This is a genomic window from Paenibacillus sp. MER 180 (assembly GCF_023713665.1).
Lineage (GTDB): Bacteria > Bacillota > Bacilli > Paenibacillales > Paenibacillaceae > Paenibacillus_B > Paenibacillus_B suaedae.
Genome location: NZ_JAMAVT010000005.1, coordinates 346,030 through 403,700 on the forward strand (window position 1 = coordinate 346,030; position 57,671 = coordinate 403,700).

Genomic DNA, 57,671 nt, shown 5'->3' on the forward strand with positions numbered 1-57,671 from the left:
TTCCAACTTCTGCAGCAAAGCGCTCGATACTCGATGCCCCGAAGAATCCATCGATGCCTGTTGTATGTTCGAAGATATATTGCGCATCCTCCGGATCAGCGATCGGGCCTCCGTGGCAGATAACGAGTATATCTGGATTAACCGATCGACCTGCGTCGGCAATTGCCTGCACTCTCTTCGCGCAATCATCAAGCGTCAATGCTGTCTTCGCTCCGATGGTACCCTTCGTCGTCAGGCCCATATGCGCAACCAGAATGTCAGCCCCTGCCTTCGCCATCTTAATCGCCTGTTCTTCATCGAATACGTATGGCGTCGTCAGCATGCCGAGCTCATGTGCTTGGCGAATCATATCTACCTCTAGGTCATAGCCCATGCCTGTTTCCTCTAAGTTCGCTCTAAATACCCCGTCAATCAGTCCAACTGTCGGGAAGTTCTGCACACCCGCGAAGCCCTGTTCCTTCAATTGCTTCAGGAACACTTCCATGATGCGAAACGGATCCGTCCCGCACACACCCGCAAGTACCGGCGTATTCTTCACGACAGGCAGCACCTCAGCGCCCATGTCGACTACGATTTGGTTAGCATCGCCATAAGGGAGCAGTCCTGCAAGTGAGCCGCGTCCCGCCATTCTATATCTGCCTGAGTTATAAATGATGATTAAGTCAACGCCGCCCGCTTCTCCACTCTTAGCGGAAATCCCCGTACCTGCCCCAGCTCCGAGTATCATTTCACCATTGGCAACTTGTTGCTTCAATTTATTGATGATATCTTGGCGTGATTGTTTCATTGTATTTCCTCCTTGATGTAAGTTTCGCTGCTGCTGTGCTTCATCAGCTCAATGAGCTTCTGAGCTGCTGCGATTGCGAACTGTTCGTCATTGATGTCTGCATTCATTTCAATAAGCTCTACAGCTTCCTTATTGATCCGCGTACGAAGTGTATCGAATAAAGCCTTATCCTCTTCCATCCCGTAGAATGGCTGTCCTTCTACATCCAGTGCGGATACCCCCTTCAACGGCAGCATCAGCACTGTCGGTGAAGTTGCTTGATTCAGCTTATCGGCAATGATCTTACCGAGCTCTATATTCTCTTCAACCGTGGTTCGCATCAGCGTTACGGTCGGATTATGCTTATAGAAATTACGATTTTGGAACTGCTCCGGCACGGAATCGAATGGCCCGAAGTTCACCATATCCAGCGCCCCCGTCGATACGACCTGAGGCACTTGAGCTCGTACTGCGGCCTCCAGCCGATGCGGCCCAGCATTCAGCACACCGCCGACCAGTTCGTCGCACCATTCTGTTGTTGTCAAATCCAGAACACCATCGAAATAGTGGGATTCAATCAAGCGTTCCATCGTCTTCCCGCCTGCACCTGTCGCATGGAAGACAACAACCTCATATCCATGCTTCTCCAAGTACTCTCTCGCATGATTGACGCAAGGGGTTGTCACACCGAACATCGTGGCTGCAATTAGCGGCTTCTTCTCTACCGTCACCGCTACTTCTTCCTTCACCATGCCAGCAATCGCAAGTGCGGCATTCGTAAAAATGCGTATCGAGATCGAGTTCAAGCCCGACACATCGACGATCGATGGATACATCATAATATCGCTTGTGCCTACGTATTGCGCTACGTTGCCAGAAGCAACCGTCGATACCATGATCTTCGGCACCCCAATTGGCAGCGCTCTCATTCCTGGTGTTACAATAGAAGTACCACCGGAACCGCCGAAGGAGAGGATGCCATCGAACTTCCCTTCCGAATACAACCTTGGAATCAGCTTCTCCATTCCTTGGGCCAACATTTCGGTTGCTAAGGCGCGATCCTTCCTGGAGGCAATTTCATAAATATCCGCCTGCACCTCTCTAGCCACTTCCTCGTTCGATACATCGGGAACGAACATCGGATCAAATACTCCACTATGAATCGTAAGCGTATTCAATCCAAGCCCTTCTAGAATTTCCTTTACATACAAAAACTCTTCTCCTTTGGAATCGAACGTACCGACTATCGCCACTGTTTTCAATATAACAACCTCCTTATGAAGTGGAAGTATATGAAGTACTGATCTATATGAACTACCTAAGCCAGCTTACAATTCAAGTATAGAGCGATACCGATACTGATTCATGTATATTTGTACGATGTTCATGTGTTTTTGTATTGTCGTTGATATTCTCTTGGAGACAATCCCGTTGTCTTTTTGAACATTTTGCTGAAGTGCGCATAATCATTATAGCCAACCAAGCCGGATAGCTCCGACAAATCTAAATGACGCTGCTTCATCAACTCGATCGACTTATTGATTCGGAATCTAGTCAAGTATTCTGGAAATGTACATCCCACCTCTTGCTTGAATAAATAACTCAGATGGGTTCTCGACAGATGTGCAACCTGAGCCAGCTCCGCAAACGAAATATCATGCATGTAGTTCGCCTCAACGTATTCCTTCACGAACTGCACATAATCGTAATGCTTCGTCACGCCTTCGAGCATTTTGTGAAGCAGCTTGTCTTGCTCCGTTAACCCAACTTCCTTGAAATCAATCGCAGTCTTCGTAATCGCCGCCTCTGAAGGAATTCGCTCAAATGATGAGCCGCCCAAGTATCCGACTGCGCTCGTATTGTCATACATATATTTCACATCAGCCGGCGTATTGACTGGACCGCCATAGATCATCTTGATCACATTCGGATTGATTTTATCGCTCGCTTGGAAAATCTGCGCTGCCAAGTCTGCGGCTGCCTTCAAAGAAAGCACCTTCGACGCACCTAAAACGCCGCCCTTCGTAAATCCTAAGTGAGCACAGATCACATCTGCACCGGCTGCTGCCATCTGGTGCGCATGTTCCTGGTTGAACACGAACGCAATCGTGAACATGCCCATCCCGCTTGCGATACGGATCGCTTCCACTTCCGACTCGAAGCTGATACCCGCTTCTTCCAGCGCCTCGCCGAATTGTCCGCCAATCAGTCCAACGGTAGGGTAATTGTTGATTCCTGAGAAGCCTTTATTCCGAATTTCTTGAATGTAGGCCTCCAACTGAATCGTCGGATCTGTTGCGCATAACCCGAACATCACCGGTACCTCTCTGACGAGCGGTACAATTTCCTTCGAGCCAAATTCCATGACGAGCTCATTGCAGTTCCCAAATGGGAGCAGTCCCCCTAGAGAGCTTAAGCCCATCTGTCTGAAGCGCCCCGAATTCAAGGCCAAAATGAAATCGGCGCCGCCCTTTACTGCATATTTAGCCGAAATCCCTGCACCGGCTGCTACGCCAATAATGTGCCCATTTGATTTCAATTGGGCATGCAATCTATTCCAAATCGTCTCTCGATCAAAGTACACGTTCACACACCTTCTTTTCACTGCCGTTGTTTCTGCCGCTGGGTAATTGCATCGCTTCTATTGTGTTGTGAATATCATAACATTCTCTGATTTGCCGGTCGAATGTCTATAAATGAATAGCTGCAACTCGTGCAACATGCAAAAAAGCAGCTTGGTGAAAAATCTCCAAGCTGCTGCCTACATACTATTGTATTCTCCTCATAGCTCGACGCTGCGCAAGCAGGCCGATAAGCACTGCCGTATTACCAACTGCAAAAAAGAGCGACAACATTACTGCGAACATGGCCGCTGGCATGAAATTAGAGTCCTTACTCCCCTTCAATTGGATCAGAAATACGATGCCGGCTATACAGCACACGATACAACAAATCAATAAGGCGCACAGGCGTCGCTTTATTCGTCGATCCATCTACATATCCTCCACCACATCATTTTCGTCTCATTCAAACCCTTCATTGATCCACTATCACGAATGATTCCCATTTTCGTACAACTGTACGATAAGCTTCGCTTTCGTCTCTTCTGTTATACAAAATTTGCTCATTGCCATTGCCCACAGTTCATATTCATTGCATAATACGAAGTATCATTTCCAGCAAGAGGAAATTGCTATGCCACTCATTATATCGTGTTGATCCGTAGCCGTATAGTAACGATGTTCATTCGAGGAGGAGGATTCGTATGGTGTTGCAAGCGGAAAGCCAGATCGCCCAGCATTATTTGCATGTCGTCAATAAGAGATTCGTAGAATTGAAGAAGATGGGTGAACGAGCGTTTGAACAATTAGAGGACGGAGAGTGGAACTGGTCTTACAATGTGGACTCGAACAGCATCGCGGTCATCGTAAAGCATATGAGCGGCAATATGATCTCACGCTGGACCGACTTCCTCAATACAGACGGCGAGAAGGACGATCGCAATCGAGATGGAGAATTCGAGGACAGCATTACGAGTCGTGAGATGCTCCTTGATGTGTGGAACCAGGGATGGAAGGTGTTTCTGGACACCCTTCAATCGCTAACCGTCGACGATCTTACCAAGACGGTGACGATCCGACAGCAGCCACACACTGTCATGGAGGCCATCGAGCGCCAGATGTCTCATTACGCCTATCATGTCGGCCAAATTGTGTACGCTGCCAAGCAATTGAAGTCCGAGGAATGGAGCACCTTATCCATTCCAAGAAAGAAAAACTAAATCTACTAAAAAAAGCGCCGCTCACGCTACTTGCGTAAACCGGCGCTTCCTGCTTCTAAGATAGATGATTCTGCCGCATTTGGGTCTAAGGGAAGCTTCACACAGAAGGATGACCCTTCTCCCTTCCTACTTGACACTTGGATATCTCCGGAGTGAAGCTGGACGATCTTCTGCACAATCGACAGCCCCAGCCCATTACCAGCGATGGTACGATTGCGAGACACATCTGCCTTGAAGAACCGCTCAAATAAATGCGGAATATGCTCCTCATCAATCCCAATCCCACTATCGCTAATGCACACTTCAACCGTTCCATTAGACATGCGCGCCTCGATATGAATAGCCCCACCTTCAGGCGTGAACTTAATCGCATTATGCACAAGGTTCATCCATACTTGACTCAGCATCTCTTCATCCGCTGTAATCTCCATTTTATCTACATTCAAATCTAATTCGATACGCTTCTCCAGCCATTGGGGTTCGCTGATCAACGCGATATTACGAAGCTGCTGATCCAATCGATAGCGCTTCATTTCCATCGGATGGTGCTCCGATTCCAGTGACGTTAATTTGAGCAAATTCTCGCTAAGCTTGGATAGTCTCATCGTCTCCATTTCAATGATTTGAAGATAATTTAGACGCTCTTCTTCGCTCAGTTCCTCACTCTGTAAGGCACGTGCGAATCCGCGAATCGAGGTCAATGGTGACTGAATCTCGTGCGAGACATTCGATATGAACTCCTGCCGCATCTGTTCCATTTCTCCTAAGCTGTCTGCCATTTGATGAATTCCCTCCACGAGGGATCCATATTCATCTCGGAAGTCCTCATTCATCGGAATACTAATATTAAAATCTCCTTGGGAAATTTTCTTCAGCGCATCCAGAATGGTTTGATAGAACTTGATATGCTTGGTGCGGACAAATGGAAACATGATTGCAATTACCATGATGAAAAACAACAGACCCATCACACACAATACGAGAAAAGCCCAATAACTGTCAGGGTTCCATCCGAACCAATTCATCACATAAGGATTGACCAAATACGATAGTGACCAGGATGCCAGAATGATAAGTAATATGGTTGCGATTCCTGTTATGAATTTTACAACTCGGCCAGTCTTCGTCGCCTTAAAGGCTGTATACCGTTCACGAAGCGTCATTCGAGCACCTCTAGCCTATAGCCAAGCCCGCGAATCGTCTTGATCTTGAACCCATGTTCAGTCTCAGGGAACCTCTCCCGCAAGCGATTAATATGCACGTCAACTGTCCGCTCATTACCCTCGTAGTCATACCCCCATATATCCTCTATCAATTGTTCCCTGGAAAAGGTTTTACCTGGATATCCGCCCAGCTTGAATAATAGTTCGAATTCCTTCAAAGGCAATGAAAACGTCGCATCGCTAGTGGTTACTTCGAATGTATGCTGGTTCATGACGATACGTCCGAACTGAGCGATTTTTGATGTAGCGATCTGGTACCGCTTGAGCAGCGCTCTGACGCGAACGACAAGCTCCATCGGATCGAAAGGCTTCACTAGATAATCGTCTGTTCCAAGGTTGAACCCTTTGACCTTCTGTGATGTCTCGCCCTTAGCGGTTAGCATAAGGAGCGGGATATCATACAGCGCCCTTAATTCACGGCACAATTCCCACCCATCCATGTTCGGCATCATAATATCGAGCACAACCAAGTCAGCCTTATTGCTCTCCATTTGGGTAAGAGCTTCAACTCCATCAGGGGCTTCAATGGTCTTGAAGCCCTCCTTCTGCAAAAATACGGTGACTAGCTTGCGAATATGTGGATCATCGTCAACGACGAGTATGGTTGCCATCTACTCATTACCGCCCCTTTCTTCCTACTAGCAAGCCTCCTCCGATTCATCCAGAATGCGGAGCTGCTGTGCAGCGAATTCACGGTACATTTCGTGCGTCTCGAACAATGTCGCATGGGTGCCGCAGCCTGTTAGCTGGCCCTTCTCAACAAACAGGATTTGATCCGCATCTACAACGGTAGACAATCGATGTGCAATCACGAGCGTGGTACGGCCTTGCATCAGATTGTTCAATGCCTTCTGTACAACAATTTCCGATTTGCTGTCCAGCGCGGATGTCGCCTCATCCAGCATCAAGATACGCGGGTTGCGCAGCAGTGCCCGTGCAATTGCGATGCGCTGCCGCTGTCCGCCAGACAGCTTAAGTCCCCTCTCACCTACAGGGGTCTCATACCCATCGGCAAGCTCCTGGATGAAGCCGTCTGCATATGCCATTTGTGCGGCACGTTCCAGTTCTTCGTTCGTCACTTCACGATTCATACCATAGCAGATGTTCTCGCGAATCGTTCCATCGATAAGCGGACTTTCCTGCGACACATAACCGATCTGAGTCCGCCAAGACTGGAGAGAGAACTCGTTAATATCCACCTCTCCAAGCTTAATTGCACCTGAGGTTGGCAAATAGAAGCGTTCGAACAGCGAGAACAGTGTGGTCTTCCCACCGCCGCTTGGACCTACGATTGCCGTCACTTTTCCAGCAGGAATCGTGAAGCTTACATCCTCTAGTATAGGCTCACCGTGAGCATAAGCAAAGTGGACATTCTCCACTTGTATCGGTTGATCGGCTTGTTCCACCTGCTTGCCATGTACATGATCTTCCTCTGCTGCATCGAAGATGGAGATCATATGATCCGTTGCTCCAATTGCCTTCTGCAGCTGCGTAAAGAACATCGATAGCTGACTCATCGGCATCACGATCTGGATCAGATACAAAATGAAGGCAACCAACTCACCCGCAGACAACACGCCTGAGGATACCCGCATTCCACCATATCCGATGATAACAACAAGCAAGACCATTAATACAAAGGACATGATCGGAGCGATCAACGCCTGAACGACACCCTCTTTAATGCCGAAACGAAGCAAGTTATTGATGCCCTTGCGTCCGTTCTCATATTCTCTGGACTCTGCATTCGATGCTTTCACGAGACGAATCTCGGACAGGACTTGGCTTAATACAGCAGTGAAGGACGCTGTCTCATCCTGCAAGCCTTTTGATATTTTGAACATTTGTTTCCCAAGCGGGAGTAAAACCAGTGCTGCGAGTGGAATGACAACCAGCATAATGACCGTCATCTGCCAGTCCAAGTACAGCAATACGATAAATGAACCGATCACGGAAACGATTCCCGTGAAGAAGCTTGATAAATGCTCGGTAATGAACCCTTTCACAATCCCGGTATCATTCGTAATTCGACTTACCGTCTCACCAGTCTTGTTCTCATCATAATACGATACGGGCAATATCAGGAGCTTCCTCCACAATCGATCCCGCAAACCTGCAACAACCCGTTGGCCGATAAGATTCAGCATGTATATCGATAAACCGGAAGCAACCGTCTGAATAATGAAAGCTGCGGCCAGCGCCACAATCTGCATCGAATCCAGCTTCGACAGGGAGAAGTTGTCTACCATCCCCTTCGTAAACATCGGTATTACCAGTGAGACTGCAGTTGAACCAATACTCATCAGCAATGCAATAAATAGCATCAATTTCGATGGCTTTGTCTCATTTATGACGCGTAAAAATTGCCGCCAATTTCCGAATGACCCTTTCGGTCCTTCTATTTCTCTATCCATTGATCCCCAGCTCCTTATATATTATCCACTTGTGAAGTTGAGTCCATCATAATCAATGAATTTAAACGGAATGTAAACAGAAGCGACATCCATGCAAAAAGCCGTCCCATAACGAGAGCGGATGGAGTGTAAATTCTCCGGCTTCTTTCGTTCGAGAACGGCTTTTTCGGGTTGTATTCAACTATGCTTTTATTTTACAAGCTTCCACACATCTGTTTTTCCTGGCGTCTCGCCTTTTGTCCACCACTTCGCTTGGTACGTGGCGCCTTCATATGTCACCTTAGCTTGTCCATCATAGGCGGTTGAAGAATTCCACTCTTGTGCCACATCGCTCAGCAGCTTCCATACATCAGAAGAGCCTGGCTTATCGCCTTGCGTCCACCATTTTGCTTCATAATCCAGACCTTGATAAGTGACGCGATCGCCGCTTACATATACTTTCGTGCTGTCCCAGGTCGTCGATGTCTGCTCATCCGACTTCGTAGTCACTTGAACCGCATTGCTCGCCGCAGATCGGTTGCCCGCTTCATCTACAGCCACTACAGTGTAAGTATACGTCGTGCCAGACTTCAGCCCTTGATCCATGAAGGATGGCTCTACTGCTGTACCGACAAACGTACCATTGCGGAAAACTTCGTATTGGGCCACCCCAACATTGTCCTTGGATGCATCCCATACGAGATGAACACCTGAAGTCATCGTATGAGGCGCTCTTACGTTCGTCGGAACGGATGGAGCTTCTGTATCCACAACAGCCGCCTTCGTTGTCACAGTAAGCGGGCTGCTTGCCGCTGAGCGATTGTTGGCCCCGTCAACTGCGACTACGGTATACTCATACGAAGTGGAAGCAGTTAACCCTTTATCTACATAGGATGGAGTCACGGATGTGCCAACAAGTTTGCCATCACGGTAAATTTCATACTGCTTAATGCCGTTTGAAGCATTTGATGCTGCCCAGCCAAGCTCAATACTTGCAGCCGTTTGGATTTTCGATTCGAGATTAGATGGAACCGTTGGAGGCTGAACCTCGCCATTGTTCACCAAGTTCACATCCACGACCTGATAGAATGCATTGCCTGTGTCCGCAATTTCCCAGACACCCAATATAATATGATAACCACTGCGGTCTGTTGGAATGGTTACCTCATGAGATACTTTGGTCTGTGGCTTTTTACCGCCATCTTGGAACGTTGCGAACAATTCCAAGTCCGAGCGTTTCAACGGCTCGTTTGGATTCCAGTCTTTTTTCGTAATATAGTACTTCCATTCCTTCGTGCTGTGCGGAGCCGTCAAATGCCACGCCATCGTATTTTTGCCGCCATGCATGGTAACTTTCGCCCAACGGTCTGCGGATTGCTCGAACAGCTCTGGGAATATTCCACCTCCTGTTATTTCACCGTCCTTCGGACCGCCTACTGGGAAGTTTCCTTTTGCTTCTACACTTTGCGGCTCATATTGAATCGAACCGCAATTTTTGTTCTCCCCTTGTTTACACAACAAAGCTCGGCTCGTCGGCCCTTCCATATAACCATGTGCTGAAACAGTACCTGCGTATGTACCCGTCGCCGCCGCTCCTAGCAGTATAAAACCGCATGAGATGATAAGCGTTTTAACATTTGATTTCCATTCACGTTTACTATTCATCCATTAAAACTCCTTCCGTGTCATCACGTTTATTTTTAGAATATGAATGAGATAATATGAATGATTGCTCATGTATCATCTCGTCCACATCTTACCGATAACGATCCGACCTGCAAAGGTTCATCGTACCTATAGACACACAGCTGAACTAAGCATGCGTCCCTCATCATAATGGATCAGGATAAACTACATATTTATGACTTTCTTCACAGCACTTCCTCCATTTGTATACAGAGCTGTTAATTAATCTCCAATAAAGAACCACGATGTGAAAAAAATGAGTCACATAAACGCAAGAGAAATTAATCAAAAAATTCTATAAAGTTTAAACGTCATAATCCTTGCAGACTATGAGGACATATATTCCATATGTCTTCATAACTATATTTTTGTACAATTATTTATTCAAATTTGTACGTATGTGTTGCGATCCCTTCACGCATTGGCACGAAAAATGAATGCTCTACATCTGCTGCAGGCAGTGGCTTACTGAAGTAATAGCCTTGAATTTCACGACATTCCTTCTCAGTCAGAATATCCAGCTGCTCCTTCGTCTCAATTCCTTCTGCAATAACATTCAGCTTCAAATGCTTCGCCATGGAAATAATGGTCGCAACGATCGCTTTATCATTCTCGCTGCTGGATATATCCGTAATGAAGGATCTATCAATCTTCAGCTTATGTATCGGGAACGTCTTCAAGTAGCTGAGAGAACTATATCCTGTACCGAAGTCATCCAAGCTAATGCGAATGCCAAGCTTATTGAGTTCATGCAGAATGGTCGTGGATATCCCCGCATCCATCATCATGCTCTCCGTGATTTCGAGTTCCAAATATTGCGAGGGCAGACCTGTTTCGTGCAGTACCAGCTTCACTTGCTCGGTGAGATTCGAATGGTGGAACTGCTGTGTTGACAGGTTGACAGATACAGGAATAAGCGGACCTCCCGCATCATGCCATTCCTTCATCTGACGGCATGCCTCCCGAATGACCCAATTGCCGATTTCACTAATCATTCCTGTCTCTTCGGCTAATGGAATGAAGGCCCCTGGCATTAACAGGCCTCGCGTCGGATGGTTCCATCTCACGAGCGCTTCGACGCCGATCATTTTGTTCTCTTCCGTACTGATTTGAGGCTGATAATGCAGGACTAGCTCTCCCTTCTGTACTGCCTTGCGCAAGTCGCCTTCCAGCTCGATCTTGCCTAACAGGCCAACATCGAGATCAGAAGTGTAGAATTGATGCCCGTTCTTGCCGTGTTTCTTCACCTCGTACATAGCTGCATCGGCCTTCTTAATCAACTCAACCGGATCTGTGCTGTCCTTCGGATAAATAGCCGTGCCGACACTTGTTGAAATGTAGAAATCATTATCCTTCAGACGGAATGGCTGCCGCATCTCCTCGACGATGCGCGTGGCCAATTTCTCACAATCAGTTCCATCCGGATTCGTACGGCAGAGTACAATGAATTCATCGCCTCCGAGCCGTGAAATCGTTGCTTCATACCCTTCTACGCTGGAGATAATTCGATCGCTTACAGCCTTCAGGAATATATCGCCGTATGTATGTCCAAGCGAGTCATTAATTAACTTGAACCTATCAATATCCAGTGCCATTACGCCGAAGTATCCACCCTCCCGTTCACAATCCTTGATGAGCTGTGTCAGAATCTCGTTGAACATGCGACGATTCGGCAATCCGGTCAGATCATCATGATAGGCCAGATGCTGGATCTGTTCCTTCGCTATCTTCTCTTCCGTTATGTCCCGAGCGATAACATGATTGCCTGCCAGTTCACCTTCGATCTCCACCGGTACGATAATTACCTTCAGCTCTAACCGACGCCCATCCTTCGCAATAACTGCCGTATCATAGCTATGTGTTTTGTTTTCAATCGCAATATCGTACAACTTGCGTGCTCTTTCAGTTAAATCATCGGCAACGATCGCTTCAATATTGGATATATTTTGGTTTATGTATTCTTCCGCATGCCCGCCAATCATCCGAATGACCGCAGGATTTATGCTAATGATTTGTCCGTTCGTATCTACGGATATGATTCCATCCACATTGTTCTCATACAATGTCCGATACCAACCAGCATGTTCTTGAATCACAGAATCTTTCTGGGACAGACGTCTGGTAATAAATACGCCGAATAAGGTCATGCCCAGTAACAAGAATGTCGCACAGGCAATAATGTAAGCGAGCACTGCCGGATCGATCAATAAGGCGGATCTCCGATATATGTTCGGATCAATGTAGAAATGAGCTGCAATCATACCTGTATAATGCATGCCTGCAATGCCAGCGCCCATGATCAGCGCACTTCCCAGCTTGTACCATGTTCCGCTTCCTGCTTGATCCTTGCGGAAATAGAATAGAAGCCACAGAGCGATCGCAGAAGCAGTCACCGCGATTGCAATCGACAAAATCACCATTGCTGTATCATAGGTAATCCCAATCATCATCGCATTCATGCCAACATAATGCATGCCAGATATTCCAAGCGCCATCAATATGCCTGATAGGATAAGCTCGACAATGCCGATCTTCTTCCTCGCTACGGTAAAGAGAGAGATACTTGAGACGAAAATCGCAAGTATTACGGAGATAACTACATAGTCGATGTCGTATGTAACTTTCACCGGCAGCGACATGGATAACATCCCCACAAAATGCATGGACCAGATGCCCAATCCCATTGATGTTGCCCCGCATATTAGCCAGATTAACCTTCTGTTTCCTTTGCTCATACTGATTCTCCCGGCAAGATCCAATGCAGAGTAGGATGCAGTTACAGCAATTAAATAAGAAACGATAACGAGAAACAAATCATATGTCCCATGAATATGATGGACATGCCCCACTTTCAGACACCTTCTTTCCCTTTGTTGATAGGCACTTGCCATCATTTCAAAGCAACCGTATTTATGCGACAATCATACTATATTACTGACAAATTTTAAATATCTTCTAGGCGATAAGATGGTTTTTATAGGGCTAATGAACCATTTAATTTTGTATATTTAGCAAACATTACCACACATGCTTGCATCGCTTATCGTGTACAGTTATGGGTGTGGTTCATTCAGGATCTCTGCAGTGGCCTTTTCCAAGGCTGTTTTTTATAAATAAGCATTATTATTCCTAATCAACGAGGAGAACACGATGAATATTCTAGTTGTCGATGACGAAGAGAGTATCTTGAATCTCATTCGACTTAATTTGGAGATCGAAGGTTACCAAGTACATACCGCCGCTAACGGCCGCGAAGCCAATGAGCAGTGGCAGAAAGAGCATATCGACCTCATTATTCTCGATGTGATGCTGCCTGATACAGACGGCTATCAGCTGCTTCGCGAGTTCCGCGCTAGCAACGCGGATATTCCGATTATCATGCTTACTGCCAAAGGACAAATTAATGACAAGTTGCTCGGACTACAATTAGGAGCAGATGATTACCTTGTCAAGCCCTTCCATAGCACGGAGCTGCTGCTTCGAATTAAAGTTATCGAACGCAGATTGAATAAGCCAATTCAAGTAAATGACAGCAATGGCTGCCTTATTCAATGTGGCCCGTTCCGGGTAGATTCAGAGAAGCGATCTATCCACGTAAATGACAAGGAACTAATATTAACTTATCGTGAATATGATTTGCTTCTGCTGCTCATTTCGAACAAGCAGCGCATATTTACACGTGACGATCTTCTCATGAAAGTGTGGAAGCTCGACTATCCAGAAAATACGAGAGCCGTTGATATTATGATTCAGCGCCTTCGCAAAAAGCTCGGCAATGAAGGTGATCGTATCAAAACCATTTATGGAGTTGGCTATAAAATTGATTGCTGACACAGTTGGCTATGATGATTACAAGGTGGACAACCGATGACTTTACAGAAACGAATCTATTTGGCACTACTCGCCCTTTTCATACCCGTTATGTTGTTTCTTTATATTGTGCTCGACATCTCACTGCAGAATAATATTTATCAATCAGCCGTTCATTCCTTGCAGAAGCTCAGCATCGAGGCCCAGATCTATACGATCAATTATGTGGAACGCGAGCAGCAGGGCGAACCAAAAGAAACGCTTCAAAAAGGAGCAACGCTCATTGCCTCTTATTTGTCCAAACGGATGGGTGTCCGGGTACAGATCATGAATGCACAGCAGCATGTCCTTTCGGATACGGAACGCGGATCGCTGTCTTATGTAAATCAAGATACGGAGCAAGCTTTGCATGGGACCAAGTCCTATATGATTCAAAAAGCTTCTCCTTCGCCGCTGCTCCTGTTCTCGAGTCCTATCTATGTGGATAATCAAGTCATCGGCTTGATTCGTTTTCTTCAACCCTTGGAAGAAGAGGCTCAATTACTGAATCGAATGAATGCGACCTTTGCGATTACATTCCTTCTCATTCTTGCCGTTGCTGTGCTTATTGCGAATCGCTTCGCGAAATCATTAAGCAAGCCTATCGAGCAGCTGCGAGATATGGCGAAGAAGCTGGCAAGCGGCAATTATAGTACACGCATCGAATTAAGCGCCTATGAAGAGATCAGCCAACTCGCCCATTCCTTCCATGCTATGGCCGATGCAATCGAGCTTCATGTACAGCAATTAAGTCGGGAGAAGGACAAGCAGCGTGATTTCCTCGATCGGGTCACCCATGAGCTGAAGACTCCGCTGACTGCAATTATGGGGTACTCAAATTTAATTCCGCGGTTGAAGGACAGTAAGGATGTTGAGACGAGCCTGCGCCATATTTCCGTCGAAAGCGAACGAATGCTTACCCTAGTAGAGGAACTACTGTCTCAGTCGAAATATAGCGACAGCCCATTCTCAGTGTCACCTACCATATGTGATATCGCAACCATTGCAAATGAGGCTGTCTATATTGTTCAGCCACGATTAGATAAATATCAGATTAAGCTTACGAATCAGCTAATCTCCACTATGGTCGTAGCCGACCCGGATAAGACAAAGCAAATCTTGTTGAATCTGCTTGATAATGCAATCAAATATAGCGATGCGTCTGAACTCATCATTCAACAGCGCACCAGTGAGCAGACAGTATCCATTACATTCCAAGATGATGGTATCGGACTTAGTCACTCACTAATTGAGAGATTCAGGATCGCATCAGCAGATGACTCCCTTCGTTGCTCCAGCGAAGGCAACGGGTTCGGTCTGCTCATCTGCAAACAGCTAATGACAAGACAAGGCGGCTCGATGTCTATCCATTCCGAGGAGGGAATCGGAACTATTGTTACGCTGGATTTTCGTTCACCAGCAGCACTTGATTCACATCCGCTGCCGATTTTCACGAAATAATACATTTACGAAACAATTACGAGGCGATTATGAAATGATAGTCGTTTATTCTGTCCAAGGAGAATAATGAAGGATGAACAAGATGTTAAGGAATGCCTTCCTATTTGGAGGTGTCATTCTGGTGCTGATGATCGCCGGCTATTACTTGAATGAACAAGTCTATCAAGAAGTCGGCCTTATCTATGATAAGCATGAAGTACTGCAAAAAGTAAGCGATTCCCTTCCCGTGCAGGCAACTATCTTTCATGGGAAATGGGGAACTCTCCAGGTCAATGACGAGGTAAGTTTGCATGCATTTGTATCCTATGTGGATCGCATTAAGCAGCAGTATGAACCGAAGCAGATAATGACTGCGAGAGATGAAGGACATGCCATGTTCTCCGGACGAATTCGCTATTTGAACGGAAGTGAGCAGACCTTCTCGCTCGAAAATACCTTAACCCTTGGCAAATGGTCTTACGGCCCAGGACATGAGACTCCAATGCTGTCTGCTATGCAGACGCAGCTGTTAAGTCTGTTCTATACGCCAGAACATTATGCGGAATTTATCCGCTCTTCCAAAGAGCTTACCTATCGTATAGATGGTATTCAGGAAAGTCTGCAAGATGATGAAAAGGGTTACTTGGTATCTCAGATAAGTCAGGCATCTGAAATTAAGGATCCGGTAGAGATGAAACAGCTGCTGCTGCTGCGCAAGCAAAAGCCGCTCGCTTATATTACCGCTTTCAAACAGGATAATGAGATGCTGAATGACCGCAACAATCTGCTGCATATGGTCGTATACGCCGATTACGTCGTCATGGAATACATGGGGGATGACAACGGCAATTCAATCTATTTGCGGACAAAATTGGGGTCACTACTTCATGGGAAGAACATAGGGGCACAATCAAAATGACACGATTCCTTTACCTTCTATTATTTATCTGCCTATTCACGCAGGCAGGCTGTACCAAAGATCAAAATACGATCACCGTAGATGAGCAAGGTGTGCCCCAATTAAATGGGCGCCATATCGTTGCATACGTCGCTGCTCGTGAGGAAGTCGGTAGCGCATTGCTATCCTCATTCTGTCAACGAACAGGTTGTACGTATGAGTACATTCGTTTGTCCACAGAAGAAATATTGCGGCGTGTTACACAGGAATCTGCCAAACCGCAAGCGGATCTCGTCATCGGCGGAACGATTGACGCGCATTTGACAATGAAACAGGAGAAGCTCTCCTCCCCTATCCGCAGCTCGAATCTCGCTGCGATTCCTAGCTCCTTCAAGGATGAAGATGGGTATTGGGCAGGATATGAGATTGAACAATTGTCTATTGCTGTCAATCGTGACCGTTGGAATAAGGAATTTGCGCCATTAGGCTTAACGATGCCTAAGAAGTGGGAAGATCTTCTTCTTCCTGCTTACCAAGGGAAGATCGTTATGCCCGATCCGAATTACTCCGGAACGGCATATACATTCCTTTCCTCCTTATACGAGGCATGGGGCGAGCAGAGAACAACGGCCTTTCTCAAGGGTCTTACCCGCAATGTTGGGCTTCTCACAGTGAACGGTTACATGCCAGCTCAATACGTTAGTTCAGGCGAGTATGTAATCGGTATCAATTTCCTCGGAGATCAGCGCAAGCTGCGCGATGCAGGATTCGATCTTGTTAGCAGTGTTCCGAAGGATACGAGCTTATCTGTGAACGGGATCTCTAAAATTCGGAATGCACCTAATGAGACCGCTGCGGACTGGTTCATTAATTACAGCTTGTCCCAAGAGGCAGCAGCTGTTCTGGAACAAGTATCGTTCGGTACTCCTACCGTTCATCAGAACGAACAGGATATTTCGAATTCAGCTGTACTTCCCGTACACAGCTCACTACGCAGACATGAACAGATTTTGAATCAATGGAACAACTTGCGTGCAGACACAAAAGGTCAAGGAGAATGAAGAATGTTTGCTTGGTTGAAAAAAGCTCCCGCCATACCACGATTGCCGGAGCACATGATCGCGAAATTGTACCGAATCTTCCGGATTCGTACATTGATCGGTATTTCTATCGGTTATGCAGGCTACTACTTAGTACGTAGCAACTTTACGTTATCCACACCTTATTTAAAGAGTGAGCTCGGGTTTACCACTTCTCAAATTGGTTTGTTGAGCTCGGCACTCGCCGTCACTTACGGGATAAGCAAGTTCTTCATGGGGAACTTGGCAGATAAAGCCCATACACAGCGCTTTATCGCTGTTGGTTTGTTCTTGTCTGCCATTATTAACCTTATCATGGGCTCTTCTTCCACGTTCGGTCTCATTTTCATGCTTCTTATCGTGAACGGGATGTTCCAAGGCATGGGTGCTCCTCCTTGCAGTATCACACTGGCGAACTGGTTCTCGAAGAAAGAGCGCGGTACTTATATGGGAATCTGGAATACATCCCATAATATCGGCGGAGGCCTTATTGCACCAATCGTCGGTGTTGCATTAGGGGTTCTCGGCAATGCTTACTGGCAATCCGCAATTTTCGTCGTTCCTTCGATTATGGCCATGGTTATCGCCGTATTCGTATGGTTCTCCGGTAAGGATACGCCACAATCGATCGGCCTTCCGCCAATCGACGAATATCGCAACGATTATGATGATGTAGAACGCAATCCAGACGGCGACAAGCTGTCCTTGAAAGAAATCTTGTTTAAATACGTACTTAAAAACAAATTTATCTGGTTCCTGTGCTTGTCGAACGTATTCGTCTACTTCATTCGCTTCGGTGTCTTGAACTGGGTACCATTATACTTGACGGAAGAAAAAGGCTTCACACAATCGCAATCTCATGTTGCATTTGCTGTATTCGAATGGGCAGCCATTGTAAGCTCGCTCGTAGTCGGTATCCTTAGCGACAAGTTGTTCAAAGGCAACCGGATGCCGCTCTGTATCATCAGCATGGTCGGAGTCTTGTTGGCTACGCTCGTATATTGGCAGTCTTCGGACGTGCTCGTAATTACGATCGCCGTATCCATTATCGGCTGTCTCATCTATGTACCACAGTTCTTGATTGGCCTTAGCGCAATCGACTTCGTACCGAAGTTCGCTGTAGGTACAACGGTTGGTTTGACTGGTTTGTTCGCTTACTTGTTCGGTAACTTGACTGCAAGCGCACTCGTTGGATTTATCGTTGAATCCTCCGGCTGGAACGGCTGCTTCCTGATGCTGCTTGGAAGCGGTGTATTGGCAGCATTCTTCTTGACGCTCATTCAGATCGGCCGCAAGAAGCATATTCGCAATACTGCAAATCAAGCATAAGTGAATCGAGACTTAGAATTACTTATTTAACTTACCATGTACACACCCTCTGTTGCGAGCTAATAGGCTCAGCATACAGAGGGTTTTCTTTTCCCCGCTACCAAAGCCAATCTCAATCCTCCCATCTATGCTTGAATAGCTATGGGAAATATTGATGTTCTGCAACAGAGGTTCCAAATACATATCGAGGGTCATACCTTGCATAAAAAGACCCCACCCTTGATTAATAACAGGTAATCACAGGTGAGGTCTTACAGCTTCTACTTGTATGAATGGATAAATGGCGACGCCTATTGGCTAAAAATATGTGTCGGTACAACAGCCAGCACCTTGCCGATTATTTCGTCTGTGCTCACGAACGGCTTATCCCAAAGATGGGAATCGAAGCTGTTGTTCCGGTTATCTCCAAGGAAAAAATAATGAGCCTGTGGTACCGTAATCGGCCCATAGGAATAGTTCATCTTCTCCTGAATGTATGGCTCCTCGACTGGAACATCATTCCGATACAGCTGTCCATTCTTAACTTCAATGCGATCTCCCGGCAAGCCGATAAGCCGTTTTACATACCGGTCTTCCGCAACTGGCGGATAAAATACAACAATATCCCCATGCTTTAGATCGGTTAACCACATCATTTTCTCAACGATCAAGTGATCCTTCTTCTCTATCGTCGGGATCATCGAGCCAGTCGGGACACTCATCGCTTCCGCGACATATGCTTTAATGAATAATGACAGACCGACTGCGACAATTACACTTGGAATCCACTGCTTCAACGTTTTCCACATAGTTCGGTTCCTTTCTTATTTATCACTTTTAGTTTCACCAAACAACTCCAATTCCGCTCCAATCTCGTTCGATCTCCCACTGTAAAAAGCCGTAGAATCTCTCGCATAGACACGGTATTCCGCAGTCACACTATTTTTCTGGTGAGGGATCAGCTCTACACTTTGAAAATCAAACTCAATAGTTTCGTCATTCATCAATCGTATGGGACGAATGCGGACATTTGTTTCTTCACCGTAATTATATACGGTAAATGTGCAAATAGTGGTCAGCTGCTTCACATCTTCAGAATATTGCACAGTCGAGCAGCTGCTGCCCTCCTTTGCGTAGTCTAACGAAGATATCCCCGATGCGAAATATTTCACGGTGAACATCACACCTTTGCTAACCGTAGGGGATGCCATCGCAAACAAAATACACCCGATAATCAGCCGTTTTGCTAGCTTTGGATGAACATAAGAGCGAGACGCACCCCGAATTCCAACAATTAATAAAAGGATACCAAAAATAACAGGCGGATGCCAACTCCCACCATCCATTTGTACCCACGGCGATAGACCAAGAAAGAGAAAGATCTCATCTCCGAAGGAACGTCCTAAGTGATGCATGGATATCAATACGATACCAACAAATGTCGCCCCCAAATAAATTGGCCCCGGCTTCAGCAACAATCTCCCTCCCTCTCTTTTGTTCGGGGTTCTCTCATGTATGGTCACGATGTAAAACTTCCCGCTCGTTGAGCTTCTTCATGAACACAATATTTGCAAAATGATGTCTGCTATGATCAGCAATATGCCATATCCCCCAGCGAATAGTGGCTTCATGCCCGTTCTCGAAAGGCACTGTTTCAGAATAGACAAATAACCCGGTCTCGTAACAAAGCCAGGTCATGATGTCCATATAAAGCGAACAGAATGTAACAATCAGTTTCACACCCCATAATTATACATACAAATCAACAGAGACGGAAGCAATCGTTATATTTCTTTGGCAACTGGTTGGGTAGCATGTTGGGTAGATACCCGTTTCACCATCCATATCGAGAGCACGACAAACAGTACGCCGAAGGCAGCAAATGTCATGCTTGAACCAAAGTTCACGATAATCAGACCACAAATAAGCGGCCCGGCCGACATCCCAACATAGCGGATCAGATTGTACAAGCCTAATGCACTTGCTCTCTGTTCTTCGAACTCGCTGCTAATCATTGTTGAATAGAGAGGCGCAATCACCCCCCCTGCTGTACCGTACAAGAACAAACCAATTGACAGCCCTACTAAAGAGTACGATTCAGTCAGAGCAAATATAAGAATGCTGCATGCTGCCATTAGATTACTGTAGAGCAGTAAACGACGTTGATCGATTTTAGCTTGAATTGATTTGTATACCACAGTTCCCAGTATCATACTGACCGCCATAGGTAGATAGAGCAAGCCGACAATCGTCAAGCTCATGTGATATTGATCTGTCAGAAGCGTAGGCAAATATACGATGAGTGCGAAGTACAGGAAGAAATACAAGAAGCTAATCATAAGAATTCCTCTCCCGACTTGGCTTCGTAACACAATACCATATTGAACGATCATCCTGCGAATATTTATGGAAGCTGACCGATTCCTCTGGTCCTTCGGAAAGTATAATCCATTCCCAAGCAGCAATAATAGCGACACGCCAGTGAGGAACCAGAAGATGCCGGGATAATTATATTTCCCTCCTATCCATCCGCCAAGCACGGGGGCAACAGCGGGAGCAATTGACATTAGCATCTGATAAGTCCCCATTGCACTGCCCCGCTCCGCTCCTTGGTATAGCTTCCCAATGGTGGTAGCTGCAATTAACGGAATCGATGCTGTCCCTGCAGCTTGCAATGCACGAAATACGAGAAACCAAGTAAAATCCTTCGTCACTGCGCAGCCGATACTAGCAGCAATCGATATAGCAATGCTAGGCATTAATATATACCTTGCTCCCTTCACATCAATGAGTGCCCCACATCCAATTTGCATGATCGCAATGATAAAAATGAAAATCGAGACCGATGCGTTCACCATCGATAGCGACACATGAAAGGTGTCTCGTAACAACGGAATAATCGGAGAATAGATGTTTTGCATCAATGATGCGAAGAACGTGCTTAGACATACTACGTATAAAATTAGCTTAGAATTTGATTGCATTCGCTTTCCTCCTCATTAGATCTCTGTTATTGCTCATTACGTAATCCAATCTCGATTTATTGTTACATATGTAACGATATGGGTATGAAAATGAAATAGACATCTAAAATGAGACCGCCAATATTGTTGCACTTGAAACAATAACCAAAGTTTACTACGATATCCCCGTATTTACAACCCTTATTCATCACAAAAAGAAAAGCTGTATTGTTCTCATCCGTTCTTCATACATTCTTCAGCTTTTTATGCGGTTCGTCTATAGTTTTATGATTTACGATGAGTTCAAGTTCGTAAAAGAAAGGATGAGCGAAGATGAATCGAAAGCTCTCGGCATATATTCCCCTGCTGTGGCTATTAGCAATCCCGGTGCTTAATATCTGTTACGGGTTATTAAACCATGGGAATACGATCGTTCATGACCTATCGACTGATTTGGATCAGGAAATCCCCTTTATCCCTGCATTTATCATTCCCTACGTGATTTGGTATCCCTATATTTTCACCGTACTTGTGCTGGTCTTCAGGAAGCAAAGAAATGTGTACTATCGAACGCTGCTCTCCCTCTGTGCCGGACTGGTCATCTGTTATATGGTCTATGCAGTATATCAAACGACTGTACCACGTCCTGAAATAGGAGAGCCTGGATTGCTGACAGATCTTGTACAGCTTGTCTATCTAACAGATGCGCCATTCAACTGCTTCCCCAGCATTCACGTCTTTACATCCTATCTTATGATTAAGGCTGTATCCGACCCAGATTCACAGCATCGCTTCCCCTATTTACGAGCCATTGTCCTCATCCTCTCATGGGCAATCATAATATCGACATTGTTTGTGAAGCAGCATGTATTTATGGATGTGGTGGCAGGGATTGTAGTTGCAGAGTTGGTATACAATCTTATACGAAAATGGCTATCGTATCTTAACATCGTTCCCTAGCATACACAAATAGGGAGATCCCCAAGCACTTGTGCATGAGGAATCTCCCTTACCGCTTTCTTATTCAAAATAGAACCGCCTTCACCATCGCTAAAAATTCACGAATCATATTCGTTGGTTTCAGATGATTAGGGGAACTGCTTGATATTCCGTACGGCTCAAACCCAACCTTTCTGGCGAGCATCTTCGAGCGATACATGTGGAAATCACTTGTGACAATCATTAACTTGTTGCCTAATGCACCTTGTTCTCGAAGCAGACTCTGTGAATAGAGTAGATTCTCCTTCGTTGAGGTTGACTTCCGTTCAGCAAGTATACGTTCCTTAGGTATTCCATTCTGTATTAAATAATCTTCCATTGCACTTGCTTCAGGTATATCTTCACCTGGCCCCTGACCTCCCGATACAATTACGGGAACTTGAGGGTTGGCTCGAATATAAGGCAAGCTAGCATCAAGTCTATCTTGCAGCGTTGTTGAGAGCTTCGTGCCTCTTAATCCTGAACCTAGAACAATTACATAATCGACTTGTGCCTGATTACGATCATCTGTCCCCATCTCGGATATAATGAGCGATTCCACTACAACGAACAGCATTAAACCTATGGACACACAGATCAAGAATAGATTCCGCAACCATTTATACTTTTGAAAGTCTATTTTACGCAGCAGGATATACAGGAAGCTAAGCGAACACGCGAAGGCGACTTCGAAAGTTCTTCCATAAACGATAAACAATACAACACATAGCCCAATCAAACCAAGATCGACGAGCATTGACTTACGACTCCAGCTTTTCATCTTCACGCTCCTAATTCTCCGTATTCGCCAGGGTCAACCCACATTCAGGACATACGGTATCATCCATACTTACCCGTATGCCGCAGGCCGGACAACATTCAGTATCTTGTCTTGGCTGAACAGAATCAGGGGTTTCTTGTACTTGCGTCTGGGTCTGTATATTCTTATCCTTATGCAGTTCAACCAACAAATCTCGAATTTCTTTGATATGTTGGGCCATCTTCGACTGTTCAATGGCAGATTGAATCAGATGGTACCAAATATATAAACCAATACCTGCAATAATGATAACGACAACAATCCCCATGTGCTACATTCCCCCTGTTCTATTTGCAGAAGATAGAATGACACCCAGTCCTCATCTTACGCTAATCCAATATGGTGCATCACATGGTTAAGAGCCGATTTCCGACAAACTTGGTAATTGAATGATTTCTGAGAAACGCATCCGTAGTACTGAGCTGTTTTTCAAAAAGACGGCAACATCGTTGGCATCCCCTTCGATGATGATTACGGTTTCGGAGGAATAGCGATCCGTAGCTTTCACCAGAGACTCCGTTAATGCACGCACCTTGTCTGCATGTGTACGATTTCTATCTTGTGCAGGAAGCCGCAGCACAAGCATACCATTCTTCGCATGTTGGAGATTCGATATTACGTTACTGCTTATGGAACTTGGATCCTGATTCTCCATATTGTCTATTGATACAGGTACGATTTGCCCCCATGATAGAATGCCGCACTTCTTATAAACCTGAGACAAGAGTTCAATTACCTGTACTCTAGCAGGCTCGATACCGCCCATAACTGCAAGACACATAGGAGGCATATCGACGTACAATCCTTTTGCCTTCCCTTCTTGATATTGTGACAACCGATGGACAAGTTGGCGTAGCGATTCTGCATATTCGCCAAGTACTCCACTGGATAGGAATTCATTCAAACTACCTTGTAAATCGAACCTTGCTTCCCCCGTTTGATCTGATTGTGCCTTAGAGTAGTTTGGATTTGCTGATAATGTTCGTCCCTGCAGCGATTCATCTGGCTGTTGAAATTTATCAGTTAGCTGGGATTCATCAGCATTCGATATCTCGCTACTCTTCATATTGGAATGCATTTCTGCTGTGTGATTGCATGACTGCTCAGTATCGCTCAGCGATGTTGACTCATTCCGCTTCTCTAATGATGGAGAAGTCGTCCGACTAGCGGATGGAACCTCAATGTTGAGCGCATACACACTTGTGAAATAAAGTCCTATTTCAATATGTTCCTCCAAGAAGCGGTGCATTTTCGCTGGCGCTCCCGTTAAAATGACGAGAATTTCATCATCTTCTTCAGTCTCATTTTCCAAACAACAAAATAACATATCTAGCGCTTCCCGCCCCTGTCCGGTTCGATCGTCTTCAAGCAGCTTGTAGGCATCTTGTATTACAAGTACGCCTCCGCGTGCCTGTTCAACAATATCGAGCGTAGACTGTGAGCGTCTTCGGCGGTACGGATCAATTAATTGTTTATAATTCACCTCAGTTACCGTTCGTTCAGACAAGTAGAACAGTTCGTGAAAGAGAGAAGAAATGAGATCAGCAGCCCTCATCTCCCAAGTACCCGGTTCCGTAGCGAATATCATATGAATTCTCGGATAATAAATGTCTTGTCCCAAATCATAGCGATTATTAAGCCTCTGGATTAGTCGAACGAGGCGCTGAATGTTCTGATGCATCGCATCAAGACCCGTTAACTCATGAAGCTCCTGCAAAAGGGCTTCTATATTTCGATCCGCTTCAGCCTGTTCTTCTTCAGTCAAGTCCTCCTCATTGGAATACACCTCTTTGATACGTGCAGTTACTCCATCTGGGGTTAAGAGCGCTTGCCGTCTATCACTTGCTGATGGCGGGCCAACAATTTGCGCCACCTCTAGCTGCTCCTGAATGAGCCGAGCTCTCTGTGCTCCTATATTTAATTTTGATTGAAGAAGAGCCGTTGACGCGTATCCAACTTCCGCTACGATAATGGCTGCATCTTCGAGCAATTCGTCCTCTTCATCACCATCCGCACTTTCTTCTTCCCCATCGTCCTCATATTCCTCTTCCTCGTTATCTTCGTAGTCTTCTTCATAGCTTGTCGCATCGGCAATCATTTTCTGCCTTTCTGCCTCGCGTTCTTTCTTATCGCTAAAATAACGGTATATAACATAGATGCTTGATACACTGCCAAATAATACACCCAATAACAGAGAGTATTCTGTCAGAAAGAAAATTGTCATCCAAACAATAAAAAATATGGCCCATGGTAGATTCACACGTACACCCCATACTCCCTCTATTTTTTCCTTATTCTAATTCGAGTTGCGGTAATGCGATGATGAATTCTTGATACGGTCGAAGCTATATGTTCCGAATCCAAAAAAGGATCAATTATGCTCGCTGACTTCCATGGAACCATGATTGCCTATATCAGGCTAATCTAAGGATAGAAGGGCTCTATATGTTCCGCTTGATTTGATATCAGATCAATGATTTGCATGTCATTCGCTCCGATTCTTCGATTTTACACATCTGTTTCTCCAGCCCTCCAACCAAACTTCCTGACTCCAACTGCTCGCTCTTCGCATAATGTCCCAGATGATAGGTTCTTTGGCATCAACATATCCATGCCTGTCCTTCTGGTACTTCTTCATCAGCTCATATTTGACCGCAGCATACAACTCACATTCATCAATATGGCAGCGCAAGTAATCTCTGAACAGGAGCGGGAACTGCTCCGCCCAGCTCCCCAATTCTCTCACATGGATATGCGTACGCTTCCCTCCAGGAGCTTCGCGAAAATAACGCTTCGTCTTGTCCGAATTATCTGCGCGATGAACATAGCCGATCGAATCACTCCAACAGTAGCAGATACCTATCTAGTACACTCATCTATACAACCTTATCCGTCAAAATCGCCTGTACTTCGATTTCAACGAGCAAAGCGGGATCGATAAGGGCCTTCACTTCTACCATGGTAGCTACCGGGCAAATGTCGCGGAAAAATTCACCGTGAGCTCTGCCAATCTCTTCCCATTTGGTTATGTCTGTGACGAACATTCTTGTTCGAACAACATCGGACAAACTTGCTCCAACTTGGTTCAGAGCGTTAGAAATAACTTGCAAAATATATGTAGTTTGCGCATAGGCATCATTTACACCGACCACTTGGCCTTCCTGCATCGCTGTTGTACCCGCAACCTCGACCTGATTGCCCACTCGTATCGCTCGGCAATAGCCTACCAATGGCTCCCAAGGTGATCCTGTAGTTACCCGAACTCGTTCAGCCATTGTATCCCACTCCCTCTATATCATGTCCCACGTTAACATTAGAACTTCTTATAATAAATAACGGTTGCATGATAACCTCCATCTGCAGACTTGGCGAATTCCGGAATCCGTCCAGCTTCCATATACCCATTCGATTGGTACAACAAGTTGGAAGGATCTCCTTCTCTCGTATCAAGCACCAGCAGGCTTCGTTCTTCATGGTGCGCGCAATCTTCCACAACTCGCAACAACCCCTTGGCAATTCCCATTCTGCGCTGGGAAGGGTGCACCATCAACTTCGCCACTTCTGCACGATGAAGAGCATTTGGCTTTTGAGCGAGATGAAGCTGGATTGTACCGCACACCTGATTATCAACTAGCGCAACCCACAGGTGCACCTCCGGCTGCAATACCGCTGCCCAATAATCGTCAGCCATCTTGCGATCCAGTGGAGGGAGGAATCCTATTGATGCACCATCATTCACGACGTCCAATAACAACGTTGATAGCCCTTGAAGCACTTCTCCATCCAACTGCTCTATCTCTTTAATTTGAACACGACTGTCCATAGACTTCCACTCCGTTCGTCTGTCATTAATCTTAAGAACATGCTCCACAATTGCTTCCACAATACCTCTAGATATCTATTATTATCCACCTCAATAGAACCTGTCAAAGCAAGAAGCGCTACAAAAATACCATTCTTTCTGAGAGTCCCTCCCTTTACTTCAACCGTACCGCTAGGTATAATTCGAACCAATGCTCCATTGGTCAAACGATGATGACACGCAAAGGAGGAGTAAGCAAGATGTCTGCAATCATGAGCCCCTACGACCTAATCGTGTATTTTGGCTCTGACCATGTATCTTTTCTCACGAAAAAAGTAGATGCGGACAATCACAGCCATAACTACATTCAGATTACGATCGGCCTTGAAGAGGATGTAGCGATAACGGTAGACGGAGTCGCCTATCAAGCTTCCGGCTTGATCTTGCATTCTAACATCGTTCATGAACTGCAAGGCCATGGACAGTGGCAATGGTATATGCTCATCAACCCTGAATCTGCATTCGGTGAGCATCTGAAGAGAACCTACTTACAGCACTCACCAATTTATATCCTAACAAGCTATCAAGTCGAGGAACTGCAGCAGCTTGCAATCCAGCATTTATTTTCGCTACAGCAAGCAATGGAATACGACCAGATTTGGAACAAGTGCAAGCACATATTGAAAATGACGGATGACAATCTGCCGCCTATTCTTGACGGACGAGTTCATCACATTATGCAAGCACTAGAGAGCATTTCTCTCCCTCAATTGACTGTAAAAACACTCAGCAAGAAGTTATTTCTGTCCGAGAGCAGACTATCTCATCTATTCAAAGACAAGATCGGCATATCACTCGCCAGCTATATCGTTCATCATAAATTAGAACACGCATTCCATGCTGTCTTTAGCGGAAAATCCATAACAGACGCAGCAATGGAAGCGGGCTTTAATAGCCCTTCCCACTTCTCTAAGACCGTTCGAGACAAACTTGGCATGACTGCCCGTACAATTGTTCAACATAGCAGATATTTGAAAGTATGAATTCCTCCTCTCCTTTATAGTTGAAGGAGAAGGAGGAATGACCATGACATCCTATTTAGAAGCAACGGCATTAGTTGATTATAACCATCCATCGATTCAAAAGCTTATCATAGAGCGATCCTGGAAAGAAGCTAAAGAGTACGATAAGATTCGTGATATATACGATTATGTGCGCAACCAGATCAAGTTCGGTTACAACCGCGGAGACGATATTCCCGCTTCGGAGGTATTAGCAGATGGATATGGCCAGTGCAATACGAAGAGCATCCTGCTGATGGCCTTGCTGCGTGGAGTCGGAATCCCTTGCCGCATTCACGGCTTCTATATCGATAAGAAAATGCAAAAGGGAGCATTGACTGGCATCATCTATACATTCGCCCCCCGCAATATCGTTCATGCCTGGACGGAAGTTCATTTCCAAGGCAAATGGATGGCGCTTGAGGGTGTCATTATCGATGATATGTACCTTCATCAAGTAAAAGATAGACTGTGCAGCTACAACGATGGTCATATCGGATACGGTATAGCAGTGAAAGACGTGAAGAACATCAACTTATGCTGGCGTGGCGACAGCACCTATATTCAGAACTTCTCGATTACTGAGGATTTAGGCTACTACGATAACCCAGATGAATTCTTCGCGGCATACAACAATACGAAGAGTCGGTTTAAGAAAGCCGTGTTGAATCTGCTTCGGAAGCGGGTAAATCGACGCACCGACGAATTACGGGAAGGCAAACTATAATTAGCAACTATACCTGACCCCAAACATAAATAGCCTATCCCCAAAGAGAGTAGGCTTAGATGAAACCTCAACACCCGTGCCCGCATTGCTTCGGGATGAGCAAGCAGTGCGGGCATTATGTCATCGATGATGCAACAAGATCTCACCATTGCATTCTGCACGAAATCGCGCTTGGAATTGCTCGACGAAGATCAACTTCTGATCGAAAATATCTTCGGACAATTCATAGTTCAGCGCTTCTCGCGAGCTAGCTACATACTCGGCATAGTTCTCACTATCCCACAATTGAATGGCGACATCATACAGTCGCGATTAGTAGGCAATCTGGATGTATTGATACATCAGCCCAGTAACCACAGAGAGAATCAATGGTTCATTTTTCCATACTAGTCTATTATAGAATTGCCTTTCTCTCAACAGAAAAAGCCGTACATCACAAATCATGGATTCGTCGTACGGCTCATATGTACTTATAAGAATACAAGTATATATAGACGCGAGTATTACGTCTCATGCCCGTATTGAAGCAAGGTCGCAACCACGTCTCTACGTTCCCTGTAATTATCGTAAGCCTCCTCGGCTCTTGCTACCGGATACACATGGGTGATCAATTTCTTCATCGAAATGCGTCCATCAGCGAGCAGCCGTATGTAGGCTTCGAGATTTCTCCCCTCCGTCCATCGCACATGACCGATCGGGTAATCTCGATTCTCCTGCTCATATTGCTTGTCATACCGACCGGGTCCTCCTGCCCTTGAAATGAGAACTTGAGCCTCTTTCTGGAACATGAGCTCTCTGGAATAGTCCATCGCCAGATCGCCAACAATGACCACCTTCCCCCGATCTCGAATCCATGTCAGCGCACTGTTCGTCACTGCCTCTCCCGATCCGCTCACACAGAGCAATACGGCATCTGCTCCCGCCTCTCCAACCGCTTCAGACAATTCCAGTTCCATTAGCCTTTGATCCGCATACACTTGGTCTAACCCGTGCTGTCTGAGCATCTCTGCCCTGCGGGCGTCTGTATCCAGTGCAACCGTTCGATAGGCGGCAGCATGAGCGATCTGCGCGATCAAATTGCCTAATGTCCCGAGGCCGACGATGACGGCAGATTCCCCGAATCGTAAGTCAGCTACACGCAGCGCATGCACCGCAATAGCACCTACCCCCCCGAACGCGGCTTCCTTCGGATCAACCTTATCCGGCACAAGTGCGATCAAATTCGTGGGAACAGTCAGCCACTCCGCATGACATACGTACGGCGCCCCATAGCAGGCCACCCGCTGCCCAACCAAATCACTGCTCACACCATCCCCTACCTGCTCAACGATGCCAACTGCACTATATCCCAATAGGATCCGCGACTCCGATGAACAGTTCACCATACTCAGCTCCGTGCCCGGACTGATTGCTGAATATTCCGTTCGAATTCTGACATGTCCATACTCCAGTTTCTTGGGTTCCACTTCAGCAATGACAATTGTGCCGGATTGTGTCGCCACAGCCTTCACTTCAATCCCCCCAATCGTTAACCTGTCTGCCGTTTTCGATACTCACTAGGCGATATTCCGTAATATTTCTTAAATGTGGTAGCAAATGTTGACGCATTCAAATATCCTGTCTTTTCTCCGATCTCAGTTACCGAATATGACGTATGCTTCAGCAGTTCTCTGGCATGGGCTAGTCGCACCTTGTTCAAGTAATCCACATAATTGATATCAAACGTTTTTTTGAAATAACTAGAGAAGTATTTCGGCGAGGTATGGAAGACTTCTGCAATATAATCCAAATACAAATTCTCCATATAATGAAGCTCGATATATTGTGCAATGAAAGCAGGATTCAACTTATTTGTCGGCTCACTCTTGCACTGCTTTGCCAAAAATGCAGCAACCTTAATAAGCGCCTGCTTCATCTCCGTATATCGATTCGCCCGTGAAATGCTTCGAAGAAAATCCCCTTCAAGCTTGCTCCATTCCTCCTGTTCCAGCGACGGATTGCCGATCATGCGGAACAAGTCATAGAACATCGCTTGCGCCACGTGCACCATCTGATGCATATGAATATTCCGCTTGTTGTTCGCTTCGAATGTATCTTCTATGATTTGGACGGCATCTTCCAGCCTTCCGCATAGCACATAGTTGGAGAGCTTCTCCATTTTGTCCAGCGGATAGTACATATTATAGGTGTATCGTATCTGTTCTGCATCCATCACAGGTTCATCGTTGCTTACCGACCGATGTGACATCCCATGGCTTACATCTTGAAAAGCGCGTTTCCAATGTACCTCATCAGTGCTGTACATACTGCTTACACAAGCCCCTACTTCATAGCGGCTCAGCTCATTATTTCCTGCAGCAGCAATGTAAGCACGAAGCTGTTTGAATAGTGTACGCCTAGTTAAAGGCTGATCCAATCCAATCCACGCGACAAATTGCAGCTTATCGGCATGAAATAGAAGCGCCTCTATCGACTCTCGCTTCAATCCAGCAGCAATACGTGATTCCAGCTCATCGACATGGATACGCTCATGTGACTCCGCTTCCTCCTTAGGCAGCAGCTGGATCAGAACCATCACAAATTGTTTCTTCACAGTGCTTTCTGGGAAGTATTTGCGGATAAGCTGCTCCGATTCACTTGGATCTGCATACTCATCAATCGCTCGAAAGAAGGCACTTCTTCGATTTTCTACACATACGACTTCAAGTTGCTCTCTGAGCTTACCGTTGTCTAATTGGAGCACACGAATAGCCTTATGAATATTGCGGATATCATTTCCTTTACTCGTTTCCATTCCCAGCTGCTGAATGATGTTACGGATGGGTCGATATAAGTACATACTGAGCAAGTAAGATAAAGTGATAGCTGCGATGATGGCAGTGATCATGATCGTAAGATTCGCACTGCTTACGGAGTTGATGTTCTTAAACTTATAAGGAATTTTATTGATATACATAAATCCGTTGTACGTCGATTTGTAGAAATTGTACTCGAAATCCTTGCCCGTGATCGTCCCTTCCGAATTGAAATTAGAGGTTAGCTGATTCCATACCTCTACCAAGTCAAAATCATCATTCGTGCTGAGTATCACATTGCGATTCGAATCAAGCACAATAAATGATGCACCAGGTATAATAGCAGTTTGGTCAACGAATTTCATCCACTTTTCGGCACTAATCAAAAACATGATATGTTTATCAGATAGACGAAATTTATTGCCTCCCACCATAATCAGCAGTTTCTTTTTTTGCCATGTCGTACCGCTGTTCATGACCTTGTATGTATCGGCCGGAAAGACTTTCGATTCATGCGGCATGGACATAAAGCGCTTCCAATACGCTGCATTGTAGATGGAATGTACATATTTTTGCTCAAATAGCTCTCCCAAATCAGTCGTACCGTGCAAGGTGATTGCAAGATTCGAATTGTCATGAAATACAATAATATCTTCAATAAAATCAGCTTTGGATACGAGTGCGGTAACATTTTTCTGTAAATCGTACACCTTCGCCATATCCAGGCTTCCATCACTATTTACAATGTTGTTATAGAGTAAGGAGTGAATGGAATGGTTCATGCTGTCTAGGGATCTGAAGCTGTTATCGATCGATTGAATCATCGTTTTCACGACTAGCGCATTATTTTGAGCTACTTCGTCATAGACTTCTGAGATGGAGTTCTTGTGTACAATATAGTTGGAGACAAACATGACCATGATCACGATTAACAAAGCCATGAAAATTTGAAGCAGGCCGACGTTCATCAATAATCTTTTCATCTCGCTCTTCCCCTTGTCATGTTCTCATACGCATGAAGCGATTCCAACTACATTCTACACCGTGATCAACTATCCCTTCTCCGCTCCCAGCATAACCCCCTTTGCAAAGTATTTCTGTGCAAAAGGATAGATAAGCAAGACGGGGATCATAGACAATACAATTGTCGCGTTCTTCATCGCCTGTGGAGCCAGAGCTGCACGATCTACGAGCGAAGCATCCGACTCTGCATTGAAGATGAGCATGTCTCGCAAGACAATCTGAAGCGGGAACATATCCTTGTCATTTAAGTAAATTAACGGAAGGAAGAAGCTGTTCCAATGCCCCATGAAATAAAAGAGTCCAATCGACGCCAAGGCGGGCTTCGACAACGGGATTACGATGCTGAACAAGATGCGATACTCGGAAGCTCCATCGATTTTGGCCGCTTCCCGAATTTGAGACGACATGCTCTCATAGAAGCTCTTGAGTATGATGAGCTCGAATGTCCAGATTGCATTAGGCAGCACGAGTGCCCATACTGTATCAATTAAGCCCAGACCTTTGACCACCATGAAAGTTGGAATAATACCTGCATTCAGGAACATCGTTAGCACGATCGCAAGCATCCAGAACTTTCTGCCGACAAAATTGCGCTGCGCTAATGGGTAAGCGGAAATGGCCGTAAACAACAGGTTGATGAATGTGCCAAGCGCCGTATAATAGATTGTATTCAGATACGCCCTTGGAATCTTGTCATCCTTCAGCACCTCAACGTAAGCATCTATATTGAAGCCCTTCGGAAACAGGGTTACTTCCCCTTGCAATACAGAAACCGTGTCACTAAATGAAATGACAGCAATATACCATACCGGATAAAGGGTACACACTGCAACGAGAAGCAATAGGATCGTATTGACAACATTGAAGATCGACAGCTTACGTTCTCCTACCATAGACTGTTACCTCCAAATCGCTTGCTTACATAGTTCGCTCCAAGCAGCATGACCAAAGCTACGGCAGATTCGAACATCCCAACAGCCGCTGCATAGCTGTAGCTTGATTCGAGGAAGCCCTTTCGGTACACATAGGTGGAGAACACGTCGGCGACACTATATGTCATTGGGTTGTACAGCAGCAGCACCTTTTCGTAACCGATTCTAAACATATTCCCCATATTTAAGATGAACATGACGACGATCGTCGGCATGATTCCTGGTATCGTAATATGCCGCATCATTTGCAGCCGCTTCGCACCATCTACCTTAGCTGCCTCATACAGCGAAGGATTAATACCGGCTACAGCCGCCAAATAGATAATCGCCTGATAACCCATCGTGGCCCAAATATCGGATATGACGTAGATCGGCCGAAACCATGCAGCATCAATCAAAAAATGCTTTTTTTCAAATCCGAAATAGGAAAGAACTTGATTGACGATCCCATTCGTTGGTGAGAGAAAGTCAATGATCATACTGCAAATAATGACTACTGATAGAAAGGAGGGTAAATAACTAAAGGTTTGAATCGATTTCTTAAACCATTTTACTCGAACTTCATTTAAGAAAACGGCAAATAGGATCGGAAACGCAAACCCGAATATTAACGTGTAGAAGCCTAGCAGGAATGTATTTGTAAAGAGAATAAGAAAGTCCTGATTGCTGAAAAATTTAATAAAATGCTTCAGTCCTACCCATTTGCTATCGAATACGCCTTTGTACACACTGTAATCCTTAAATGCGATGATTAACCCATACATGGGCCCGTATCGAAATATTGCGTAGAAGAGAATACAAGGAATAAAAAGCACAAGAAGCTGCTTATCGCGCTTGATATGCTTCCAGAAGTTCGCCCAACGCATGCGACTTGGCGTCATTGTTCGCTGGTGCTTAGTCTCAAGCTCTGATTGCTGCACAATTGTTCCCCCTTGAGGAATGGGCACCTGAATCAGAATCCAGGTGCCCCTCCGATTTCAAATGATCCGCAGCTTACTTGGAGTCAAAACGCTTTTGTGCTTCATTAAATATGGCAAGCATTTGATCAATCCCTGCTTTTTTCGCAGTGTTTTTCCAGTCCTCCCATTGCTTCTCACCATAGTTTTTATCCATCACATACTTCGAATTGAACTCTTCCGCTGCCTTCTGGATCGACGTCTGCAGCTCTGATAGGATCGCAATTTCTTCATCTGTGAAGTTAAGGGTTGGATCTAACGGCTCTCTTCGATTATCCTTCATGATTAGATCTTGGGCTTCCTGCTCTTTTTCCGAGAACTTGAAATAGACACTCTTCGGATTCGGTCGCAAATAGGCGCTTTCCTGCCACATCCCATAGCGATCCTCGAGAACACTAATATCCACTAGCGGCAGGTTAGCCAATTCTGGATACACAGGATATCCATCCTCACCCCACTTGAAGTTAACACCTTCTACACCAAGTGTCATTAAATCCCCGCCAGATGGACTTGTTAAGTAATCCAGCAACTTCAGCGCAACTTCCTTATTGTCGTTATCCGCTACTGCGATACCGAAGTCGCTAACCTCAGGCAGCGATCTTACGTGCCCCGTCGGACCAATTGGCAGTGCATATCGCAAGTTGTAATCTGGCATCGCACTCTTCACCTGGTTGTAGAACAGATCCAATCTGCCAATCCAGTCGAAAGTTACAAATGCCTTGTCTGTTGTCATTTTCGTTGTCCAAGAATCCTGCGTATTCGTTAAAAACTCAGGATCGAGCAGCCCTTCGTTGAACATCTTTTTCATGAAGTCAAGCATATCTTTGTGCGCATCCTGCACGGAGGCGAACTTCCAATTTCTATCTGCTTCATCATAATAAATTGGATAGTTCTCACCGCCTATTCCCCAACCATAAGACCAGTCTCCATAAATGTGTTCTTTCGTCTTAGAAGCGTAAGGATAGCTGTTCGGATACAGCTCCTTCAATTTTTTCATAGCGGTGTAGAATTCATCTGTATTCGTCCATGGCTTGATGCCGTTTTTATCGAAAATATCCTTTCTATACATGAAACCGTGATTGACGTCCCGATTCAACTTGTATATCGGCCATGAGTATAAGTTCCCGCTCTGATCGCCGAATGACTTGATTACCCACGGGTTTTCTTCCATGTACAGCTTCTTGAAGTTGGGCAGCATATCGACATGCTCATTAATGGCCACAACACCGCCCTGCTTGCCTATATCCTTCAGTTCGGCACCCTTTAATCCATTGAAAATATCTGGAAGCTTTCCGGAGGCAACGGTCGTTCTCAGCTTATCCTCGTAAGTCTGGCTGGAGTATGTCTGAAACACCACCTTAATGCCTGTTCGCTTCTCAATTTCCTTGACGACGAGCATTTCATTCGTAATGGAGACATTACCGGGATGCATCCATGTTAACGTTACAGGCTTATCAACGATCGGAAGCTTCAGCCCGCCAGTATCCCCATATTGCTCACTATCCCCCGTGACTGTGGAACCGGAACCTGCATTACCACTGTTACTGCTGTTATTGTTGGAATTTGTGCTGCTTTCTTGACTGCTTGCACTCCCTCCGCCTCCGCATGCCGCAAGAAGCGTGAAGACCATTGTCATCATGACGACAACACTTATGACTCTTTTTGACATTGCGATCATTTCCCCCTTTGTATTGTTGCGCATTCCCTGCTGGCAGCTTCCAACTTAAGTCTCACTCTCAGTATAAGAAGCAGTCACCATTTAATAAATAAAGCGTTTTCATAAATTGTTCTAATATACCATCCTCGGGATAAAAGTTCACGTAAAATCCTTATGCACCAAGGATTTCCCCCGAGTGGAAATTGATAAAGTGGTTGAATTTGATGAAATACAGTTAATGTTTATTCCAGCCATTCCTGTAGATGGGCAGCAACGAATTCGTCATCATGAAGATGCGGGTATTGGCTATATACTCGATCAATTTCGTCCGCTTGCCCAGCAGAAAGCGTCTCATTCGGATTCAGGCACCAAATGCCCTTGAGCAGCCCTTGGCGGCGCAGCACTTCATGAATCCCTGGAATACATCCATGAAATTGATGAGCAGTATCGAAAAATGCAGCATTGCTGTCCGTAATTTGTATATTTCTCGTTAACCACTCTCCCGAAATCTGTCCTCGGGCGCGCACCTCCTTGATCTCCTCCAGTAATTCAACTGCCTTCTTCGTCCATACGGCCCAATGACCGAGAAGCCCACCCACAATACTCTTCTCAACAGACTTCCCTCTCACATCGAAGCGATACGTTGTAAGCAGATCATTGATAATGTTATCGTCATTCCCTGTGTACAATGCAATTTCATCTCTTCTGTCAGAATAGCATACCGCTCGTACAACATCGATGGACTGATAGCGATTGAAAGGAGCCATTTTGATTGCTACAACATTCGGGATGTCCGCGAATTTGCGCCAAAAATCAAAGCTGAGGACACGTCCTCCAACAGACGGCTGCAGATAGAATCCGATTATCGGCATAATAGCAGAAACCCGTTCAGTACGTTCAAGCAATTCCTCTTCACTCATGCTGGAGAGTCCGCCCATGCTTAGCAATGTGGCATCATACCCCACCTGATGTGCCAGTTCCGCTTCCCTCATCGCTTGTTCAGTACTGCCGCACACACCGGCAATCTTAATAAAAGGACGTTCTATGTTAGCTCGTTCTACCTCTTCAACGGCCATGCGCAATACCGTCTCAAATAAATCATGCTTAGGGTCGCGAATCTCAAATTGTGTGGAATGAACTCCTACTGCGATTCCACCTGCTCCGGATGCAATGTAATACCTCGTCAACGCGCGCTGATGGCGTTCGTCCAGCTGACGCTCCTCATTGAGTGCAAGTGGATGCGCGGGAATAACTAAGCCCTGATGGAGAGCCTCATGCAGTGTAATAGAAAGTTTCTTACCGGCCATTATCAGAACTTCCCTCCCCTCTCTTGAAAGTGTGTCGGTTTATTCCATGTAGTACCTCCTGCTTGAACCCATTCCGCCACCCAGTCGATCATCTGCAGCAATGATACAGATGGATACCCGAAGCGCTGATGTGACTTGGATGCATTATTCAACAGTGCCAGTTCAGACTCTTCGCCCTGAAAATGCACATTCCTATTGAATCGCTTAGCGAATTGCTCCACGGCCCATCTCACCGACATCGTCTCTGGCCCTGTGATGTTCATGATGGTGGGCGGACTCGTGCATTCCGTCAAGGAGCGAAGAGCCATTGCGTTCGCATCACCTTGCCAGATTACATTTGCATGCCCCATACTCAGGTTAATCGGACTCCCTTCCATCACGGATTTAGCAATCTCTAATAGGACACCATAACGGAGATCAATTGCATAGTTCAGTCTGTAGAACAGCATTGGCGTCTGATTTTTATGCGCATGATACTCGAAGATTCGCTCTCGGCCTAATGTGGACTGCGCATACTCACCGATTGGTTCTGGTGATACAGACTCATCAGCCCCTCCGCTGCCGATCGGCATGAATGGATAGATATTACCAGAGGAGAACACAACGATGCGTGAATCCTTGTATTTCTCTGCCACTCTTCCGGGCAAGTACACATTCATCGCCCAAGTAAAATGTTCTTTCCCCGTTGTGCCAAATTTATTGCCGGCCATATAGATCACATTCGCTGCATGTGGCAGCTTGAACAATTCTCCATCATGAAGGAGATCGCATGCAATCGTCTCCACTCCCGCTTCCTCTAGTTCGCGCTGTACATCTCCTCCAGTGAACCGAGAAACCCCGATCACCCGCTTGTTCAGCCCGCCCTTACGAACCGCATTGACCGCCAGCTTAGCGAGACTCGGCCCCATTTTCCCTCCTACACCAAGAATAACAATATCTCCGTCGATTTTCGCCAGATCTTGAATACATTCATCTGAAGGCTCAGCTAGTCTCTTCTCCAGTTCAAGCACTGATTTCATATCCGTCATCCCCCTTCTGGATTTATTCGATTTCACCATCTACGTATGGAACCTGATCCTGCGAAACCGACAAGCTTCCATGAAACCATATATATACCAGACAGAAGATCGTGTATATCATGCTTTTTCCCACGTCTTACGTATTTCGGGATAGGGGTATCTCCCAATGTTATACAGCCTAACTCTCGGGCGATTATGTAGGTTGAAAATCATCAAGTAGACGAAATAAATAAAGTGACTCACGATCGATGGGCACGTGGCGCATGGATCGCGAGTCACTTTATGAAAGAAGCAAACATAATCGTGTTTTCATGTTAGGAGTTATAACTTTACTGCATTTCACTCATTTCACTCCTCATTACGCCTGCGCGATTTTTGGGAGTTTTATGTGATCAAGGGATTGAAGACGATTTGGCAACATAAACAAATTATCATCTGATGGTTCTGGGTACTCGACCCTATACCCACCTTGCTCAGGATGAAATTGATAGTACACCCGTTCCGTCTGTTCTGTTGCAATCTTATTGACAACTTGCGAAAGATCAATTTGGTTCGGAGACAGGACATCGTATAGTTGTATTGAATTTCCATCTTGCATAAAGATAACGACCGCGTCTAATTCTTCAATAAAATACAGATGATCCTCAAACACATGCAAGCAATACCAAGAGAAGATTCCTTCTTCATGAATGGCGTCACACGTCGAGTATCTTACGTTCCGTGAAGAATAGTATCGCATGACAAGCTCCCAATCCTGAACGTCCATTACGTTCAGCTTCCGCATATGAGGACGATCGCTGTGTGCCTCTAGCGTATTTATCACGGAGTAGAATTCCGGTTCTTGTACTTTATGAAAGCCAAACTTCGGATAGAAATCGAGAACCGTTCGATTCGCATATAAGTACATAAAGCTGCATTTTTGCTGATACTCATCGATTACGATTTCCATTAGCTTTCTCGACAGTCCTTGATTCCGATATGCTTCATCCGTCATGACCGTGCCGATCATAATGGCTTCATGAATCTCATTTTTTACAACGATATCCATTACATTAACTGACACATTCGCAACGACTCTATCTCCATCGGCGTAGGAATAGCAAATATACCGATCATTCCAGCATCCTCGCTGATACCAATCTTCAAACTGAATGCCGAACGATTCCTGCGCCAATGCATTGAAGCTTGCACGGTATTTGTCTATGTCCTTATAATCCTTAATGAATACGAGTTCATTCATAATAACTCTCCCTCATCGCCTTATTCATATTCCAGCTAATTTATAACAATAGACGATCCGAGTTGATATCTGGCAATCCTTTCTCCACAGGAAGAGATTCCTTCTTCCACAAATCCTAGCTTCGCATAAAGCCCTTTTGCCCTCTCATTATTAAGGTTATAGCTAATTAAGACTGTGTCTGTCTCCTGTTCTTGGCAAATCTCTTCGATAATGAATTGTAATGCTTGCTTGCCATATCCTTTTCCTTGGAATTTTTCGTCGATCATGAAGCGTCGAATCCAATAATTCCCATCAGCATCATCCAATCCATACATTGCAAAACCGATCATTTGATCTTCGTTGTAAATGGCCTTCGCTACAAAATCCGGCAGAAATTGTACTTCTGCTATGGAATATACATTTGGAGCAACGAATTCGCGTTGATCCTCATGCGTTTGGAGTTGTATGCTTTCTTTCCAGTTGTTTCTTCCTATTTTTTGTAATGTAATCATATTATCCTCCTAAATATAAGCATTCTTATTGCAGAAACAGATATCTAAATTTTCTCTATTACAAGTATTTCAAGGTCTAATCTCTCTCACTTCTTACTAGGGGTAGTATCGATCCGACTATTCGAAATGGAATACCACAGCTTTTCAACTCGTAGAAGCCGCATATCCTGAAGCTCAAGCTTATAGATATCCGGCATAGTCGTGGAGATCCAGAACTCGAATCCGTAAGTCGGGTCAAAGTGATTCAACATTAACGTCATAATGTCCCCGTGTGTCCCGATCACAATATGCTGACCTTCATACTTGCTTATCAGTTCCTGTAGTACAGCAACCGCTCTTTGCTGTGCATCATGGCTAGTCTCTCCCTCTGGAAAAGAAACATGGAAATTTTCGTATACCTTCCGTTTGGCCTCTTGGAAGCTCATACCTCCAAACACACCAATATGCCGTTCTCTTACATCCTCATACAATTGAATCGGACAATTCATCACATCAGCTAGAGGCTGAATCGTTTGGATCGCCCGTGCATAGGGACTTGATATAAACACTCGAATCGGGAAATTTCGCAGCAATTCGGCGATCTTCATTGCATCCTGTTCTCCTGCAGCAGATATTCCCCTTGAGCGCTCTTCCCCTTCGACATAGTGTGATTCACAATGCCTTACAAAATAGAGTGTAGTCGTCAAATCATTTCCCCTCATTCCATTTGTAAGTTCAGACGATGCCAGTTGTTTCCTAAATACGAACGCAATTCTGATTACGGTTGTTCGGTTCGCCCAATTCATGAATAGCCCTCTTTCATTGATTGAGAACTACACTATAAATGCAACTCCATCGGATCATTGCATAGACTGTACCCGTTCCGTTCATAGAAGCGAATGCTCCATTCACTAGGCCATACGATGATGAATTCATGCTCCTGCTGCTTCGACCAAGCCTCTATCTCTTTCATCATCCTGCTTCCAATCTGATTGCCGCGATGCTCTGGTACGGTATATACATTCGTCATATATACAAATGGATTTGTCTTTCGCCCAGGTCGAGGGACTTTGTGAATCAATTCTAAGTAGATGTGGGAGATGACGCTGTCATCTAATTCTGCGACCCAAATAAACCAATCTCCCCCTTTAATCGCTTCTAGTAAAAAGGAACGGCACTCCTTGTAAAAGTCTTCGTACAGTTCCTCTCCAATCTTCTGTTCGTTATATTCATTTGTGAAGTCCCATCGCATTCGAATAAGCTGATCAATATCTTGTACGCCGGCTAATCTCATATTCATCTCGAAGTTCTCTCCTTATCATGATAAGACCCAACCAAAAACGAGTTTTCAGTCGGGCCATATGGTGTCTTATTACACAGGATTAGATTCCATTATTATACACTTCATTTATCAATTCAAATAGAAGGGTTATGTTCAACTTCAATTTCTTGGACGAATACGGCTGTTCCTTCAATGAGAACATCTATTCGCTCCTCATGGCGCACAGCTTGAACCTTCACTTTGCCATCTCGATCAATCTCTTGTCCTTGCTCGATGAAGAAATCGGCAACGTCCTGATCCGTTCGCATATATTGCAAATAGTAGGCTCCCATAACGCCAGATGCTGTGCCTGTTACAGGATCTTCTACCGTACCGGAATATGGAGAGGAGAAATGTCTGCCATGCATGAACGCATCAGGATGATAAGTCTCCATACAGAATGGATGAACGGACGCATGTGGGAATTCAGTCATGATACTCGGGAACATGGCGTTCATAGGCTTCATGGCCTTACACTTCTCCAGTCTCTTAATAGGTACTAGCAGAGTCCATATGCCCGTACTTCCATAAGCTATAGGTGTGGTCAGATCAATATCGTCTACCTGCAATCCGATTGATTCCGCTAATCGAGCGACATCCCCTTGAAACGGAATAAACTGCGAACTGTTTTGCTTCATTTTGATATACAGTTGCCCATCAAGAATCGTGAATTCAATCGGTAAGATGCCTGCCTTCGTTTCGATGTTGATGCTTTTCTTCTCTCCAAAGTAACCTTTCGAATATAGACAATACAGCGACGCTATAGTCGCATGGCCGCATAAATTCATCTCATGCCCTGGGGTAAAATATCGTAAGCTAACATCTGCTTGATCCGAATGAAGAATGAATGTTGTTTCATTAAATCCGACCTGCTCCGCAATTCGCTGCATGTCCTGCTCGCTTAATGCATCTGCATCAAGCACAATACCTGCTGGATTGCCCTTCTGTGGAATTGTAGAGAACGCATTATAGTGAAGAACAGTGATTGATCTCATGCTATCCTACCTCCTCCGAATTGGTTTTCATTTCGTTAATCAATTAATCTACAGCCTTCTATTTTTCCATGCAAAAAATGAGACCACGAACAGAATAGCTGCTGCCAGCAAACCGTAGCGGATATAATCCGTTCCCCCTAACTGAATAGGCAAGCTGGCATTAGGCTCCTTATAGACTCTATCGGTTATAAAATGAGTATAAACCTTCTTTTTGGACTCTTCAAAAACACGAATTTCGCCGTTACGGATTGGAACTATTCCATTCGGGCCGCCAACTGGCACTAAAAAATCTTCTTTGGCGTCTTTCTCCAGAAACAGAAGAATCTCATCCCCTTCCTCCTGTCCGTTCCAAGTCGGTTTTACATCGTCCCAATGGATACCTGCAGAAATTGTAGGCGGGACATCACCTTTATATCAGATACCCTTTCGGATTCATTTAATCGATATCATAAATCAACCATTTCGAGTCGGGGTCTTTCCCTTTGATAAATACGTATTGTGACGTGAAAAAATCATCGTTGTTCAGCATATCGTCCGCTAGGAGAAGAACTTGATATATCTTCTTCTGCTCTTGGATATGAATGGGAGTGTGCAGCTTCACCGCCTTCAATTGATAGGTCGGCATGCCTGTTATCGGACTATTCGGTGCGATTAGCTTCATATAATCCTCCGCATTGCCCTCATGCAAATATTCCATTCGTTTGTTGATGAGTTGCACAATTTCTTGTTCATCTTGATTCAAACCCTTCATGTCCAAATACGCCGGATCAGACTTGGATGTGCAGCCTTGAAGCAGAATAAAAAGTATGATAAACCATACTGTCTGAACGACAAAACCATTTCTACAGACACGTCCCATCAACCAACACTCCCTTTTTTCAAATGCAGAGCAAGCACCTACGCCTTCAACCTGACAAAGATCAGCCTCGCCGCCACATGTTCAGTTAGAGAATTAAACTTACTCGCCCCATTTGCATCCAATTTCGATATAAAGCGTATCAATATGATAGAGCTAGGTACAGAGGAGGCGTCCGATGAGTATAGCAACGATTTATAAAAGTGAAAATGGAAAACGATTGATTGCAAATCATTATGAAAACTATATACAAGCTTTGCCGTTTCCTGTGGAGCGTATGTATCTGAATACGAGCTTTGGCTCAACTCATCTCTTAGCTGCGGGCCCCACTGATGGAAAACCGTTGTTCCTTTTACAAGGGGGAAATTGCATCAACCCAATGACGTTGTCTTGGTTTTCCCCATTAGCAAGCCAGTATCGAATTTATGCGCCTGATACGATTGGTCATCCTGGGTTTAGTGCAGAAACTAGAGTGTCAGCTAAGGATAATAGTTTCGCCCTATGGCTTGAAGAACTCATGAACGGTCTTAATATCGAGAAATGTGGATTTATTGGCCCCTCTTATGGAGCAGGAATCATATTAAGACTAGCCGCCTATATGCCACATAAAATAGACTGCGCCGTGCTCGTGTCACCAGCAGGGATACGTTTAGGATCGAAGCTCAAAATGATGAAGGACATCCTTTTGCCACTGCTTCTGTTCCATGCAACTTCCTCAGATAGATACCTTGATAAGCTAACCAATGCTATATCTGACAATACGATGAAGGCAACAGACAAGAAAATGATTGGAGACATTTTTCGATATGTGAAACTTGAGCAAAATATGCCTAAACTTACAGAGAAAGAGGAACTCCAGCAATTCCATGCGCCAACTCTTCTCATCACAGGCCGAAAGGACGTATTTTTCCCAGATCAGCAGCTTAATCAAGCAGCTCGCGCAATCATCCCGAATTTGATCGCAATCAAATCATACGATATGGGACATTTCCCTTCAGAATCGGATGTAGTCACCATTAACGATGAAATCTCTTTGTTCCTGCAAACCTATTATTAATCAAAGATTACATCGTTTCTATATCGTCTCATTGGAGGATCTTAAATCTTGCGCTCTGTCAAAATAGTCCTCCAATTGAGACCCCTTATAGCTCTACTATTTCTCTAGAGAAGGAACAGACCACTTCTTCTAGCGTTCCCTTCAGTACCATTATCGCTTGATGTTGCTTATTCATACAATACAGCAGCACCATGCGGTTTCACTCATTAGATTGTTCTCCCTTCAAAATCGTGGATGCCTGCATTTCCGCTATTTATCCATTTGTTTCTGTATCGCTCTATGACCCTTTCATCCCATATTTGAACTTCAATATATCGCTCAGGGCCATATTGACCGTGCGCGTTCCAATGCTGTGGCCAGCCAAACTGTTCGACTACCGCTTGAATGGTATCTATGGTATATACCTTTTTACGATAGGGCTTCCCATCCTCAACACGCATCGTAGGAAATAAGTCTCCATATGTAAAGCTGATGCTATTCGCATCGAAGTCATCAATATGTAGTTGCAGTTCTCTTCCCTCTTCATACCACTCCAGCAGCCAGTGGCATTGCCCTAATGTCATATAGTGAGGATATAGCGTCCGAGGATTGCCGCCTTGCTCTACAAACATCATTCTTGCCTGCTTCTCTAATTGACGCCTAATTTGCATGTAATCTTCAGATCGTTTGCTTGCAAAGCCTCTTCCATTCTCTCTTAACTCGGACAAGATGCTGTTCGCTTCTTCAATAGACAGTGCAGACAAATTGTGAAATGGCCCTCTTGCGGCTTCGTAATAGTGACACAAAAGATTGAAGTCCATTTTGACAGCCTCCTATTTCAACATAGGAATCATAACAATCGTGTTCCCCATTCGGTTCATATTAGCAAATACGCGATAACCCATAAATAACCAGCTGATTCTGATCAGATTTTTATGTAATATTAAGAATTTATTAAGGAGCAATTAAAGCCCTCTCCCTATACTAAGCATATGGAATAAATACTAGATCTAATTGATATAGGTCACAAGGAGGAAGAGCATACGTGTCATTACCCCAATTAAATATTGAAATGTTTCGTGGAATTAACGACTTAGGCAAGCAGCTCTCCTTTCTAAATCCATCCGTCGTATTCATTGCGGAATATACGATCTATCTGTTAGCAGCTTGCATGCTGTTATTTTGGTTCACTCGTACAACGGCCAATCGCATGATGGTGCTGCAGGGCGGATTTGCATTCATTCTCGCAGAGCTCCTTGGCAAAGCGGTTGGAATGTTCCATTCGCATCATCAACCATTTGCGGAACTCCCGCATGTTAGTAAATTAATCGATCACAGCATCAATAATTCATTTCCCAGTGATCATACGATATTGTTTTTCTCCATCTGTGCGTCGTTCTGGCTGATGCGCAAAAAAACAGGCTGGGGCTGGTTATGGCTCATGCTGGCGGGTTGTGTAGCGTTATCTCGTGTATGGGTTGGCGTACATTATCCAGTAGATATAGCAGTAGGTGCAATGATCGGAATCTTCTCAGCTGTACTCGTGTATTGGTCATCCACTAGATTTGCTTGGTTGTCTCGCTTGCTTGATGTGTACGAGAGCGTGGAACGACGCATACTACCTGCGAGCAATAAATCTAAGGGTCTATAAGTAAGAGATTCATAGAAAATGAGAATGGACGCACCGTATTGGAGAAGTCGAACAACAATATGACTGCGTCCATTGCTTATTCCCCTCAAGGCCATTTACATGCACTTGTTACCTGCATTTACTCCCCAATATCCTGCTTCAAGAGCTCTTGCAAGGAATGTGGGAAAATAGGTCTGCTAAGCTCCAATATCGCCTTCGCGTAAGATTGAATTTCCTTCTGAGCATCATGCTCCAGGCGTTGATTCAAGAAGTGGGCTACCGATTGCAGGGAGGCTGTCCAATACCAGCGCACATACATGCCATAAGAAGGCAGAAATAATCTAGCTTGCTCCGCGCATATGCCATCTTCTAGTGCCGCTTCATACTTGGCAACTCCAAGTTCAATGTAGTTCATCAGCTCGTCCGTGTGCTTCTGCCCGATTTCCCAGGATACAATGTCTCCACTGCCCTGCTTCGAATTCTTCGGCTTGCTTCTCCATTCCCCCTGAGACGGTATGTAGAAGGTAGGATCTTCAGTGATATATCTACGACTCGATTCATTCCAAGCCTCCAAGCTGTCGCCTGTGCCTTCCATATGGGAAGAACCTATGACATACTTCCACCACTGCCTTGCAACCATAAGCGGCGCGTACACTTCGAACTGCAGCATGACATGTCGAAATGGCGAGGTGTGTCCTTCTCTAGCCAGAAATTGAATCAATCGAATATCCCGTTCACTTAGCTCCATCGATTCCTTGGCATAGGATACCCGTGCGGAGTTGACAACCGTCAAATCCGAACCCATCGTGTTGACTAACCGGACATACCCCTTATCTAATACTTGCAGCATAGACATGGCAACCACTCCTATCTAGTAAATGAGACGAAAAGAGAACATCAAGTTCCCACTCAATGCTCTCTTCATTTGGATACATATTCTATTTTAGTATACATGAATCCAAGTGGATGAACAGGTATTTCCTGGCGAATATTATTGACTGACTTTTCTCTGTTCAGGCACTCCTAACACAATAGATCACCCTGCACTTCCAATGAAAAAGCTGGCGACTAAGATCAAGAACACTGCTATTGTTATTCCTACATACAAATAATCTTGTTCATGCAGAAAAACAAAAATAGAGATAAAAACCCGCAGTACTGGTGTTGCAATGAGCATAAGCAGCCCTGTCAGGATAATCGCATACGACTTCATTGATAATAGACCGGCATAAATTCCTGCCAGACTGGTTGGAAAGGTCTGCTCAGGATATCCACTGTCTCCAGAAATGAGGAACAGCAGCAAGCCAGCAAGGATCACCGCTGCACTAGCAAGTACCCCTACCCGAAGCCACTTGCTGACAACAATCTCTACCGCTTCCGATTTGTCATTGCGCATTTGTTCGATCTCGGACTGCTGTACGCTGCCTTCTCGCCCAAGCTCACTCATAGAAGTCCCCCCAATCCCTGTACAATCATCTGAATGGCCACATACGCCAATACGGGAATAAACCATTTGCGAATCGTCTTGCTCTTCATCTTCTGCATGATTCTCGCGCCAGCCGTTGCCCCCACAAGAACGCCTAGCGCCACTGGAGCCGAGATTGCCGGATCGATGTCGCCACGGAACAGGTAAACCCCCGCGCTTGCAGCGCCCGTAACGCCCATCATGAAGTTGCTCGTCGCACTGGATACCTTAAGCGGGAGCTTCATGAAGACATCCATCGCCATCACTTTGAAGCTGCCGCTGCCAATTCCAAGCAGACCCGATATCACCCCTGCCCCGTACATGACGCCGAATCCGCCGTATACATTGTCCACCTTATACGGAACCGTCTGATTCAAAGCCTTATCATAATACTCGCCTTGCAAGCGCAGCTTCTCCGCAACCGGATGCATAGTTACATCCTTCGGCAGTTCATCATTCCGCTTCTTAAGCATAGTCCCCGCCGAGTATAGCAGCAGCAGACCGAAGATAATATACAGTACCGTAGGCGCCATGATTCCGCCTAGAAATGCACCGGTTATCGCTCCCACCGTTGTTGCAACCTCCAAGAACATGCCTACTCGCACATTCGTAATCCGATCTCGGATATAAGCGATCGCTGCCCCGCTGGAGGTTGCAATGACCGAAATAATACTTGCGCCAATCGCCGTCTTAATATCAACACCGAACAATAAGGTCAATGCTGGCGTAACTATAATCCCTCCACCCAGACCAAGCACTGCCCCGACGATTCCAGCCAATACGGAGATCAACAGTATTTCAATCGCTAGTAAAGACAACATCCTCTCCCCTTCCGCGCCATGTTCTTCCTCATACATATGTATACACCTTTTTATACATTCGATCAATAGATTGCATCATTTACTTTACATTGTATGTGCTATAATGGGCTTAATAGGACAAGTACAAGTCGAAAGGGTTGATCAAATGCAGTTCCGTAATTTAGACGAAATCGATACACGGATTTTGCAGCTGTTATCCGAGAATGGACGCTTAAGCAATGCGGAGCTTGGACGAATGGTCAACTTGACCCGAGCGGCTGTTCGCGAACGAATTCATCAATTGATGGAGGAGGGGATTATTGATCGGTTCACCATTGTCGTGAATCCGCTCAAGGCGGGCAAAACCTTGTCGATGTATTTCGATATTGAAGTGGATTGGGTGAAGCTGCAGCATGTCGTAGAACAGCTAAGATTAGCTGAGGAGATTACGAACGTGTATCAAATGAGCGGCAAGCCGCATCTGCATGTCCATGCTCTGCTGGATGATCCCGAGCATGCTGAGCAGTGCTTGAGGATGCTTCAAACGATTGATGGTATCACTTCCGTCACTAGTGAGGTACTCATTGCGCGGCATAAAGAAAGAGGCGGATTGTTAATTTAAACAGGTGCTTTAAATAGTGCACCGAGATCATATGAATCGATATAGAACGCCCCGCTTGCTACTGGTGAATGCAGCGATCCAGAAGCCACAAGCGGGGCGTAAAATTGATGACGCTATTTCAAAATACTTCTTTTATGGACACAATATATGGAAACTCTCTCCTACCGAAGCACAGTGGAGAAGTATTGGATCGGGCCGTCCCAGCCGTTTTCTCGAATCTCTTCATAGTTATCGTTTGTGTACGCTGCAATTACCTTTCTCCAAAAATGCTGCGACGGTACGTTCTCGTCAATCTGGCCAACCTTCCAAGTTCCCTGAAACTGATCGAACAAAGCCGTTGCCGCATATTTTCCCACTCCCGATTGCCGATACTTTTTCATTACGAAAAATTCCGCCATCGAATAAACCGTTCGCTTATCATCATCCGTTCCCAACTCCCTTACAAGCGCTAATCCCGCAAGCTTCCCATCCACTCGAATGAAGATAGGATATCTCCCTTTCTCTGTCCAGTAATGATCCAGATACATATATTCATATAGACCGTTCTCGTTGACGTCCTCAGGATCGTATTCACTGAAATCATATTTATACAGCTCCAGCAAATTACGAAGCGTAGATTTTTGCCCGTACTCGACCTGATGCAGCGTGATCATACTCATGCCCTCCTTCATTTCTGATGGTTTTCTCTCTTACGCTATCATTTTTTACAATGTATGCTTCGCTTTTGCCATTCGGCTTTTTCGACTTGGATCCGGTAAAAAGCAGAGGCAGACGAAAGTCGCCAGTGCCAGCCCTCCGCAAGCACCAACTGATACAGAAAATGCGCGTACATAATCAGACAGCTCTGCTTCTACGAGCACATGTCCAAGTACGCCGGAAAACACAATACCGATCAATGCCACCCCTAGCGAATTCGCCAAGTACATACAGGTCGTGAATAATCCTGATCCCGATCCCGCATCCTCCTTCGGAACTGTGCTTAGAACGATATTCGCAAGTGGTGTCGTGACCATGCCAAGACTGAATCCGTACAGCCATAACAGGAGAAGATTACGGTAATCAAACATAGCCCTCGCGTCATACAGGATAGAAACAATCAGCAGCGATATGCATATTACCATGCCGATTGAGCCGACCTTCAATGTACCTATCCCCCATTTCTCTACGAAACGGGAGGATAAGAGAGAGGACAGAAAGAATCCGACCCCCAATGGCAGAAACACCATGCTTGTAGATTGAACATCCTTATGAAGGCCGTATTGGACATAGTAGCTTAATAGGAAGAAGAAGGCGAACATGCCCAGGTACACGACAAGCACAGCCAACATACCTACGCGAAAGGAAGCATGCCGAAATACATCAAGATTCACCAATGGAAAGGCGTTTCTTCTCTTCGTACGACACTCGAATACCACAAAAGTAATGAGTACACCAATACCGATCAGCAAGCAAAACCAAACCCACAACGACCACCCCTGCCTCTGCCCTTCCGATAAAGGATATACAAGAAAAAATAAGCCGCTTATGAGCAGAAGTGCACCACTCCAATCAATAGGCTGTTTCTCCCTGCGCGATTCCGGAATGATTGGCATCAGCATCAGAACCAGCATGCCGAATGGAACGTTAACTAAGAACACCATCCGCCAGCCAAGATCGAACAGGTTCCAGCTGACGATAAGACCCCCAAAAATGAGTCCAAAAGCAAATCCAAATCCAATGATTGCACCATAAATGCTGAACGCGATTGCCTTTTCCCGTGGCGGAAAGCTGACCTGCATCGTAGAAAGCACCTGGGGCTGAATGAGCGCAGCAGTCAAGCCTTGAACGATCCGAATAGCAATAAGCAGGGAAGGATCCGAGGTCAAGCCGCCAAGCATGGCCATGATTGTGAATCCGCTCACTCCAACATACAGCAGCCGTTTTCTTCCGTATATGTCACCCAACTTCCCGCTAATGATCAAAGCCACCGCCAAGCCAAGGGAGAAACCTGTAACGATTAGCTGCGCTTCAGCGAAGCTTGCATTCAAGTTGTGCTGCATCAACGGCAGAGCAACCTGAATCATATAAGTGTTCAGTGAGATAAGCAGCGTCGGCAGCAGTACGATAACGAGTGCAATCCATCGTTTCGGATTCCCCTCCATTTGCTGATTACCATCCGTGCGTTGTGATGTAATTGTCAAAATAGGAGACATTACGATTCCCTCCAGTAGTTAGAATCACATGAATACTCTGATTATGAGCCAATCATGTTCATACGCTCTACCTGAAGAGGGAGTCTTTGCCCCTATAGCGGAATTAATTGAAGAACCCTTCTACCTACATTAGGCCAAAGGGTTCCCTTGCGAAATGGAAGCGTCGCCGCCATTCGAAGACGACCTTCGAACTTGATCCTGCTGTTCCAGCTGCTTGAGGAACGAGCTTGGATTGCAGCCGTAATGCTTGCGAAAGGCTGCCGTAAAGTTGCTAACATTACTGTACCCGACCGCGACGGCAGCTTCCCCAACATTCAGATGTTCCATCTCCATATGCCATATCGCCTTCTCGATCCGCTGCTTGCGCACCAGTTCGAATACTGTTGTGTCGAACAGCTCGCGAAATCCTGTTTTCAGCTTGAATTCGTTGATCCCGACAAGCTTGGAGAGTTCTCGTATCGAAAAGGGCTGTTCGTAATTGTTCATCACAATCTCCCGTGCCTCATGAAGCTTTGCGATGTCATCGCGACGAACGTTTCGCTTTACAGTTCGATCATGAATTTCGTCCGCCTCTCCGAATAAGGCGAGGAATTCGATGGCTTTACTCTCCATGTATAGCCGCTTCATCTTCCCCTGATAATCGCACTGAAGCATATCCGTTACGCATCGATGAATGTCTGGTGTGACTGAATAGGTGTCAATACTGCCAAGATGACGATGAAGCAATCTTTCCATGTTCTGCTTCTCAGCCGCATCAACGGCATAGGCATACAGTTCATCTGGAGAAAATCTCACCTCAACCATATGATGGTGCATTCCTGCCTTTTTCTCCTCATATACCCGCACATCTTCCAATAGCAGCACATTGCCAGACTGCGGTTCCGTATAGCTTTCTTTTCCGCTCCACTCGCAATACACTTCACCGCTCAAGCAATAACTCAGCTCAAACAGACGGCATGCCTCTTGGATACAGAGCCTCATATCTTCCGCATAAGTGACATCCGTCACCATAATTTCCATACCTTCACGGACGCGCATCCGGGTCACACTACCCGTTCCAATGTGAGGAGGAAGGAACATTTGCTGCTCCCAAGCACTGCTTTTCATATCACCATGAATCATTTCAGAATAGCGCTCAAAATAATCATGGATGCAGGCTACATGAACTTCAGCTGCCATCTGATCACCTTCTATTCCGCCTTATTGGCCTGAATGAGAATCTTTATCATCCACATTCATTGTATCGTCAAGCTAACCCCCATTGTGCCTTATCCATGGCCAATGTGCTTGATCCAAGCAGCATCGAGGCTATACTCGTAATGTGAGCCTGCATCTTCATTTCACTATCCGAGTCAGAGTAGCTATTTCCTGCAACAAAAGCAGTGAGATAGTCTTCCCAGCTGTTATAGTATTGCTGCAAATGGCGAGCCGCCTTGAGCTTCAAGTCCCAAGCTTCATCCTTGGTTAAGTAGCCGTAGGTAAGTCCCATATTGCACATAAAGATTGCCCAAGCCCCACCAAATGCCGCAATTTCTCCGGAAGGAAGCTGGTGCAAAAATGCATTGACGATTACGACCTTGGCATGGTCAGGATGATCCACGGAGGATTCCACATACCGCTTGCGAGAGACTTCGTTGCGTGCAGCTAGACTCGTATGCAGCTTCTTATACTCCTCGCGCAGTCCATCTTCGAGCAGCCACTGAACTCGACTGAGCAATGATTCCTTGTCCGTAACTCCCCAAGCGGCGAACGCCTTTTTCATCGATCCTCTGCGCAGAATTCGATCTGTAAATGGAAATCCGAACGGGATATAGTGGTACACTATTAAACTATCCGTACATACAGAAGAAAGGCAACGGAAGTACAGCTCCAGCTGCTTTCTTTGTTGGTTATTGTATTCGCTTGGCAAATTGGAGCCCTCCTTCTAGGTAGTCATCATTCGATAAGTCTTGAACGTCTTCCAACCGCTCCACACCATTACTGCAAGCCACAGGACTGTAACGGCGATAGGTACGCTTATGAATAATTGAAGTCCAACATAGACGAGTATGTATAGCCAAGTCAAGCGGAGATAGAAGTAGAGGAGAAATGATGAAATTTGTTTGCGTGCTTGTCTCTGTCCCTTTTCTTCCACTTCTTGTGCATATCTATATTTGTTGAAAAACTTAATACCGTGAACATACCGTAAAATGTCATGAACATTGTCAATGTCATTGGATTGCTGGAGCTTCATACGCGCTTCCTTCATCTGCCCTAATTGCGTATAACAATGAATGGACAGCAACAACGCATCTTGCTGATTCTCCTCAATCTCCAGCAAGCGGTTGCAGTCCGCCAAGGCAGCTTCATATTGTTCAACCTTGTACAGATGCTGTGCACGGTGCCATCGTCCCTCAAACTCATCGGGTTTCATCGCAATCACTTGATTGAAGCAATCCAATGCTTGCTCCATCTCGCCGATTGCTTCGAAGTATTTGCCGCGCATGAGCTCTAGGTCAGTATCGTCTTGGAACCATTCATGGGCCTCACTCAAATATGCGCCTACCTCTTCCAGTTCTCCTTGCATAAGCATATACTGCGCCATCTCACGCAGGTAGAGATAACGGTCAATATCAAAATCGATGTCCGCATCAATGAAACAATCATAGGTCAGCTCCATCGTACCGTTAACCTGTTCAAATATGTAATCAATGAATTCCCCGGCATGGCGTTCCCTTAATTCTTCCTCATGCTCATGGAAACGGAAAGTATCCTCCAGCACGATCCATACCGCTATCGGAAAATAATGCTTCTCCTCAAGAAACATCACCATTTCATCACGTAACTGCGGATTCTTAATATCCCATTCCGCGTTCTCCTGGAACAAGGCTTTCCAAGATGAAGGCTGGATTCGATTTGCGAAATTGCTATATAGCTCAGATACTCGGGCTAGAAATACCTGAATCGGATTTGCGGCATAAGGATAAGCTGTGCTCACAGCAACCTCTTCTCTTGCAATCGTCTTATGTACAAATGGATCTTCCAACCGTTCACCATGATCGTTCAGCCTCATGTTAGAAGCTTCTGTTGTTGCTGACCTTTTGCGCGCCAGCTTCAACGCTACTTCATACGCTTCATGCAGCATTTCTTTCCACTGTGGGTCATTTTCCGGATGCTCTAGCGTCAGCTTCTTCGCATAAGCGCTTGAGATGACAGAATCATCTTCCGTTGGCTCAATCCCTAATACATCCCATACATTCAAGTTACTCCATCCACCTTTCCCTCAACTCCAGCCGTTCCCAATATGCTTTGGTGGCTATTTCAATATTCCGATAGTCAATAGTAAAATCGAAAAACTTCCTTCAACCATTCTTTATTCTACCAATACCACAAGAGATAATCCAATTTATACTAGATTCGAACTAAGTGGGAGCCCCATTTCTCTTTCAAATTTCCGGTAGCAGCCAACGAAAAATGGAGTAGTCTGACGCCTACTGCGTCAGACCACTCCACATTGCAACTTCATTCCGCATTCAATTGTACCTGTAATTGTTCATAAGCATCTGCAAGCCAAGGGTGGATGACCTTCAGTGTGTCCTTGCGCTCCCATAAATATTGAATGTAAGCAAACGCCGCATGTTCCAGCGATATTGCGAGATTATGATGTAATTCCTCGATATAAGGGGGAATGCCTTGCTGATCCCATGCAATCTTGTCGGCAACAAATAGGACAAGATCAAGCTGCGAGGCATCGGCTCGCAGCGTAGTATGGCAGCCCACCGCATCCAGCACTTCGGCATCCTGAACGCCAAATATGTCCCGGGCCATCACCTTGGATAGCTTCTGATGGATGATCATCGGGAATTGCTCTTCTTCGGGCAGTATATCAATTCCTAGCTGCCTCGCCGCCTCAATTCGTTCCTCGTTAGGAAATACGGCGCTTATATCATGCAGCCATCCCGCCAATTCCGCTCTCTCCGGATCAGCATAATATAATTGCGCAATTCTTCTAGCTTCTGTCCCTACATCCATACAATGCTCTGCAGTACCCGGGCTATGATTTGCGGTTAGAAACTGTTGAATATCCTGCTTCATATTTCCCGTGAACTCAATTTCTTGCACAAGCTTTTCAAATAATAGATGCATGTTAGATATACCTCTCACTATGGAATGTCATCCCTATTAATCATTTATTTCTATTTTGAAAAAGAAATGGTCGGCTTCTTATCAGATAGCATTTAGAAATAGATCAAAACAGCGATTGAGCTCAACATATCCCAATCGCTGTTTCATGGAATCAACTTCTCATTTACTTATTTTACCAGTATGTTTATTTCAATACCACCTTGTTTTCGTCCTTATGCATGAATCATGATAATCATTGGAGTCAATCCGAATGCCGTTCATTCAACATCCTTTACGGAAATGGGTGCGGATAAGGGTTCAGTTCCTCACGTGTAAGCTTGCGATCCACATATCCAAGTTTCATCGGTACTTCCAACACTCTGTCAATCCCCTCTAACCGGCGAAGATGGTGGCCAAAAGTCATTGGTAGCATGCCTGGAATCAGTACTTTCACACAATGTAGGCCATTGCGTAGCGTCTCGCTGGACGATTGATCAACAACAATCACTTCTAATTGCAATCGAGTGAACACTTCCAGAACGTCCTTCAGCTCTTCTGTTACATCTGTACTGACTGGAACCACTGGGATTGGGAATTCTTCTGCAAAGGAACGGACTGGACGCTGCTCCTCTAACAGAAAGTGAAGTCTTTCCGCTGCTTCTGGCAAACTGTACAGCAAGGTATGATCTTCCATCTGCTGTACCTCATACGGATCCATAAACATAGACAGTGCTTCCGAACCACGTTCCTTCCAACGTTTTTCAACCATGGAGATCGTCCCCGCAAGTTCATGGACAGCACTCTTAGCTGCTCGTATCGGGTCAAGATGAGCTCCCGCAGAACAGACTACACTCACTTCATGTTCTGGTGTTCCCCGAGCAATCGACCAGATGCTCGGAATCCCATTCTCCGTTGTTATGTTGTACAACAACACCTCATATCCTAAGACAGCCTTGATCCGTTGAATCATGAGGATCAGCTCCTCATCCCTTGAGGAATATGGATCAAGCCTTGGGCATTGGAGCTTCGCATACCAAGTCATTAAGAAGGCATCTCGTTCAACTACCTCAAATATGCCATACAACACCGCTTCTTCCAGACTGCCTCCTAATGCGCAGCCGTTAGAGGTTTCATACACGAAACTCCCTTCGTGCCCTAAGCTGTAATAGGCTACTAGATGAGGAACTAGAATCGGGCGCTCCTGTAAAAATGAATACCCCCACACCCATTCAATAGGGGTATCTGGATCAAAGGAGGCAAACGGAAAACCTTCCTGTTCGTATTGCTCTTGTGCATGAAGCCCAATTGTAGCAGGATCCATAGCAATTTCCTTCAGTTGGTTGTAACTATCGAACACAACTGGACGTTTACCGCGGGGTGTGATGCCGCAATAACGTTCCAATCCCTCTAATATGGCAGCAAGCTGACTGTTCGTGAACGAATGGGAACGTCCCCCTGTCACCTCATCGTAATAGCCGAGCGGGAGATTGACGACTGCATCTGCAAATACAGAAGAAAGATGCAGCTCTAAGTCGTTAAATAAGCCGGATCGACGATCCCAATAGTCGTTGAACAGAACCCCCTGTAATTCATTCATGGATCGACACCGATAGCTATTATCCAGCTTGGGAGATGGTTTAAGCACAATACTCGCTGCTTCCGGCGAATCTTCATCTAGCTGCCCGCATACTGGACAAGCACCATAAGGAAGAATATAATGCCGCGTACAGTTCAAGCTGTGCAAGTTGATCATATAAATGTGACTGTCGGTACACAGACTGTGTCCGTTTACACATTTCGATGTCTCCTCAACAAGTAACTGAGCCATAAATCGATACCCTGTCACTTCAATGTCCGATTCAACTCGAGGGACATAGTCAGGGTTAACCAGCATCATAAGCATGTCATCAGTTGCTTTAGTATTGCTGCCCGCTATCGACATTCTAATGTCTGCGCATTGGAAGCATCCGGATGCACCTGGCCAGTTCATTGGACCAACGAACCCTTCTTCCCCACTCAAATAAGCCGATATCCACGGAATTCCCGATTGCTGAAGCTTCTCATTCATTTCCAACAGCAAGCCAAGGTTTTCTTGATCCTGAAGCACCAATGCGATGCTCATACTTGTACTTGGAATTTCTTCATTGTGATTCGTCAATCTTGTTACGGTGTAATCGCATTGTTCCATTAACTGTGCATATACGACATCCGCAAGTAATCCCTCTCCAATCACCAGGACAGTGTTCACGTAGAGCCCTCCTCTCTGAGCCGCACTCCACATACGAAGAATGCCTCTGTACCAAGGAAAGAACTGCTGTGCAAATCATATATTTCGAAGTATGAATCGTTCTTCTTGTTCTTCTCCAATACTCTTTGCACCGTTGCTATCCAATAAGCAGATGTGAACGGATAGGAAATATGAGGGATTGCGACCGTGTTCATTGAATTATCTTCTTCGCATTGAACTAGAAATAGAT

Annotated in this window: 56 protein-coding genes and 1 pseudogene (2 of these 57 only partly in view); 12 read left to right on the forward strand and 45 right to left on the reverse strand. The window is 45.4% G+C overall.

The window, feature by feature from the left end; genetic code table 11:
* The 4 genes from M3661_RS10895 to M3661_RS10910 all read right to left on the reverse strand — a co-directional run.
* On the reverse strand, window positions 1-787 hold the 5' portion of the coding sequence (locus M3661_RS10895; protein ID WP_021255131.1) for a phosphoenolpyruvate hydrolase family protein. 50 nt of this gene lie to the left of the window's left edge; the window shows 787 of its 837 coding nt (coding positions 1-787); the start codon lies at window positions 785-787; the stop codon falls past the left edge of the window.
* Entirely contained in the window at window positions 784-2,028 is a 1,245-nt protein-coding gene (locus tag M3661_RS10900; RefSeq protein ID WP_251484641.1) for a Tm-1-like ATP-binding domain-containing protein, read from the reverse strand. The genes M3661_RS10895 and M3661_RS10900 overlap by 4 nt, the downstream gene beginning before the upstream one ends.
* Before the next feature lie 122 nt (window positions 2,029-2,150).
* Window positions 2,151-3,350: a phosphoenolpyruvate hydrolase family protein gene (locus M3661_RS10905; protein ID WP_251484644.1), complete on the reverse strand. Its 1,200-nt coding sequence runs from the start codon at window positions 3,348-3,350 to the stop codon at window positions 2,151-2,153.
* Window positions 3,351-3,534: 184 nt separating this feature from the next.
* Window positions 3,535-3,759 (reverse strand): hypothetical protein, encoded by a 225-nt coding sequence (locus M3661_RS10910; RefSeq protein WP_065290560.1) that lies wholly within the window; start codon window positions 3,757-3,759, stop codon window positions 3,535-3,537.
* Window positions 3,760-4,031: 272 nt separating this feature from the next.
* Between M3661_RS10910 and M3661_RS10915 the strand changes: the two genes are divergently transcribed.
* Entirely contained in the window at window positions 4,032-4,547 is a 516-nt protein-coding gene (locus M3661_RS10915) for a DUF1572 family protein (RefSeq protein ID WP_065290561.1), read from the forward strand.
* Window positions 4,548-4,573: 26 nt separating this feature from the next.
* Here M3661_RS10915 and M3661_RS10920 read toward each other — a convergent pair whose 3' ends face one another.
* The 5 genes from M3661_RS10920 to M3661_RS10940 form a co-directional block, all read right to left on the reverse strand.
* Complete coding sequence (locus M3661_RS10920) at window positions 4,574-5,710, reverse strand: HAMP domain-containing sensor histidine kinase (RefSeq protein ID WP_065290562.1); 1,137 nt, start codon at window positions 5,708-5,710, stop codon at window positions 4,574-4,576.
* Window positions 5,707-6,381 (reverse strand): response regulator transcription factor, encoded by a 675-nt coding sequence (locus M3661_RS10925; protein WP_065290563.1) that lies wholly within the window; start codon window positions 6,379-6,381, stop codon window positions 5,707-5,709. The genes M3661_RS10920 and M3661_RS10925 overlap by 4 nt, the downstream gene beginning before the upstream one ends.
* Window positions 6,382-6,408: 27 nt before the next feature.
* Window positions 6,409-8,184, reverse strand: coding sequence for an ABC transporter ATP-binding protein (locus tag M3661_RS10930; RefSeq protein ID WP_251484646.1), 1,776 nt, complete (start codon window positions 8,182-8,184; stop codon window positions 6,409-6,411).
* Between the two features lie 189 nt (window positions 8,185-8,373).
* On the reverse strand, window positions 8,374-9,828 hold the full coding sequence (locus M3661_RS10935; RefSeq protein ID WP_251484649.1) for a lytic polysaccharide monooxygenase: 1,455 nt from the start codon (window positions 9,826-9,828) through the stop codon (window positions 8,374-8,376).
* A 401-nt stretch (window positions 9,829-10,229) separates the two neighbouring features.
* Window positions 10,230-12,584, reverse strand: a complete 2,355-nt coding sequence (locus M3661_RS10940) for an EAL domain-containing protein (protein WP_251484665.1) — start codon at window positions 12,582-12,584, stop codon at window positions 10,230-10,232.
* A gap of 415 nt (window positions 12,585-12,999) precedes the next feature.
* Here M3661_RS10940 and M3661_RS10945 point away from each other — a divergent pair, with 415 nt between their 5' ends.
* From M3661_RS10945 to pgtP, 5 genes are all read left to right on the forward strand, one after another.
* Window positions 13,000-13,680 (forward strand): response regulator transcription factor, encoded by a 681-nt coding sequence (locus tag M3661_RS10945; RefSeq protein WP_065290566.1) that lies wholly within the window; start codon window positions 13,000-13,002, stop codon window positions 13,678-13,680.
* Window positions 13,681-13,716: 36 nt separating this feature from the next.
* Window positions 13,717-15,159 carry a sensor histidine kinase gene (locus M3661_RS10950; protein ID WP_065290567.1) on the forward strand — a complete coding sequence of 481 codons (1,443 nt, stop codon included), beginning with the start codon at window positions 13,717-13,719 and terminating at the stop codon, window positions 15,157-15,159.
* Between the two features lie 73 nt (window positions 15,160-15,232).
* Window positions 15,233-16,057 carry a DUF3919 family protein gene (locus M3661_RS10955; protein ID WP_065290568.1) on the forward strand — a complete coding sequence of 275 codons (825 nt, stop codon included), beginning with the start codon at window positions 15,233-15,235 and terminating at the stop codon, window positions 16,055-16,057.
* A complete protein-coding gene (locus M3661_RS10960) occupies window positions 16,048-17,097 on the forward strand; it encodes an ABC transporter substrate-binding protein (protein WP_397376515.1) in 1,050 nt (349 codons plus the stop codon). The genes M3661_RS10955 and M3661_RS10960 overlap by 10 nt, the downstream gene beginning before the upstream one ends.
* Window positions 17,098-17,100: 3 nt before the next feature.
* A complete protein-coding gene (gene pgtP, locus M3661_RS10965; RefSeq protein ID WP_021255145.1) occupies window positions 17,101-18,444 on the forward strand; it encodes an MFS transporter in 1,344 nt (447 codons plus the stop codon).
* Between the two features lie 290 nt (window positions 18,445-18,734).
* On the opposite strand, the gene lepB is transcribed toward pgtP, so the two are convergent.
* From lepB to M3661_RS10985, 4 genes and pseudogenes are all read right to left on the reverse strand, one after another.
* Window positions 18,735-19,232 (reverse strand): signal peptidase I, encoded by a 498-nt coding sequence (gene lepB, locus M3661_RS10970; protein WP_065290570.1) that lies wholly within the window; start codon window positions 19,230-19,232, stop codon window positions 18,735-18,737.
* 15 nt (window positions 19,233-19,247) lie between these two features.
* Entirely contained in the window at window positions 19,248-19,901 is a 654-nt protein-coding gene (locus M3661_RS10975) for a hypothetical protein (protein ID WP_251484669.1), read from the reverse strand.
* 31 nt (window positions 19,902-19,932) lie between these two features.
* Window positions 19,933-20,067 (reverse strand): annotated as a pseudogene (locus M3661_RS10980) (DinB family protein); the annotation flags it as partial.
* 140 nt (window positions 20,068-20,207) lie between these two features.
* Window positions 20,208-21,407: an MFS transporter gene (locus tag M3661_RS10985; RefSeq protein ID WP_251484672.1), complete on the reverse strand. Its 1,200-nt coding sequence runs from the start codon at window positions 21,405-21,407 to the stop codon at window positions 20,208-20,210.
* A gap of 312 nt (window positions 21,408-21,719) precedes the next feature.
* On the opposite strand from M3661_RS10985, the gene M3661_RS10990 reads away from it, so the two are divergent.
* Window positions 21,720-22,346: a phosphatase PAP2 family protein gene (locus M3661_RS10990; protein ID WP_251484674.1), complete on the forward strand. Its 627-nt coding sequence runs from the start codon at window positions 21,720-21,722 to the stop codon at window positions 22,344-22,346.
* Between the two features lie 64 nt (window positions 22,347-22,410).
* Here M3661_RS10990 and M3661_RS10995 read toward each other — a convergent pair whose 3' ends face one another.
* The 6 genes from M3661_RS10995 to M3661_RS11020 form a co-directional block, all read right to left on the reverse strand.
* Window positions 22,411-23,145, reverse strand: coding sequence for a YdcF family protein (locus tag M3661_RS10995; RefSeq protein ID WP_065290574.1), 735 nt, complete (start codon window positions 23,143-23,145; stop codon window positions 22,411-22,413).
* Between the two features lie 10 nt (window positions 23,146-23,155).
* Complete coding sequence (locus M3661_RS11000) at window positions 23,156-23,452, reverse strand: hypothetical protein (RefSeq protein ID WP_072731221.1); 297 nt, start codon at window positions 23,450-23,452, stop codon at window positions 23,156-23,158.
* An 87-nt stretch (window positions 23,453-23,539) separates the two neighbouring features.
* Window positions 23,540-25,444 (reverse strand): DNA translocase FtsK, encoded by a 1,905-nt coding sequence (locus M3661_RS11005; protein ID WP_251484677.1) that lies wholly within the window; start codon window positions 25,442-25,444, stop codon window positions 23,540-23,542.
* 225 nt (window positions 25,445-25,669) lie between these two features.
* Complete coding sequence (locus tag M3661_RS11010) at window positions 25,670-26,047, reverse strand: GrpB family protein (protein ID WP_083189065.1); 378 nt, start codon at window positions 26,045-26,047, stop codon at window positions 25,670-25,672.
* A gap of 13 nt (window positions 26,048-26,060) precedes the next feature.
* The gene (locus M3661_RS11015; RefSeq protein ID WP_065290577.1) at window positions 26,061-26,459 is read right to left on the reverse strand and encodes a RidA family protein; all 399 of its coding nucleotides are present in this window, start codon (window positions 26,457-26,459) and stop codon (window positions 26,061-26,063) included.
* Between the two features lie 38 nt (window positions 26,460-26,497).
* Window positions 26,498-27,007, reverse strand: coding sequence for a GNAT family N-acetyltransferase (locus M3661_RS11020; protein WP_065290624.1), 510 nt, complete (start codon window positions 27,005-27,007; stop codon window positions 26,498-26,500).
* A 239-nt stretch (window positions 27,008-27,246) separates the two neighbouring features.
* Between M3661_RS11020 and M3661_RS11025 the strand changes: the two genes are divergently transcribed.
* Both M3661_RS11025 and M3661_RS11030 read left to right on the forward strand, forming a co-directional pair.
* Window positions 27,247-28,029, forward strand: a complete 783-nt coding sequence (locus M3661_RS11025) for a helix-turn-helix domain-containing protein (protein WP_251484679.1) — start codon at window positions 27,247-27,249, stop codon at window positions 28,027-28,029.
* A gap of 43 nt (window positions 28,030-28,072) precedes the next feature.
* Window positions 28,073-28,774 carry a transglutaminase-like domain-containing protein gene (locus tag M3661_RS11030; RefSeq protein WP_065290579.1) on the forward strand — a complete coding sequence of 234 codons (702 nt, stop codon included), beginning with the start codon at window positions 28,073-28,075 and terminating at the stop codon, window positions 28,772-28,774.
* Between the two features lie 503 nt (window positions 28,775-29,277).
* Here M3661_RS11030 and M3661_RS11035 read toward each other — a convergent pair.
* From M3661_RS11035 to M3661_RS11100, 14 genes are all read right to left on the reverse strand, one after another.
* The gene (locus M3661_RS11035; RefSeq protein WP_251484681.1) at window positions 29,278-30,285 is read right to left on the reverse strand and encodes a zinc-dependent alcohol dehydrogenase; all 1,008 of its coding nucleotides are present in this window, start codon (window positions 30,283-30,285) and stop codon (window positions 29,278-29,280) included.
* 17 nt (window positions 30,286-30,302) lie between these two features.
* Entirely contained in the window at window positions 30,303-32,552 is a 2,250-nt protein-coding gene (locus M3661_RS11040; RefSeq protein WP_251484683.1) for a helix-turn-helix transcriptional regulator, read from the reverse strand.
* Window positions 32,553-32,621: 69 nt separating this feature from the next.
* Entirely contained in the window at window positions 32,622-33,485 is an 864-nt protein-coding gene (locus M3661_RS11045; protein ID WP_021257906.1) for a carbohydrate ABC transporter permease, read from the reverse strand.
* On the reverse strand, window positions 33,479-34,405 hold the full coding sequence (locus tag M3661_RS11050; RefSeq protein ID WP_051240292.1) for an ABC transporter permease: 927 nt from the start codon (window positions 34,403-34,405) through the stop codon (window positions 33,479-33,481). The genes M3661_RS11045 and M3661_RS11050 overlap by 7 nt, the downstream gene beginning before the upstream one ends.
* A gap of 112 nt (window positions 34,406-34,517) precedes the next feature.
* A complete protein-coding gene (locus tag M3661_RS11055; RefSeq protein WP_251484685.1) occupies window positions 34,518-36,149 on the reverse strand; it encodes an extracellular solute-binding protein in 1,632 nt (543 codons plus the stop codon).
* 230 nt (window positions 36,150-36,379) lie between these two features.
* Window positions 36,380-37,444, reverse strand: coding sequence for a dihydrodipicolinate synthase family protein (locus M3661_RS11060; protein ID WP_251484696.1), 1,065 nt, complete (start codon window positions 37,442-37,444; stop codon window positions 36,380-36,382).
* Window positions 37,445-37,446: 2 nt separating this feature from the next.
* Complete coding sequence (locus tag M3661_RS11065; protein ID WP_251484699.1) at window positions 37,447-38,463, reverse strand: NAD-dependent epimerase/dehydratase family protein; 1,017 nt, start codon at window positions 38,461-38,463, stop codon at window positions 37,447-37,449.
* A 358-nt stretch (window positions 38,464-38,821) separates the two neighbouring features.
* On the reverse strand, window positions 38,822-39,703 hold the full coding sequence (locus M3661_RS11070; RefSeq protein ID WP_251484702.1) for a GNAT family N-acetyltransferase: 882 nt from the start codon (window positions 39,701-39,703) through the stop codon (window positions 38,822-38,824).
* Between the two features lie 35 nt (window positions 39,704-39,738).
* A complete protein-coding gene (locus tag M3661_RS11075) occupies window positions 39,739-40,194 on the reverse strand; it encodes a GNAT family N-acetyltransferase (RefSeq protein ID WP_065290586.1) in 456 nt (151 codons plus the stop codon).
* Between the two features lie 86 nt (window positions 40,195-40,280).
* The gene (locus M3661_RS11080) at window positions 40,281-40,979 is read right to left on the reverse strand and encodes a histidine phosphatase family protein (protein WP_251484705.1); all 699 of its coding nucleotides are present in this window, start codon (window positions 40,977-40,979) and stop codon (window positions 40,281-40,283) included.
* Window positions 40,980-41,011: 32 nt separating this feature from the next.
* On the reverse strand, window positions 41,012-41,473 hold the full coding sequence (locus M3661_RS11085; RefSeq protein ID WP_251484709.1) for a GNAT family N-acetyltransferase: 462 nt from the start codon (window positions 41,471-41,473) through the stop codon (window positions 41,012-41,014).
* Between the two features lie 116 nt (window positions 41,474-41,589).
* Complete coding sequence (locus M3661_RS11090) at window positions 41,590-42,489, reverse strand: PhzF family phenazine biosynthesis isomerase (RefSeq protein WP_251484719.1); 900 nt, start codon at window positions 42,487-42,489, stop codon at window positions 41,590-41,592.
* 48 nt (window positions 42,490-42,537) lie between these two features.
* Window positions 42,538-42,771, reverse strand: coding sequence for a hypothetical protein (locus M3661_RS11095; RefSeq protein ID WP_251484720.1), 234 nt, complete (start codon window positions 42,769-42,771; stop codon window positions 42,538-42,540).
* A 154-nt stretch (window positions 42,772-42,925) separates the two neighbouring features.
* Entirely contained in the window at window positions 42,926-43,348 is a 423-nt protein-coding gene (locus tag M3661_RS11100) for a hypothetical protein (protein WP_251484722.1), read from the reverse strand.
* A gap of 175 nt (window positions 43,349-43,523) precedes the next feature.
* Here M3661_RS11100 and M3661_RS11105 point away from each other — a divergent pair, with 175 nt between their 5' ends.
* Entirely contained in the window at window positions 43,524-44,402 is an 879-nt protein-coding gene (locus tag M3661_RS11105; protein WP_251484723.1) for an alpha/beta fold hydrolase, read from the forward strand.
* Between the two features lie 206 nt (window positions 44,403-44,608).
* Here M3661_RS11105 and M3661_RS11110 read toward each other — a convergent pair whose 3' ends face one another.
* On the reverse strand, window positions 44,609-45,202 hold the full coding sequence (locus M3661_RS11110) for a hypothetical protein (RefSeq protein WP_251484726.1): 594 nt from the start codon (window positions 45,200-45,202) through the stop codon (window positions 44,609-44,611).
* Window positions 45,203-45,426: 224 nt separating this feature from the next.
* On the opposite strand from M3661_RS11110, the gene M3661_RS11115 reads away from it, so the two are divergent.
* Window positions 45,427-46,032: an undecaprenyl-diphosphatase gene (locus M3661_RS11115; protein ID WP_065290592.1), complete on the forward strand. Its 606-nt coding sequence runs from the start codon at window positions 45,427-45,429 to the stop codon at window positions 46,030-46,032.
* Between the two features lie 118 nt (window positions 46,033-46,150).
* Here the strand turns inward: M3661_RS11115 and thyX are convergent, their stop codons facing one another.
* The 3 genes from thyX to M3661_RS11130 form a co-directional block, all read right to left on the reverse strand.
* Complete coding sequence (thyX, locus tag M3661_RS11120; protein WP_251484729.1) at window positions 46,151-46,867, reverse strand: FAD-dependent thymidylate synthase; 717 nt, start codon at window positions 46,865-46,867, stop codon at window positions 46,151-46,153.
* A 180-nt stretch (window positions 46,868-47,047) separates the two neighbouring features.
* Window positions 47,048-47,458 (reverse strand): DUF1634 domain-containing protein, encoded by a 411-nt coding sequence (locus M3661_RS11125; protein WP_397376511.1) that lies wholly within the window; start codon window positions 47,456-47,458, stop codon window positions 47,048-47,050.
* On the reverse strand, window positions 47,455-48,333 hold the full coding sequence (locus tag M3661_RS11130) for a sulfite exporter TauE/SafE family protein (RefSeq protein ID WP_397376512.1): 879 nt from the start codon (window positions 48,331-48,333) through the stop codon (window positions 47,455-47,457). The genes M3661_RS11125 and M3661_RS11130 overlap by 4 nt, the downstream gene beginning before the upstream one ends.
* 109 nt (window positions 48,334-48,442) lie before the next feature.
* Here M3661_RS11130 and M3661_RS11135 point away from each other — a divergent pair, with 109 nt between their 5' ends.
* Window positions 48,443-48,898: an Lrp/AsnC family transcriptional regulator gene (locus M3661_RS11135; protein ID WP_065290595.1), complete on the forward strand. Its 456-nt coding sequence runs from the start codon at window positions 48,443-48,445 to the stop codon at window positions 48,896-48,898.
* A gap of 161 nt (window positions 48,899-49,059) precedes the next feature.
* Here the strand turns inward: M3661_RS11135 and M3661_RS11140 are convergent, their stop codons facing one another.
* From M3661_RS11140 to M3661_RS11175, 8 genes are all read right to left on the reverse strand, one after another.
* Window positions 49,060-49,551: a GNAT family N-acetyltransferase gene (locus M3661_RS11140; RefSeq protein ID WP_175400475.1), complete on the reverse strand. Its 492-nt coding sequence runs from the start codon at window positions 49,549-49,551 to the stop codon at window positions 49,060-49,062.
* 51 nt (window positions 49,552-49,602) lie between these two features.
* On the reverse strand, window positions 49,603-51,090 hold the full coding sequence (locus M3661_RS11145; RefSeq protein WP_065290596.1) for an MFS transporter: 1,488 nt from the start codon (window positions 51,088-51,090) through the stop codon (window positions 49,603-49,605).
* 129 nt (window positions 51,091-51,219) lie between these two features.
* Window positions 51,220-52,269 (reverse strand): helix-turn-helix transcriptional regulator, encoded by a 1,050-nt coding sequence (locus tag M3661_RS11150; RefSeq protein WP_065290597.1) that lies wholly within the window; start codon window positions 52,267-52,269, stop codon window positions 51,220-51,222.
* A 67-nt stretch (window positions 52,270-52,336) separates the two neighbouring features.
* Window positions 52,337-52,999, reverse strand: coding sequence for a DUF1266 domain-containing protein (locus tag M3661_RS11155; protein ID WP_251484748.1), 663 nt, complete (start codon window positions 52,997-52,999; stop codon window positions 52,337-52,339).
* 15 nt (window positions 53,000-53,014) lie between these two features.
* Complete coding sequence (locus M3661_RS11160) at window positions 53,015-54,331, reverse strand: J domain-containing protein (protein WP_251484772.1); 1,317 nt, start codon at window positions 54,329-54,331, stop codon at window positions 53,015-53,017.
* A 260-nt stretch (window positions 54,332-54,591) separates the two neighbouring features.
* Complete coding sequence (gene yqeK / locus M3661_RS11165; protein WP_065290600.1) at window positions 54,592-55,215, reverse strand: bis(5'-nucleosyl)-tetraphosphatase (symmetrical) YqeK; 624 nt, start codon at window positions 55,213-55,215, stop codon at window positions 54,592-54,594.
* Window positions 55,216-55,486: 271 nt separating this feature from the next.
* Window positions 55,487-57,442, reverse strand: a complete 1,956-nt coding sequence (locus M3661_RS11170) for a TOMM precursor leader peptide-binding protein (RefSeq protein ID WP_251484810.1) — start codon at window positions 57,440-57,442, stop codon at window positions 55,487-55,489.
* A protein-coding gene (locus M3661_RS11175; RefSeq protein ID WP_251484813.1) for a hypothetical protein crosses the window boundary here: on the reverse strand, window positions 57,439-57,671 show its end. The gene runs 1,342 nt beyond the window's last position; only the last 233 of its 1,575 coding nucleotides appear in the window; its start codon lies off the right edge, out of view; the stop codon is at window positions 57,439-57,441. Before M3661_RS11175 ends, M3661_RS11170 begins: the two co-directional genes overlap by 4 nt.

Bases quoted from the DNA above. Each gene is read 5' to 3' on its own strand.
- M3661_RS11075 (WP_065290586.1), bottom strand. From the start codon at position 40,194: ATGATTACATTACAAAAAATAGGAAGAAACAACTGGAAAGAAAGCATA.
- M3661_RS11130 (WP_397376512.1), bottom strand. From the start codon at position 48,333: ATGTATGAGGAAGAACATGGCGCGGAAGGGGAGAGGATGTTGTCTTTA.
- M3661_RS10930 (WP_251484646.1), bottom strand. From the start codon at position 8,184: ATGGATAGAGAAATAGAAGGACCGAAAGGGTCATTCGGAAATTGGCGG.
- M3661_RS11070 (WP_251484702.1), bottom strand. From the start codon at position 39,703: ATGAATGAACTCGTATTCATTAAGGATTATAAGGACATAGACAAATAC.
- M3661_RS11000 (WP_072731221.1), bottom strand. From the start codon at position 23,452: ATGGGGATTGTTGTCGTTATCATTATTGCAGGTATTGGTTTATATATT.
- M3661_RS11135 (WP_065290595.1), top strand. From the start codon at position 48,443: ATGCAGTTCCGTAATTTAGACGAAATCGATACACGGATTTTGCAGCTG.
- M3661_RS10915 (WP_065290561.1), top strand. From the start codon at position 4,032: ATGGTGTTGCAAGCGGAAAGCCAGATCGCCCAGCATTATTTGCATGTC.
- M3661_RS11080 (WP_251484705.1), bottom strand. From the start codon at position 40,979: ATGAATTGGGCGAACCGAACAACCGTAATCAGAATTGCGTTCGTATTT.
- M3661_RS11145 (WP_065290596.1), bottom strand. From the start codon at position 51,090: ATGTCTCCTATTTTGACAATTACATCACAACGCACGGATGGTAATCAG.
- M3661_RS11090 (WP_251484719.1), bottom strand. From the start codon at position 42,489: ATGAGATCAATCACTGTTCTTCACTATAATGCGTTCTCTACAATTCCA.
- M3661_RS10950 (WP_065290567.1), top strand. From the start codon at position 13,717: ATGACTTTACAGAAACGAATCTATTTGGCACTACTCGCCCTTTTCATA.
- M3661_RS11100 (WP_251484722.1), bottom strand. From the start codon at position 43,348: ATGGGACGTGTCTGTAGAAATGGTTTTGTCGTTCAGACAGTATGGTTT.
- M3661_RS10910 (WP_065290560.1), bottom strand. From the start codon at position 3,759: ATGGATCGACGAATAAAGCGACGCCTGTGCGCCTTATTGATTTGTTGT.
- M3661_RS10955 (WP_065290568.1), top strand. From the start codon at position 15,233: ATGAACAAGATGTTAAGGAATGCCTTCCTATTTGGAGGTGTCATTCTG.
- M3661_RS11040 (WP_251484683.1), bottom strand. From the start codon at position 32,552: ATGAAAAGATTATTGATGAACGTCGGCCTGCTTCAAATTTTCATGGCT.
- M3661_RS11045 (WP_021257906.1), bottom strand. From the start codon at position 33,485: ATGGTAGGAGAACGTAAGCTGTCGATCTTCAATGTTGTCAATACGATC.
- M3661_RS11060 (WP_251484696.1), bottom strand. From the start codon at position 37,444: ATGGCCGGTAAGAAACTTTCTATTACACTGCATGAGGCTCTCCATCAG.
- M3661_RS10920 (WP_065290562.1), bottom strand. From the start codon at position 5,710: ATGACGCTTCGTGAACGGTATACAGCCTTTAAGGCGACGAAGACTGGC.
- M3661_RS11110 (WP_251484726.1), bottom strand. From the start codon at position 45,202: ATGGACTTCAATCTTTTGTGTCACTATTACGAAGCCGCAAGAGGGCCA.
- M3661_RS11015 (WP_065290577.1), bottom strand. From the start codon at position 26,459: ATGGCTGAACGAGTTCGGGTAACTACAGGATCACCTTGGGAGCCATTG.
- M3661_RS10935 (WP_251484649.1), bottom strand. From the start codon at position 9,828: ATGAATAGTAAACGTGAATGGAAATCAAATGTTAAAACGCTTATCATC.
- M3661_RS11125 (WP_397376511.1), bottom strand. From the start codon at position 47,458: ATGAGTGAGCTTGGGCGAGAAGGCAGCGTACAGCAGTCCGAGATCGAA.
- yqeK (WP_065290600.1), bottom strand. From the start codon at position 55,215: ATGCATCTATTATTTGAAAAGCTTGTGCAAGAAATTGAGTTCACGGGA.
- M3661_RS11065 (WP_251484699.1), bottom strand. From the start codon at position 38,463: ATGAAATCAGTGCTTGAACTGGAGAAGAGACTAGCTGAGCCTTCAGAT.
- M3661_RS11030 (WP_065290579.1), top strand. From the start codon at position 28,073: ATGACATCCTATTTAGAAGCAACGGCATTAGTTGATTATAACCATCCA.
- M3661_RS11050 (WP_051240292.1), bottom strand. From the start codon at position 34,405: ATGACGCCAAGTCGCATGCGTTGGGCGAACTTCTGGAAGCATATCAAG.
- lepB (WP_065290570.1), bottom strand. From the start codon at position 19,232: ATGTGGAAAACGTTGAAGCAGTGGATTCCAAGTGTAATTGTCGCAGTC.
- M3661_RS11105 (WP_251484723.1), top strand. From the start codon at position 43,524: ATGAGTATAGCAACGATTTATAAAAGTGAAAATGGAAAACGATTGATT.
- M3661_RS10945 (WP_065290566.1), top strand. From the start codon at position 13,000: ATGAATATTCTAGTTGTCGATGACGAAGAGAGTATCTTGAATCTCATT.
- M3661_RS10985 (WP_251484672.1), bottom strand. From the start codon at position 21,407: ATGCAATCAAATTCTAAGCTAATTTTATACGTAGTATGTCTAAGCACG.
- M3661_RS11055 (WP_251484685.1), bottom strand. From the start codon at position 36,149: ATGTCAAAAAGAGTCATAAGTGTTGTCGTCATGATGACAATGGTCTTC.
- M3661_RS11140 (WP_175400475.1), bottom strand. From the start codon at position 49,551: ATGATCACGCTGCATCAGGTCGAGTACGGGCAAAAATCTACGCTTCGT.
- thyX (WP_251484729.1), bottom strand. From the start codon at position 46,867: ATGTCTATGCTGCAAGTATTAGATAAGGGGTATGTCCGGTTAGTCAAC.
- M3661_RS10925 (WP_065290563.1), bottom strand. From the start codon at position 6,381: ATGGCAACCATACTCGTCGTTGACGATGATCCACATATTCGCAAGCTA.
- M3661_RS10940 (WP_251484665.1), bottom strand. From the start codon at position 12,584: ATGAGCAAAGGAAACAGAAGGTTAATCTGGCTAATATGCGGGGCAACA.
- M3661_RS11020 (WP_065290624.1), bottom strand. From the start codon at position 27,007: ATGGACAGTCGTGTTCAAATTAAAGAGATAGAGCAGTTGGATGGAGAA.
- M3661_RS10995 (WP_065290574.1), bottom strand. From the start codon at position 23,145: ATGAAAAGCTGGAGTCGTAAGTCAATGCTCGTCGATCTTGGTTTGATT.
- M3661_RS11150 (WP_065290597.1), bottom strand. From the start codon at position 52,269: ATGGCAGCTGAAGTTCATGTAGCCTGCATCCATGATTATTTTGAGCGC.
- M3661_RS11085 (WP_251484709.1), bottom strand. From the start codon at position 41,473: ATGAATATGAGATTAGCCGGCGTACAAGATATTGATCAGCTTATTCGA.
- pgtP (WP_021255145.1), top strand. From the start codon at position 17,101: ATGTTTGCTTGGTTGAAAAAAGCTCCCGCCATACCACGATTGCCGGAG.
- M3661_RS11025 (WP_251484679.1), top strand. From the start codon at position 27,247: ATGTCTGCAATCATGAGCCCCTACGACCTAATCGTGTATTTTGGCTCT.
- M3661_RS10990 (WP_251484674.1), top strand. From the start codon at position 21,720: ATGAATCGAAAGCTCTCGGCATATATTCCCCTGCTGTGGCTATTAGCA.